55 protein-coding genes (1 of these 55 running past the window's edge) are annotated in these 57,671 nt (G+C 45.8%); 12 read left to right on the plus strand and 43 right to left on the minus strand.

From position 1 onward, the window contains the following. Positions 1 to 37: 37 nt before the first annotated feature. Complete coding sequence (locus ACXAGP_RS17125) at positions 38 to 976, plus strand: dienelactone hydrolase family protein (RefSeq protein WP_475262774.1); 939 nt, start codon at positions 38 to 40, stop codon at positions 974 to 976. Between the two features lie 94 nt (positions 977 to 1,070). Then, positions 1,071 to 1,859 carry a hypothetical protein gene (locus tag ACXAGP_RS17130; protein WP_475262775.1) on the plus strand — a complete coding sequence of 263 codons (789 nt, stop codon included), beginning with the start codon at positions 1,071 to 1,073 and terminating at the stop codon, positions 1,857 to 1,859. A 595-nt stretch (positions 1,860 to 2,454) separates the two neighbouring features. Here ACXAGP_RS17130 and ACXAGP_RS17135 read toward each other — a convergent pair. The 8 genes from ACXAGP_RS17135 to ampD form a co-directional block, all read right to left on the minus strand. After that, the gene (locus ACXAGP_RS17135) at positions 2,455 to 2,634 is read right to left on the minus strand and encodes a hypothetical protein (RefSeq protein WP_475262776.1); all 180 of its coding nucleotides are present in this window, start codon (positions 2,632 to 2,634) and stop codon (positions 2,455 to 2,457) included. 36 nt (positions 2,635 to 2,670) lie between these two features. Continuing rightward, on the minus strand, positions 2,671 to 2,850 hold the full coding sequence (locus tag ACXAGP_RS17140; protein ID WP_475262777.1) for a hypothetical protein: 180 nt from the start codon (positions 2,848 to 2,850) through the stop codon (positions 2,671 to 2,673). A gap of 292 nt (positions 2,851 to 3,142) precedes the next feature. After that, positions 3,143 to 4,567, minus strand: a complete 1,425-nt coding sequence (gene lpdA, locus ACXAGP_RS17145) for a dihydrolipoyl dehydrogenase (RefSeq protein WP_475262778.1) — start codon at positions 4,565 to 4,567, stop codon at positions 3,143 to 3,145. A gap of 206 nt (positions 4,568 to 4,773) precedes the next feature. After that, positions 4,774 to 6,720, minus strand: a complete 1,947-nt coding sequence (gene aceF, locus ACXAGP_RS17150; RefSeq protein WP_475262779.1) for a pyruvate dehydrogenase complex dihydrolipoyllysine-residue acetyltransferase — start codon at positions 6,718 to 6,720, stop codon at positions 4,774 to 4,776. Between the two features lie 17 nt (positions 6,721 to 6,737). After that, positions 6,738 to 9,410 (minus strand): pyruvate dehydrogenase (acetyl-transferring), homodimeric type, encoded by a 2,673-nt coding sequence (aceE, locus tag ACXAGP_RS17155; protein ID WP_475262780.1) that lies wholly within the window; start codon positions 9,408 to 9,410, stop codon positions 6,738 to 6,740. Between the two features lie 101 nt (positions 9,411 to 9,511). Beyond that, positions 9,512 to 10,279, minus strand: a complete 768-nt coding sequence (pdhR, locus tag ACXAGP_RS17160) for a pyruvate dehydrogenase complex transcriptional repressor PdhR (RefSeq protein WP_338291602.1) — start codon at positions 10,277 to 10,279, stop codon at positions 9,512 to 9,514. A gap of 241 nt (positions 10,280 to 10,520) precedes the next feature. After that, complete coding sequence (gene ampE, locus ACXAGP_RS17165; RefSeq protein ID WP_475262781.1) at positions 10,521 to 11,417, minus strand: beta-lactamase regulator AmpE; 897 nt, start codon at positions 11,415 to 11,417, stop codon at positions 10,521 to 10,523. Further along, entirely contained in the window at positions 11,356 to 11,895 is a 540-nt protein-coding gene (gene ampD, locus ACXAGP_RS17170) for a 1,6-anhydro-N-acetylmuramyl-L-alanine amidase AmpD (RefSeq protein WP_475262782.1), read from the minus strand. Before ampD ends, ampE begins: the two co-directional genes overlap by 62 nt. A gap of 107 nt (positions 11,896 to 12,002) precedes the next feature. Here ampD and ACXAGP_RS17175 point away from each other — a divergent pair, with 107 nt between their 5' ends. The 8 genes from ACXAGP_RS17175 to yacG all read left to right on the plus strand — a co-directional run bounded on the left by ACXAGP_RS17175 (position 12,003) and on the right by yacG (position 18,216). After that, positions 12,003 to 12,521 (plus strand): retropepsin-like aspartic protease family protein, encoded by a 519-nt coding sequence (locus tag ACXAGP_RS17175; protein ID WP_475262783.1) that lies wholly within the window; start codon positions 12,003 to 12,005, stop codon positions 12,519 to 12,521. A 118-nt stretch (positions 12,522 to 12,639) separates the two neighbouring features. After that, the gene (nadC, locus tag ACXAGP_RS17180) at positions 12,640 to 13,560 is read left to right on the plus strand and encodes a carboxylating nicotinate-nucleotide diphosphorylase (protein ID WP_475262784.1); all 921 of its coding nucleotides are present in this window, start codon (positions 12,640 to 12,642) and stop codon (positions 13,558 to 13,560) included. A gap of 321 nt (positions 13,561 to 13,881) precedes the next feature. After that, positions 13,882 to 14,316 (plus strand): pilin, encoded by a 435-nt coding sequence (locus ACXAGP_RS17185; protein WP_475262785.1) that lies wholly within the window; start codon positions 13,882 to 13,884, stop codon positions 14,314 to 14,316. A gap of 97 nt (positions 14,317 to 14,413) precedes the next feature. Then, positions 14,414 to 15,628 (plus strand): type II secretion system F family protein, encoded by a 1,215-nt coding sequence (locus tag ACXAGP_RS17190; RefSeq protein WP_475262786.1) that lies wholly within the window; start codon positions 14,414 to 14,416, stop codon positions 15,626 to 15,628. 41 nt (positions 15,629 to 15,669) lie between these two features. After that, entirely contained in the window at positions 15,670 to 16,560 is an 891-nt protein-coding gene (locus tag ACXAGP_RS17195; protein WP_475262787.1) for a prepilin peptidase, read from the plus strand. Beyond that, the gene (coaE, locus tag ACXAGP_RS17200; RefSeq protein ID WP_475262788.1) at positions 16,557 to 17,165 is read left to right on the plus strand and encodes a dephospho-CoA kinase; all 609 of its coding nucleotides are present in this window, start codon (positions 16,557 to 16,559) and stop codon (positions 17,163 to 17,165) included. Before ACXAGP_RS17195 ends, coaE begins: the two co-directional genes overlap by 4 nt. A gap of 54 nt (positions 17,166 to 17,219) precedes the next feature. Then, positions 17,220 to 17,972, plus strand: coding sequence for a cell division protein ZapD (gene zapD, locus ACXAGP_RS17205; protein ID WP_475262789.1), 753 nt, complete (start codon positions 17,220 to 17,222; stop codon positions 17,970 to 17,972). A 28-nt stretch (positions 17,973 to 18,000) separates the two neighbouring features. Next, positions 18,001 to 18,216 (plus strand): DNA gyrase inhibitor YacG, encoded by a 216-nt coding sequence (gene yacG, locus ACXAGP_RS17210; protein ID WP_475262790.1) that lies wholly within the window; start codon positions 18,001 to 18,003, stop codon positions 18,214 to 18,216. 16 nt (positions 18,217 to 18,232) lie between these two features. Here the strand turns inward: yacG and ACXAGP_RS17215 are convergent, their stop codons facing one another. From ACXAGP_RS17215 to mraZ, 23 genes are all read right to left on the minus strand, one after another. After that, complete coding sequence (locus ACXAGP_RS17215; RefSeq protein ID WP_475262791.1) at positions 18,233 to 19,567, minus strand: M23/M56 family metallopeptidase; 1,335 nt, start codon at positions 19,565 to 19,567, stop codon at positions 18,233 to 18,235. A gap of 1 nt (position 19,568) precedes the next feature. Beyond that, a complete protein-coding gene (locus tag ACXAGP_RS17220; protein WP_475262792.1) occupies positions 19,569 to 19,958 on the minus strand; it encodes a BlaI/MecI/CopY family transcriptional regulator in 390 nt (129 codons plus the stop codon). 126 nt (positions 19,959 to 20,084) lie between these two features. Then, positions 20,085 to 20,771 carry a hypothetical protein gene (locus tag ACXAGP_RS17225; protein WP_475262793.1) on the minus strand — a complete coding sequence of 229 codons (687 nt, stop codon included), beginning with the start codon at positions 20,769 to 20,771 and terminating at the stop codon, positions 20,085 to 20,087. A gap of 267 nt (positions 20,772 to 21,038) precedes the next feature. Continuing rightward, positions 21,039 to 22,133: a serine hydrolase domain-containing protein gene (locus ACXAGP_RS17230; protein ID WP_475262794.1), complete on the minus strand. Its 1,095-nt coding sequence runs from the start codon at positions 22,131 to 22,133 to the stop codon at positions 21,039 to 21,041. Between the two features lie 297 nt (positions 22,134 to 22,430). Next, positions 22,431 to 22,823: an 8-oxo-dGTP diphosphatase MutT gene (gene mutT, locus ACXAGP_RS17235; RefSeq protein ID WP_475262795.1), complete on the minus strand. Its 393-nt coding sequence runs from the start codon at positions 22,821 to 22,823 to the stop codon at positions 22,431 to 22,433. Between the two features lies 1 nt (position 22,824). Next, positions 22,825 to 25,524, minus strand: a complete 2,700-nt coding sequence (secA, locus tag ACXAGP_RS17240) for a preprotein translocase subunit SecA (protein WP_475262796.1) — start codon at positions 25,522 to 25,524, stop codon at positions 22,825 to 22,827. A gap of 128 nt (positions 25,525 to 25,652) precedes the next feature. Then, positions 25,653 to 26,570: a peptidoglycan DD-metalloendopeptidase family protein gene (locus tag ACXAGP_RS17245; RefSeq protein ID WP_475262797.1), complete on the minus strand. Its 918-nt coding sequence runs from the start codon at positions 26,568 to 26,570 to the stop codon at positions 25,653 to 25,655. Positions 26,571 to 26,831: 261 nt separating this feature from the next. Continuing rightward, on the minus strand, positions 26,832 to 27,749 hold the full coding sequence (gene lpxC, locus ACXAGP_RS17250; RefSeq protein ID WP_475262798.1) for a UDP-3-O-acyl-N-acetylglucosamine deacetylase: 918 nt from the start codon (positions 27,747 to 27,749) through the stop codon (positions 26,832 to 26,834). A 128-nt stretch (positions 27,750 to 27,877) separates the two neighbouring features. Continuing rightward, a complete protein-coding gene (gene ftsZ, locus ACXAGP_RS17255; protein WP_475262799.1) occupies positions 27,878 to 29,041 on the minus strand; it encodes a cell division protein FtsZ in 1,164 nt (387 codons plus the stop codon). A gap of 59 nt (positions 29,042 to 29,100) precedes the next feature. Beyond that, entirely contained in the window at positions 29,101 to 30,330 is a 1,230-nt protein-coding gene (gene ftsA / locus ACXAGP_RS17260) for a cell division protein FtsA (RefSeq protein ID WP_475262800.1), read from the minus strand. A 32-nt stretch (positions 30,331 to 30,362) separates the two neighbouring features. Next, positions 30,363 to 31,124, minus strand: coding sequence for a cell division protein FtsQ/DivIB (locus ACXAGP_RS17265; protein ID WP_475262801.1), 762 nt, complete (start codon positions 31,122 to 31,124; stop codon positions 30,363 to 30,365). Next, positions 31,096 to 32,013 (minus strand): D-alanine--D-alanine ligase, encoded by a 918-nt coding sequence (locus ACXAGP_RS17270; RefSeq protein ID WP_475262802.1) that lies wholly within the window; start codon positions 32,011 to 32,013, stop codon positions 31,096 to 31,098. Before ACXAGP_RS17270 ends, ACXAGP_RS17265 begins: the two co-directional genes overlap by 29 nt. A gap of 18 nt (positions 32,014 to 32,031) precedes the next feature. Next, positions 32,032 to 33,483, minus strand: coding sequence for a UDP-N-acetylmuramate--L-alanine ligase (murC, locus tag ACXAGP_RS17275; protein WP_475262803.1), 1,452 nt, complete (start codon positions 33,481 to 33,483; stop codon positions 32,032 to 32,034). After that, a complete protein-coding gene (gene murG, locus ACXAGP_RS17280; protein WP_475262873.1) occupies positions 33,480 to 34,565 on the minus strand; it encodes an undecaprenyldiphospho-muramoylpentapeptide beta-N-acetylglucosaminyltransferase in 1,086 nt (361 codons plus the stop codon). The genes murC and murG overlap by 4 nt, the downstream gene beginning before the upstream one ends. Next, positions 34,558 to 35,805: a cell division protein FtsW gene (gene ftsW / locus ACXAGP_RS17285; protein ID WP_475262804.1), complete on the minus strand. Its 1,248-nt coding sequence runs from the start codon at positions 35,803 to 35,805 to the stop codon at positions 34,558 to 34,560. Before ftsW ends, murG begins: the two co-directional genes overlap by 8 nt. Next, positions 35,805 to 37,109 carry a UDP-N-acetylmuramoyl-L-alanine--D-glutamate ligase gene (gene murD, locus ACXAGP_RS17290; protein ID WP_475262805.1) on the minus strand — a complete coding sequence of 435 codons (1,305 nt, stop codon included), beginning with the start codon at positions 37,107 to 37,109 and terminating at the stop codon, positions 35,805 to 35,807. Before murD ends, ftsW begins: the two co-directional genes overlap by 1 nt. Positions 37,110 to 37,115: 6 nt before the next feature. Further along, a complete protein-coding gene (mraY, locus tag ACXAGP_RS17295; RefSeq protein ID WP_475262806.1) occupies positions 37,116 to 38,198 on the minus strand; it encodes a phospho-N-acetylmuramoyl-pentapeptide-transferase in 1,083 nt (360 codons plus the stop codon). Beyond that, the gene (locus ACXAGP_RS17300) at positions 38,192 to 39,592 is read right to left on the minus strand and encodes a UDP-N-acetylmuramoyl-tripeptide--D-alanyl-D-alanine ligase (RefSeq protein WP_475262807.1); all 1,401 of its coding nucleotides are present in this window, start codon (positions 39,590 to 39,592) and stop codon (positions 38,192 to 38,194) included. The genes mraY and ACXAGP_RS17300 overlap by 7 nt, the downstream gene beginning before the upstream one ends. Then, positions 39,589 to 41,091 (minus strand): UDP-N-acetylmuramoyl-L-alanyl-D-glutamate--2,6-diaminopimelate ligase, encoded by a 1,503-nt coding sequence (locus tag ACXAGP_RS17305; protein ID WP_475262808.1) that lies wholly within the window; start codon positions 41,089 to 41,091, stop codon positions 39,589 to 39,591. Before ACXAGP_RS17305 ends, ACXAGP_RS17300 begins: the two co-directional genes overlap by 4 nt. Further along, entirely contained in the window at positions 41,081 to 42,823 is a 1,743-nt protein-coding gene (locus ACXAGP_RS17310) for a peptidoglycan D,D-transpeptidase FtsI family protein (RefSeq protein WP_475262809.1), read from the minus strand. Before ACXAGP_RS17310 ends, ACXAGP_RS17305 begins: the two co-directional genes overlap by 11 nt. Next, complete coding sequence (gene ftsL / locus ACXAGP_RS17315) at positions 42,820 to 43,131, minus strand: cell division protein FtsL (RefSeq protein WP_475262810.1); 312 nt, start codon at positions 43,129 to 43,131, stop codon at positions 42,820 to 42,822. Before ftsL ends, ACXAGP_RS17310 begins: the two co-directional genes overlap by 4 nt. Then, positions 43,128 to 44,063 (minus strand): 16S rRNA (cytosine(1402)-N(4))-methyltransferase RsmH, encoded by a 936-nt coding sequence (rsmH, locus tag ACXAGP_RS17320; protein ID WP_475262811.1) that lies wholly within the window; start codon positions 44,061 to 44,063, stop codon positions 43,128 to 43,130. Before rsmH ends, ftsL begins: the two co-directional genes overlap by 4 nt. After that, positions 44,063 to 44,521 (minus strand): division/cell wall cluster transcriptional repressor MraZ, encoded by a 459-nt coding sequence (gene mraZ, locus ACXAGP_RS17325; RefSeq protein ID WP_475262812.1) that lies wholly within the window; start codon positions 44,519 to 44,521, stop codon positions 44,063 to 44,065. Before mraZ ends, rsmH begins: the two co-directional genes overlap by 1 nt. A gap of 398 nt (positions 44,522 to 44,919) precedes the next feature. On the opposite strand from mraZ, the gene glpK reads away from it, so the two are divergent. After that, complete coding sequence (gene glpK, locus ACXAGP_RS17330) at positions 44,920 to 46,413, plus strand: glycerol kinase GlpK (protein ID WP_475262813.1); 1,494 nt, start codon at positions 44,920 to 44,922, stop codon at positions 46,411 to 46,413. A gap of 111 nt (positions 46,414 to 46,524) precedes the next feature. Then, positions 46,525 to 47,514 carry a transglutaminase-like domain-containing protein gene (locus tag ACXAGP_RS17335; protein WP_475262814.1) on the plus strand — a complete coding sequence of 330 codons (990 nt, stop codon included), beginning with the start codon at positions 46,525 to 46,527 and terminating at the stop codon, positions 47,512 to 47,514. 173 nt (positions 47,515 to 47,687) lie between these two features. On the opposite strand, the gene ACXAGP_RS17340 is transcribed toward ACXAGP_RS17335, so the two are convergent. The 12 genes from ACXAGP_RS17340 to ACXAGP_RS17395 form a co-directional block, all read right to left on the minus strand. Next, the gene (locus ACXAGP_RS17340; RefSeq protein WP_475262815.1) at positions 47,688 to 47,999 is read right to left on the minus strand and encodes an ArsR/SmtB family transcription factor; all 312 of its coding nucleotides are present in this window, start codon (positions 47,997 to 47,999) and stop codon (positions 47,688 to 47,690) included. A 3-nt stretch (positions 48,000 to 48,002) separates the two neighbouring features. Further along, positions 48,003 to 48,290 (minus strand): hypothetical protein, encoded by a 288-nt coding sequence (locus ACXAGP_RS17345; RefSeq protein WP_475262816.1) that lies wholly within the window; start codon positions 48,288 to 48,290, stop codon positions 48,003 to 48,005. A gap of 147 nt (positions 48,291 to 48,437) precedes the next feature. Continuing rightward, entirely contained in the window at positions 48,438 to 48,845 is a 408-nt protein-coding gene (locus ACXAGP_RS17350; RefSeq protein ID WP_475262817.1) for a protein tyrosine phosphatase family protein, read from the minus strand. Between the two features lie 9 nt (positions 48,846 to 48,854). Continuing rightward, positions 48,855 to 49,613, minus strand: coding sequence for a sulfite exporter TauE/SafE family protein (locus tag ACXAGP_RS17355; RefSeq protein WP_475262818.1), 759 nt, complete (start codon positions 49,611 to 49,613; stop codon positions 48,855 to 48,857). 135 nt (positions 49,614 to 49,748) lie between these two features. Beyond that, on the minus strand, positions 49,749 to 50,489 hold the full coding sequence (locus ACXAGP_RS17360) for an MBL fold metallo-hydrolase (RefSeq protein WP_475262819.1): 741 nt from the start codon (positions 50,487 to 50,489) through the stop codon (positions 49,749 to 49,751). Positions 50,490 to 50,493: 4 nt separating this feature from the next. Beyond that, positions 50,494 to 52,053 (minus strand): ATP-binding cassette domain-containing protein, encoded by a 1,560-nt coding sequence (locus ACXAGP_RS17365; protein WP_475262820.1) that lies wholly within the window; start codon positions 52,051 to 52,053, stop codon positions 50,494 to 50,496. A gap of 26 nt (positions 52,054 to 52,079) precedes the next feature. Further along, positions 52,080 to 53,690: an ATP-binding cassette domain-containing protein gene (locus tag ACXAGP_RS17370; RefSeq protein ID WP_475262821.1), complete on the minus strand. Its 1,611-nt coding sequence runs from the start codon at positions 53,688 to 53,690 to the stop codon at positions 52,080 to 52,082. Then, complete coding sequence (gene cydX, locus ACXAGP_RS17375) at positions 53,687 to 53,797, minus strand: cytochrome bd-I oxidase subunit CydX (protein WP_475262822.1); 111 nt, start codon at positions 53,795 to 53,797, stop codon at positions 53,687 to 53,689. The genes ACXAGP_RS17370 and cydX overlap by 4 nt, the downstream gene beginning before the upstream one ends. A 14-nt stretch (positions 53,798 to 53,811) precedes the next feature. After that, positions 53,812 to 54,948, minus strand: coding sequence for a cytochrome d ubiquinol oxidase subunit II (gene cydB, locus ACXAGP_RS17380; protein WP_475262823.1), 1,137 nt, complete (start codon positions 54,946 to 54,948; stop codon positions 53,812 to 53,814). Then, positions 54,945 to 56,531, minus strand: a complete 1,587-nt coding sequence (locus ACXAGP_RS17385; RefSeq protein WP_475262824.1) for a cytochrome ubiquinol oxidase subunit I — start codon at positions 56,529 to 56,531, stop codon at positions 54,945 to 54,947. Before ACXAGP_RS17385 ends, cydB begins: the two co-directional genes overlap by 4 nt. Before the next feature lie 204 nt (positions 56,532 to 56,735). Then, a complete protein-coding gene (locus tag ACXAGP_RS17390) occupies positions 56,736 to 57,311 on the minus strand; it encodes a Tll0287-like domain-containing protein (protein ID WP_475262825.1) in 576 nt (191 codons plus the stop codon). Next, on the minus strand, positions 57,308 to 57,671 hold the 3' portion of the coding sequence (locus tag ACXAGP_RS17395) for an NAD(P)/FAD-dependent oxidoreductase (protein WP_475262826.1). It continues 908 nt past the right edge of the window; only the last 364 of its 1,272 coding nucleotides appear in the window; its start codon lies beyond the right edge, outside the window — the gene reads right to left on this strand; its stop codon occupies positions 57,308 to 57,310. The genes ACXAGP_RS17390 and ACXAGP_RS17395 overlap by 4 nt, the downstream gene beginning before the upstream one ends.

Raw genomic sequence — 57,671 nt, forward strand, 5'->3', positions numbered from 1 at the left:
CAGTGATATGACCCTAATCACTATTTGGAGAACAACGATGTTACGCAAGATTTTAATGATATCCTTACTAATTCCTGGTCTGGCGTTTGCCGGATGGCAAAGCAGCGATAAAAAAACCGCAGATGAAACCGTCGCCATTCTCACCAGCAACGACGAAGTTATGAATGCCTATCTTTGGTTACCAGAAGACTATGACGCCAATAATCAATATTCAGCGGTAGTAATGGTGCACGGCTGTGGCGGTGCACACTATCGCGATACACCTGACCAGTGGACCGCGAAATACGTGTCCGGTAAGTACAAGGTATGGGGCAAGTTGCTCAATGAGCAAAACACTATTGCACTGCTTGTCGATTCTTTCACTCACAGAGATAACAATGGCGATGTCGGTGGCGGTGTGTGCGGTGGCGACCCGCTGGATCGTCCAGCGAAAGTCGATCCTATTTCAGTGCGCCCTGCAGATATTGCCGAAGGTATCGCCTGGCTCAAAGCCCGTGACGACATCAACCCGGATAAAATCGGGGTACTCGGTTTTTCCAATGGCGGCACTTCCGCTTTAGCATTTGCCAATCACGGCATGTTAGCCAGCAATGAAGAACAGTTACAGATGGGCGGCAAGCAGTGGTTCAACCTGCCCTTCGATGCACAATATCAAGCCAGTACCGTAATAAGTATGTACCCGGGCTGTGGCCTGAATGGCTATTCTGATGCCACACAAGATATCTTTGATGAGGCGTTTGAGACCAATAGCGAAAGCTATATTTTTGCCGCATCCGATGATGATAGTCTGCCCGATGACACTCTGGAAAAATGCCACAATCTGGCCATGCTTGATGCCGGAAATGGTTGGGAAAACCCAAATCTACAGCTTAATGTAGTGGCCGACACTGATCACCAGTTTGATTACAAAGAAAACGACGAAGCACCGGTCGAACAAACCATAGACCGCATTCTTGCGTTATTTGGCTCGATGTAGGAAATTCGCCACATATTTAGAAACAAGTCCCACACGAACAGCAATACCTTCTTCGCTATGCTCTAAAGTGAGCATTTCGAGGAAGGTTTTGTCCATGCGTAATTTATTGATACTTTTACTGCTAGTTAGCACCAGCACAATTGCAACAGCTGAATACTTTCCGGGCAAGTTTGAGGAAAAACAAGTTCCCCAAAACACTTTACTGCTGTACAAAAAATCCAACATCGACGGTAGTCACGAAAGCCAGATAGCACTTTATTACCATGACGCGCTGAATATTGAAGCATTCAAGTGGACACCCGGCAATGCGCGAGGCACCTCCGTTAGCGCAAAAATATCAGCTGCGACTTTAAACGTGATTAAATTTAGTGCCGCATCAGTGATGGCAGATGGCACAGTGATACCCCGCGCGCAACTGCGTGAGGTCTCGCCGAAACGATATTCAATACAGTTGGGGCACCAGCATTCAGAAACCACTATCAATGCCGGTTTGTGGCACAGCTATGATTTCGATTTTGCTAGTTTGGCCTTTGCTTACCGTCATCTAACTGACCCAAAAGCAGATTTTCACTTCTCCATTCTGGACCTGGACATGAGTCAAAGCCCACCTCCTTTCGTCAAGTTCGGTGATGTTGTCATGCGCTTTGAGAACAATGAAATCAAGCTTGGGAAAAACGCAGCACGCTACGCCATTGACGGGGACGGCCTGGATAATCGGGGAGGAAAAATATGGTTTGATAGCCAAAGCAAACATTTATTGTTGTTTGAAATTGAAAAGCCAGACGAGCGTGGCTATACATCCAATCGCCTGGAACTTGTGAAAGCCGCAACAATGTCAGCGGAGCAATGGCAAGAATTTAAGGTTTCTCGATTGACAAAATAGCAGGAAAGAATATTAATTTTTCGTCTTTTTGCTTTGCAACAGACCAAACATATCAGTGGTATTTGAGCCCAAGATTTTATTTAGTTTTACCTGACATGCCGGGCACATGTCATCACGTCCAGACGCGATCAGAACGTTGCAATTGAGGCAGCGATTCTTATTACTGAATTTCGGCGACGCTTTACTTAAATCTACATGCACCATAACAATGAACGAATCTGTAAAATATGTTTAAAATATAGCCACATTTGCAACTCATTTGAGTCCGACAATACAGTCAATCTTTGTAGGATATCTCTGACAAAGGTGATTCCAAAAAGAAAGTTACTCCTTATTACTCCATTCTCATTCAGCTAATGTGATGTTTCAGTACGTTTTAACAATGCGTAAATTTCGTAATTGATCGCCAATATGGCCAAGATAGCGCCTCCGAAGAAGTAACTAGAACTAAAAAAGTAAACTTGATTTTGAAAAGCATCTACTATTGCCAAAGCTAAACAATAGAATACATTCAACCCAACTAAAACTTTGCAAAATTTAACTAATTTATTCATTTTAAATTTAGCGCTCTTTAAAGAGCGCTATTCCTTGTAATTCATTTATTTAAAGCATCGTAAATTCCATGCCCAAGACCTGTACCAAAGTCAGCGGCGACCTGCAGCGTACCAATATAACCACCAACGTAAAGCATCGCACCGAGCAGCGGTGCTAAACCTCCATCGACAAGCTCCAGTTCCTCTTCAGTAAGAATCTTTGCTTCCATTTCAAAATCCATTTTTATTTCCTTTTAAATCTTTTGCTTATAACGTAACTATTCAATGACGATAGTCCATGGGTCACCAACAAGAATATTGTTGTAAACCCAAACTCCGGCCTGGCCAACATTATATCCGAGGCTCCCCGCAATATTTGACCAATCCCAAGTGCCCCCACAAACCAGCTCAAGCTCAGAATCCGAAAGTTCTGATAGCTCCTCTTTTTTAAACTCCATTATTCATTTCTCCTTTATGCTCTGCAAAATTGCAAAGTAGTTAAATAGTACAAGAAGAAAAGAGAATAAAAACTGTACTTCATAGCAAAATAGGAACGATAATTTAACTCAGGTAATTTGGGCCCTGGAGTTTTTATCGGCGTTATTGGTAGTGTGGTTACTTATGCTGACTAGAATTAGAAGTCGCTGAGTAACTGACGATCACCTAAATAATGAAAGTCGACAGATTGCAGCAGCAAATACAAAAAAGGCCGCTTAATCAAGCGGCCTTTGGATTAGCTAAAAAGCGTTTTTACTTTTTCTTTTTCGCCTTAGGGTTAGGCAAATCAGTAATTGAACCTTCGTACACTTCAGCGGCAAGGCCGATAGACTCGTTCAAGGTGGGGTGAGCGTGAATGGTTAATGCGATGTCTTCGGCATCAGCGCCCATTTCTACCGCTAAACCGATTTCGCCCAGCATTTCACCGGCATTGATACCGATCATGGCACCACCTAATACGCGGTGAGTGTCTTTATCGAAAATCAACTTAGTCATACCTTCAGTACGACCTGAAGCAATGGCACGACCAGAAGCCGCCCAAGGGAATGTTGCAGTTTCGACTTTTAAGCCCTGCTCTTTGGCTTCTTTCTCAGTTACACCTACCCAAGCAACCTCAGGGTCAGTGTAAGCCACTGAAGGAATGCAGCGCGGGTCGAAGTAGTGCTTCATACCAGAAATCACTTCTGCAGCTACGTGGCCTTCGTGTACGGCTTTGTGGGCCAACATAGGCTGACCAACCAGGTCCCCAATGGCATAGATGTTGTTAACGTTGGTGCGCATTTGCTTATCAACATTAATAAAACCGCGCTCATCCACATTAACACCGGCTTTGTCTGCATCTACCAGGCTACCGTTAGGACGACGACCAACCGCTACCAATACTTTGTCGTAACGCACTGGCTCAGCTGGCGCTTGCTTGCCTTCGAAAGTCACATACAAGCCGTCATCTTTAGCTTCAACTGCGGTTACTTTGGTTTCCAGCATTACGTTGAACTTGTCTTTGACGTACTTCTGGTAAACCTTGATGATGTCTTTATCAGCAGCAGGGATTAACTGGTCCAGGAATTCAACCACGTCGATTTCACTACCCAGCGCACGGTACACGGTTCCCATTTCTAGACCGATGATACCACCACCTAACACCAGCATTTTGCCTGGAATGTCTTGCATTTCCAGCGCGCCAGTTGAGTCGATTACGCGCGGGTCGTCATGCGGAATAAAAGGTAAGGTTACCGGCTCAGAACCGGCTGCAATAATGGCGTTATCGAAGTTAATGGTAGTTACACCATCTTTACCTTCAACCACCATGGTATTGCTACCCGTGAATTTGCCGTAGCCTTGTACGTGCTTAACTTTACGCATCTTGGACATGCCAGACAGACCTTTGGTCAACTGACTAACAACGCTGTCTTTCCAGGCGCGTACTTTATCGATATCAATTTGAGGCTCACCAAAAGATACACCATGAGCAGCCATATCTTTGGCATCGTCGATAACCTTAGCAACGTGCAACAAGGCTTTGGAAGGAATACAACCCACGTTCAGACAAACACCACCCAGGGTGTCGCGTGCGTCGACGATAACTGTTTCAATGCCTAAATCCGCAGCACGGAACGCTGCAGAGTAACCGCCGGGACCGGCGCCCAGCACTACCAGCTGAGTTTTAATTTCGCTCATGATGACCTCAAAATTGTGTATTTGGTTGTTCTATCTCGTTCTGCTGCATTCAATGAGGGCAGCAACTAACTCTTGTTTTTTTGAACTCTTATTTTTCAAGCATAAAAGTTCGTTGTTGGGTACAAACGCCGCAAGTGTAAACAGCTAAAGCGCGAAAGGCAAAGGCAGGAACGCTTTCCTGCCTTATTTACTGTGCTTTTTTAACTTTACATTACCAGACGACGAATATCGCTCAGTACCTCAGACAGATGCACCGCAAAGCGCGCCGCCAAGGCTCCGTCTATCACCCTGTGGTCGTACGATAAAGACAATGGCAAGGTCAACCTTGGCTCAAACTCTTTACCATTCCACTTGGGTTTCATATCACTTTTCGATACACCCAATATGGCGACTTCTGGCGCATTTACAATAGGTGTAAATGCCGTTCCACCAATTCCGCCTAAGCTGGAGATAGTGAAACAACCGCCCTGCATATCTGCCGCCTTCAATTTGCCTTCGCGAGCTTTTTTACTGATATCCATCAGCTCGCGAGAAATCTCCAGCACGCCTTTTTTATCTACATCACGTACCACAGGCACCACCAAGCCATTTGGCGTGTCTACTGCAATACCGATGTGCACGTATTTTTTCAAAATCAGCGCTTCGCCGTTTTCCGACAAGGATGAGTTGAAAGTGGGATATTCCAATAAGGCACTGGCAGCGGCCTTCATGATAAACACCAGTGGCGTGATCTTAACGCCCACTTTGCGCTTTTCATTAAGGGCATTTTGCTGCTTGCGGAAGGCTTCCAAATCAGTGATGTCAGCGTCTTCAAATTGCGTTACATGGGGGATCGTCACCCAGTTGCGATGCAGGTTTGGACCGGAAATTTTCTGGATACGAGTTAACGGCTGCTCTTCAATTTCACCAAACTTGCTGAAATCCACCTTAGGTTGAGCTAGTACCTGCAAACCACCAGAGCCAGCTGTCGAAGTCGCAGCATTGGCCTTCGGACGGGATAACTCATATTTCACATAAGATTGAACGTCTTCTTTTAAAACACGCCCTTTGCGGCCCGAGCCAGAAACCTGTGTTAAATCCACACCAAACTCGCGGGCTAAACGGCGAATTGACGGTGAGGCATACACTGAACCCGACTTAGGTTTTTCACCGGCAGAGGGATGATGTGGGACTGGCGGTGCTTTTGGTGCCGGTGCAGGTGCCGATGTTGATGCGGCAGCGGGAGCCGGAGCACTAGCTGCCGGAGCTGGTGCAGGCGCTTCACCCGCCACTTCCAACATAATCACTGGCGAGCCTTTACTCACCTTATCACCGGTTTTAACCAACATTTCTTTTACCACGCCGGCCTTGGGAGAAGGCACGTCCATGGTGGCTTTATCCGTTTCCAGGGTAATAAGCCCGGTTTCAGCATCGATGCTGTCACCGACACTTACCAGTACTTCGATAACATCCACATCAGCAGCATCGCCGATATCAGGAACCGTGACTTCCATTACACTGCTGCCCGTTGAGGCAGGCACAGAAGTTGATTCCGCTGCAGGTGCAGGCGCAGCAGCGGCTTCTTCTGCCGCACCAGTACTTTCACTGGTTTCTAAAAGCAGTACCAGACTACCTTGTGAAACCTTGTCACCTACATTGATTTTAAGCTCTTTAACGGTACCGCCTTGGGGTGCGGGCACGTCCATAGTGGCTTTATCGGTTTCCAGGGTAATTAAACCATCTTCTGCTTCGACCTTATCGCCTGCTTTTACCAGTACTTCGATAACGTCAACATCTGCGGCATCACCGATATCGGGAACCAGCACCTCAATAACGCTACTGCCACCAGAAGCAGGTTGAGGTGCTTCTGCCGCAGGTGCCGGGGCTGGGGCTGGGGCAGGCGCAGCTTCTTCTGCTGCGTCTTCACTAGCTGTCTCAGCAGAGCCAGCTTCAATTTTCATGATCAGTTTGTCCTGACCTACTTTATCGCCTACGGACACCCGAATTTCACTGACTTTACCTGCAAATGGCGCAGGAATGTCCATGCTGGCTTTGTCGCTCTCTACCGTGATGAGCGCATCTTCTGCTTCAACGGTATCGCCAACAGCAACACAAACTTCGATAACTTCGACTTCTTCTCCGCCCACATCCGGGACTAAAACATCATTGCTCATTGCTCTTCTCCCGGTAATTACGCGTACAGCGGATTGAGTTTGTCGGCCGAAATACCAAACTTAGCGATGGCATCGGTCACCACTTTGGCATCGATATCGCCAGCTTTCAGCAATTCAGACAATGCCGCAAGTACCACGAACTTAGCGTCCACTTCAAAGTGATGACGCAAGTTGGCACGGCTGTCTGAGCGACCAAAACCGTCTGTACCCAATACCTTGTATTGCCCAGGTACGTAGGCGCGAATTTGCTCGGCAAACGACTTCATATAGTCAGTTGCGGCAATAGTTGGCCCGTTAGCACCAGCTTCCAGTACTTCAGTAACGTAGGCTTTTTGCGCCTTCGCTGTTGGATTAAGCATGTTGTGACGTTCAACGTCCTGACCATCACGACCAAGGTTGTTGAATGAGGTCACACTGTACACTTCAGAAGTCACACCGAAGTCTTCTGCCAGCATAGTCGCCGCTTCGCGCACTTGCTCCAGAATTGTACCGCAGCCTAACAGCTTGACCGACACCTTGGATTTCTTGGCTTCCACGGTATCCAGCTTGTAAATACCCTTTACGATACCTTCTTCAACACCGTCAGGCATGGCTGGTTGAACATAGTTTTCGTTCATTACCGTGATGTAGTAGAACACGTTTTCCTGTTCCTGGAACATGCGACGCATACCGTCCTGCACCACAACCGCCACTTCATAACCATAGGTGGGATCGTATGTAATACAATTTGGAATGGTGTTGGCCTGAACATGGGAATGACCATCCTGATGCTGCAAACCTTCACCGTTCAGGGTTGTACGACCTGCCGTACCACCTACAAGGAAACCACGTGCTTGTGAATCACCAGCGGCCCAAGCCAGGTCGCCAATACGCTGGAAACCAAACATCGAGTAATAGATGTACACCGGGATCATGGGTAGATCGTTAACAGAGTAGGATGTACCTGCTGCCAACCAGGATGCCATTGAGCCTAACTCGTTAATCCCTTCTTGCAGTACCTGACCTTTTTTGTCTTCGCGATAGTAGGCTACCTGATCAGAATCTTGCGGCTCGTATTTTTGTCCTTCATGGGCATAAATACCCACTTGACGGAATAAACCTTCCATACCAAAGGTACGGGCTTCATCCGGAATGATAGGGACTACGCGCTTGCCGACTTTTTTGTCTTTCAGCATGGCAGTCAGTACGCGTACAAATGCCATCGTGGTGGAAATTTCACGACCATTAGAGCCTTTCAATACCGCGTCAAAGGCGCTTAGCGGTGGCGCTTCCAGGGTTTCAGAACTTTGCGGTAGACGCTTGGGCATATAGCCGTTCAGAGACTCACGACGGGCTCTTAAATAGCGCATCTCTTCACTGTCTTCATCAAACTTGTAATAAGGCAAGTCCGCCAGCTTTTCATCCGCTACCGGGATATTAAAGCGGTCGCGGTACTCTTTGATTGCCGCGGTATCCATCTTCTTAACATTGTGGGCGATGTTCTTGCCTTCACCCGCAGTACCCATGCCATAACCTTTTACGGTTTTCGCCAGGATAACCTGCGGACGACCTTTGGTTTTAGTGGCTTTGTCATAGGCCGCGTAAACTTTAACCGGATCGTGACCACCACGGTTCAGACGCCAGATGTCATCATCAGACATGTTGGCTACCATCTCTTTCAGCTCTGGGTATTTGCCAAAGAACTTCTCACGGGTGTATGCACCGCCTTTGGCTTTAAAGTTCTGATATTCACCGTCAACGGTTTCCATCATCAGATCCATCAGTTTACCGGAAGTATCGCGAGCCAATAATGGGTCCCAATAACGTCCCCAGATAACCTTGATCACTTCCCAACCCGCACCGCGGAATGTACCCTCAAGCTCCTGGATGATCTTGCCGTTACCACGTACCGGACCATCAAGACGCTGCAGGTTACAGTTGATAACAAAGGTCAGATTGTCCAGACCTTCACGAGCAGCCAGGCCGATAGCACCCAAGGATTCTGGCTCATCCACTTCACCGTCACCCATGAAACACCAAACCCGCTGATCCGAGCAATCTTTTAAGCCTCGGTCAGTGAGGTACTGTAAAAAGCGTGCCAGATAAATGGCTTGCATTGGGCCCAGGCCCATCGATACCGTCGGGAATTGCCAGAAATCAGGCATCAATTTCGGGTGTGGATACGAGGATAAACCTTCGCCGTTGGCTTCCTGGCGGAAGTTATTCAGCTGCTCTTCGGTTAAACGCCCTTCAATATAGGAACGTGAATAGATACCAGGCGCCGAGTGACCTTGCACAAACAAATAATCGCCACCACCATTTTCGCCCGGAGCGCGGAAGAAATGGTTAAAACCCACATCATAAAGCATGGCCGAAGATTGGAAACTGGAGATATGGCCACCTAATTCCAAATCTTTTTTGGAGCCGCGCAATACCATCATCATGGCATTCCAGCGGATCACGTTGCGGATCTTAGCTTCGATGGTTTGATCACCCGGCATCGTTGGCTCTTGTCCGGCCGGAATAGAGTTGATATAAGCGGTTGTGGATTTGTGTGGTAAATGAACGCCACTGCGACGTGCTTTATCGATCAAAGATTCCAGCAGGAAGTGAGCGCGGTCGGCGCCCTCTTCTTCCAGTACTGCATTGAGTGCTTCTAACCATTCTTGCGTTTCTTGTGGATCCAAGTCTGGTTGCATCGTATCAGCCATGCTGTGTTCCTATATTTGTCGTTTTAACCTTTAGATTCCGGTACAAAACCAGAAGCTACCATAGTAAAAGGGACGAATCGCGCTGCGACTCATCCCGAATTTTAATGGGAGTGTTCACTCCCCACCTCAATGCGTCGCAATGCACGCTGCATTTGAGAGTCTTCTGAATTAATTTCCAGAAGGGTTTTTTCTATAAATGCCAGATGCTCATTACTGGCCTGACGCGCCAATTCTGGATTCCCCGACACTATCGCAGCCACAATCTGTTTGCGCTGTTGATGGATCTGTCGATAGGCCTCGGGTCGCTTGCGCAACAACGCCAGGTTACCTTCAATGTTGTCCTTTAACACATCCAGCAAGTTACCCATGATGTGCAGCAAAACTACATTATGAGAGCCTTTCGCCATGCAGAGATAAAACTCCACCAGCGACTCAGCCTGTTGTTCAACACAGTCTTCCTTGTAGGCCACCTCAGTTCGGGTTAGCGCTTGATTCAGGGCCATAAAGTCCCCTTCATCACCACGCAATGCCGCGTAATAAGCGGCCATACCCTCCAGAGCGTGACGAAATTCCAGCAAGTCAAACTGACTCTCTGGATAGGTAGCGATTAACTGCATTAAAGGATCAGTCACCTTAGGTGCGAGCTTATCGCTCACCCAGGTACCACCACCTTGTTTGCGCAGCAGTAATCCTTTGGCTTCCAGCTTCTGTATGGCTTCGCGCAGTGAAGGTCTGGAAACATTAAACTGCTCAGCAAGCTGTCTTTCCGGTGGCAATTTTTGACCAGCCAGAAATTGTCCTTCCAACAACATGGCTTCCAATCGTTCAACAATAATGTCAGACAATTTTTTATTTTGTATTTTTTGCATCTGTATCTGTTGAGTTGAAACTATTCAACCAGTCTTTTTCGCCAGCGTTTACCACTTTACGAAAAGGTAAATTGGTCTTACCAATTTTTGAAGGATATCGAATCTGCTTGCTCAGGTAAAGCCCATCGGGTTTTCGGATAACTAAGTTGTAGTCGCTAAATAGCAAAAAGGCCACGTAAACCGTGGCCTTTTTCAATATAGTCAGCGCTGGTCTGACCTCGATATGCAAGCCTTTTTTAGGCTAATTTATCCACCCGCCAAGGGTTAAAACAGCGGTTACTGCCAACAAAAGCATCATATTTCGCTTAGCAAGTCGCAAAAGCGTGCAAGGCTCTTCTGTGCAATCCATGGTATCGGGTTCCACCTCTTCACTGGACTTGGCTACCTGTGTCACTATGTCGCGGGCACTGATAGTTAAATCAAATAAATAACTGCTGAAGGACTTCACACCTTGGGTAAAATGCCCCACCAATAAAAAACCGCAAGCAGCAATGCGCGCCGGTACCCAATCTAAAATCGCCATGACTCTGGCTGCCACTTTGCGTTGTGACTCATCTGGCGCCTGGCTTTCCACCAGCCTTGCCGTGAGATACATCACCGCCCCCGTGCCACCCAGAATTAAGAACCAGAATGCAATGGCAAAATAATAGCGAAAGTTTATCCACACCATGTGCTGTCCGAATGAGGTGTCAGATGACGGCTGAAACTTCAGTTCCTCAGCGTATAAATCTCGAGCGGCAAAATCGCCGCGATTGGAGGCTTGCAGATATCCTTTGAACTTGGCACGAATATGAGGACAGCCAACCGCAATAAATAACACCACCAGGTTTAACAATAGTGTTAACAGACTGCTTTCCAGGTTCAAAAAAAGCCACCACATCACCAGCGTGGGCATGGCGACGGCGAGGTATATTTGCCAGGCATTTGCGGTATATAACCAGCCTTTTGAGCGCAAAAAATCGAGATAAGGCAACATATACGTTTCGCTGCGCCAGACGTTCGACTTGGTCGTCAATCTTTCCAGTGCAATGACAAGTAACAAGCTGATCAAGGTCATGTAAGTTCTCTTATTGTAGTTAAAGCGCTTGGCGATAGCGGCACCAATCGAAGGCTTCGCCGGGATCGGTTTTTCTGCCATGGGCAATATCATTGTGCCCTACTATACGCCCTAAGTTAATGCCTGGATATTGGACCATTAAACATTTTGTCATGGCGATAAGTGCTTTGTACTGAGCATCTTCGTAAGGCTCATTATCAGCCCCTTCTAGCTCTATGCCGATGCTAAAATCATTGCAGCGAGGGATACCTTGAAATACGGACACTCCTGCATGCCATGCTCTTTCATCAAAATTGACAAACTGAGTGATCACACCTGTGCGTTCAATCAAGCAATGAGCAGAAACCCGCATTTTATAAATCTCTTTGAAAAACTCATGCTCCTCAGGATTTAACCGGCCCATGAAAAAAGGCTGCACGTAACCCTGACCAAATTGTCCCGGCGGCAAACTAATATTGTGTATAACCAGCAACGAGGGGCTCTCGCCTTCAGGTCTCTGATCGCAATGAGTGGTTTTGCACTTTTCAGCCTGTTGCAACCACCCGTTGTTGATATCCAATGATTCATCCCGATTCTTTGTTTAAACCTATTATTGCATGATTCTTTTGGAATTTTGCGCCAGCAGTGTTAGTTTTTATTGGCTTTTTTACTCTTTCGGAGCCTCTTTTGTCAGCTGAACAAAAAACCACATCGCGATTAGGCACGGGCATGTTTATTTTGGCCTGGCTAATTGGACTGGCTTTAATCAGTGTCCTGTTCGAGGACTCTCTGCTGGCACAATTCAACCCGAATGATAAACCTGAGAGCCGTTTTGAAAACGGTAAGCCGACTGTGGTGTTAAAACGCAACCGCTATGGTCATTACGTGTCCAGCGGCAAGATCAACGGTCGAGAAGTTGTATTTTTAGTGGATACCGGCGCCACTAACGTATCCATTCCAGTGACAGTGGCAGAAAAACTAGGCTTGCAAAAAGGCGCTCCCGGCAGAAGTATCACTGCCAATGGCACAGTCACTGTTTATCGCACGACGATTCCCTTGCTGGAATTAGGTAACATCCAGCTCACGAATGTCATCGGTAATATTAATCCGGGTATGCAAGGACCGGAAATATTATTGGGTATGAGTGTCTTAAAACAGTTAGAATTTACCCAACGCGGTGACACATTAACTCTGAGGCCATTGTAATAGAACCTTTTCAGAGACTTTGGGAATTAAAAAGCAATTGTAAGATACCCCTGCTTTGTATACAGTCCCGCGTCTAAACAAAAGGCTCCATTTAGAATAACTTTAGTGCAATAAGCCCATGACCCAATTCCAGACTTTACTCAACGCAGAGATCACGCTGTCAGTGCTCACCAGCCTTTGGCAAGACCTCGGCGAGTCTCCAATACAACAGTTAACAAACGGTATTCCAACGCCAGAGGTTGCCAGGCAGCAACTTCAAAGCATGCTCAAAAACGATGTTACAGCCAGCCTGATTGCAGAAGACGACATGGCTCATGCATCCGTGATCTGCAAAGAGAATTGTGTTTTTGTGGGGAAAGCCTGGGTGGAAAAAACCTTTGCATTGCTGGACGATCAGCTCGACATTATCTGGCATACCCAAGATGGGCAAGCACACCAGGCGGGTGATACGCTGTTTGAAATAAGGGGCAATACCCGCGCGATCCTCACCGGAGAACGCACCGCTCTTAATTTTGCTCAAACCTTATCCGCAACGGCCACTGAAGTCGCTCATTATGCTGAATTATTAGCCGGTTTTACGACGCAAATACTAGACACCCGAAAGACTATTCCCGGACTGCGTTATGGCCAAAAATATGCGGTTACCTGTGGCGGTGGTGCCAATCACCGCATTGGTTTATACGACCGATTCCTGATAAAAGAAAATCACATCATGGGCTGTGGTAGCATCACAGCGGCAATCACAACAGCCCGAAAAAGAGATAACCGCTTGTTGGTTGAGGTTGAAGTGGAAAACCTGTCTGAGCTTAAACAGGCTATCTCAGCTGGAGCTGACATTATTATGTTAGATAACTTCAGCCTGACAGATGTGGAACAGGCTGTTGCCATAAATCAGAGACAGTGCAAACTGGAGGTGTCCGGCAATGTAGAAGCAGAGCGTTTACACGAGATTGCCAACACAGGGGTAGATTTTATTTCCTCAGGCGCCATAACCAAGAACATAAAGGCTATCGACCTTTCCCTACGGTTAAGCAATTAACCTAATGACCAATTCCATCCCCCGCTAACCTCCTGAAAAGCGCAAAGGTTTTGTGAACAATTTCACAGTTCAGGAGGTTTTTCGTACAAAAAGTCGTCGTTTGAGAATCAGTTATCAAATTACATCCTTTTACAAGTACAAATTTGTGTCTAATCTTGTCGATACAAACTTAAGAAGGGTTGGCAAACTTGCCCAATGAGAATTGCCTTCTATACTGAGTTTGGAAAGCCTGGAAATTTTTCAAATCTGATAAATGACTGGTCTGACTTAAACGAAAGCTACAAATATTAAGCCGCATAATTGCGCAACTGGAGATAGAAAATGAATCAAGTCGAAAACAACCAAAAAGGTTTTACACTGATAGAACTGATGATTGTTGTGGCAATTATCGGTATTTTGGCAGCGATTGCCCTACCCGCTTACCAAAGCTACTCTGCGAGAGCTTCTTACAGTGAAGTCATCTCAGCAGCCAGTCCGGCAAAAACAGCGATGGAAGTCTGTGTGCAAACTGGCTCGCCTACTGATTGCTCAACGTTAACCGTACAAACAGGCTGGACCGCGTCTGCACTGGTAAACACTATCGCATTTGGCGGAGCAGGTACCTCAGGTGACCCCTACACCATTACAGTAACACCTGCTGCAAGTGTAGTAAGTGGTATCACCGCATCTGAGACCTATACTCTGTCTGGAGTTGAATCCAGCGGCGCCATTACCTGGACACAAGGCGGCGGCTGTCAGGCAGCAGGTCTGTGCTAAGCTAAACTTCTCTCTTAAAAGCCCGGTGTAAGCTGGGCTTTTTTGTTTGTAGTAATACCAATTGGCAAACTGATAAAAATAAAAAACAGCGATAACCATGGCAGCAAAAGAAGCAGAAAAACCCGAATTTATCTGGACCGGGAAAAACAAAAAAGGTCAAACGGTCAAAGGGGAGTTTATTGCCGACTCCATGAATGATGCAAAATCGATACTGCGTCGTCGAGGCATATCGGTTACAAAAATAAAAAAAGCGCCGAAGCCCCTGCTGGGGGGAGCTAAAATAGAAGCGTTAGATATTTGTAACGTTTCCCGACAAATCGCCACCATGTTATCCGCTGGCGTTACCCTTATTCAGACTCTGGAGATGATCGGACAAGGGCATGACAAAGCCCCGATGCGCAAGATGCTGGGACAAATCACTCACGAAGTACAATCTGGCCAACCCTTATCTAATTCTCTACGTAAGTATCCCGACTATTTTGATGATTTGTACTGCGACCTGGTGAAAACCGGTGAGCAATCCGGTGCCCTGGAAAACATTTACGACCGAATTGCCACCTACAAGGAAAAAGCCGAAGCGCTGAAATCAAAAATTAAAAAAGCCATGTTTTACCCGGTTGCCGTGGTGGTGGTGGCCTTTATCGTCACCACGATTTTGTTGATTTTTGTAGTGCCGCAGTTTGAGGAAATTTTTGCCGGATTTGGCGCGGAACTTCCGGCTTTTACCCAGTTCGTGCTTAACATTTCAAACTTTGTGCAAAACAACGGCCCGTTCATCGCTATGGGTATGGTGGCATTTGCGTTTTTCTTTAAACGCGCTTACAAAAACTCGCAAAAACTCAGAGATACCTTGGATGCCAAACTGTTAAAGGTCCCCGTTATCGGAGACATTTTAGTAAAGGCGTCCATCGCCCGTTTTACCAGAACCTTATCAACAACCTTTGCAGCAGGCGTCCCTCTTATTGAGGCATTGGAATCGGCTGCGGGTGCTGCAGGCAACGCCGTTTACCGCGACGCAATTCGTTACATGAAATCGGAAGTCGCTGGCGGAGAGCAAATGAATATTGCTATGCGCACTACCAATGTTTTTCCGCCCATGGTAGTACAAATGGTGGCAATTGGAGAGGAGTCAGGTTCAGTTGACGATATGCTGGGTAAGATAGCTACCATCTATGAGCGCGAAGTAGACGACATGGTAGACGGCCTCACATCCTTATTGGAGCCAATTATTATGGCCGTTTTGGGGGTGGTGATTGGCGGATTAATCGTTGCCATGTATTTGCCTATATTCCAACTGGGCATGGTGGTGTAAACTGCCTTCAATTCCTGATTGCAAAGATAAGAAGAATTTAAATGGAGCAATTGTTACTGGTATTTAACACCTGGCCTTGGGTGTTTTACGGTTTTGTATTATTTATCGGTTTAACCGTTGGCAGCTTTTTAAATGTGGTGATTTATCGTCTCCCGGTGATGATGGAAAAAGAGTTCAAGCATGCCTGCGAAAGCCATTTCGATACCCAGATTAAGAGCCATTCTGCTGCGACAACTCAAACCGAGCGATTTAACCTTGCGGTACCGGCGTCTACCTGCCCCAAATGTGGCCACAAAATCAAAGCATGGGAAAACATTCCCGTCGTAAGCTGGATTTTACTCAAAGCTAAATGCAGCCAATGCAAAACCAAGATTTCGGCTCGATATCCCACTATCGAAGCATTGACAGGGGCACTGAGTGTCGCGATGGCCGTTTATCTAGGCCCGACACTGGCACTATTTATGGCATTGATTTTTTTGTGGAGCCTCATCGCTCTGACGTTTATCGATTTGGACACCATGCTATTACCGGATCAGATCACCCTACCCCTGATGTGGTTGGGACTATTGTTGAGTCTTAATGGTACTTTCGTTACGACAGAACAAGCTATTTTAGGTGCTGCGCTGGGTTATCTGAGTCTCTGGAGTGTTTATTGGGTATTTAAACTGGTGACAGGTAAGGAAGGCATGGGGTATGGTGACTTTAAGCTGTTGGCGGCAATGGGGGCATGGACAGGCTACGCTTACCTGCCTGTCATCATTATATTATCTTCTTTTGTAGGCGCTATTATCGGCATCGCCATGATGCTGACCAAAAGAACTGAAAAAGGACAAGCCATCCCGTTTGGCCCTTATCTCGCTATTGCCGGACTCATCACCTTCTTCTTTGGCGAAAGCATTGTTAACCACTATTGGCAGTTTATTCTCTCATGAGCAACTTTATTGTTGGTTTAACAGGTGGTATTGGGTCGGGCAAAACCACGGTTTCCGACCTTTTTAATGAACAGTTTGCCATTGAAGTCGTTGATGCCGATGTCATTGCGCGTGAAGTGGTGCAACCGGGTAGTAAAGCACTTGGTGCGATAAGAGATAAATTTGGCGATAGCATTTTGTCCCAAGATGGTGGTCTGGATAGAGCACAATTGCGAAAATTAGTTTTTGCTGATACTGCACTTAAAACCTGGTTGAATGAATTACTGCACCCGCTCATTCGCGAACAAATGCAAATTCAATGTCAGCAGGCGAAATCCGATTATGTTCTTCTTTCTATCCCATTGTTGGTTGAAAACCAGCTACAACATCTGGCTGACCGCATTTTAGTGGTAGATTGCCCAGAAGAAATTCAGCTACAACGGGCAGCAAGCAGAGATGGGGTTGGAGAAGCACAAATAAAAAGTATAATGCAATCTCAGGCGAGCAGAGAGCAACGCCTTGCAATTGCCGATGACGTGATTGTAAATGACACTGACAAACCTCATTTGTTAGCAAAGGTTCAAACCTTGCATAACAAATATAAGGCGGTTGCACAGAGCATTTAGGCAATCGACTGTTTTTCACCTAAAATACGAATAACAACATACTGAGCTGGTTACATGTCGAATACTGTTTACGAATTCCCATTAAATGAGAAAGTGCGCACCTATTTGCGTCTGGAACAGTTATTCAAACAACTGCACTCTGCGCGAGATTGCTCGGAAGACTGGCAGTTTATTCATTTTTTTGACTGCTACTTTACTCTCCTTGAATTACTGGAGCGCATAGACATGCGTACAGATATTCTCAAAGACATCGATAATCACGAAAAAAATCTGCGCTTGTGGGCACAGCACCCCAAAATCGATAAAGAAGCTCTGGACCTTGCCTTGCAACGCATCCTTGAGCTGAAAGCAAAGCTGAAAAGTAGTGCCAAGATAGGTGCAGGTCTGAAAGGCGAACGATTTTTATTATCCATAAAACAACGCTTTTCCATTCCTGGCGCCACCTGTAGTTTTGATTTACCCAACTTACACTATTGGTTAAAGCAATCAGATAAGGCCATAGCCGCCGATATTGATCGCTGGATTAGCGAATTTACCCTGATTCAGCAAGCGATCGAAATTACCTTATCTTTCTTACGAGAACGCGGACGCTTTGAAGAAGTTGAAGCTGTCAAAGGGTTTTATCAAGGCGTCGCTGATGAACGCAATGATCTCATCCGCATTCACTGCGCTTCAGATGGCAATTATTATCCCACCCTAAGCGGTAACAAATATCGCTATGCGATACGTTTTATGCTGTTTGAACCCGATGAGTTGGGTCAGGTGTCGGTAGACAAAGCCATAAATTTCAAACTAGCCTGCTGCTAACTTAAATTCATCACAAGGTATATTCCTAATGAAAGTCAATTGTCCTACCTGTCAGGCTCAAATCGAGTGGTCTGAGACTAATGAACATCGCCCTTTTTGTAGTAAACGCTGCCAGCTTATCGATTTAGGTGAATGGGCGGACGAAAGCCATACCATATCCACTCCACTGTCTCAGTCTTCCAATATCAATATTGACCCGGAAGACATTGAGGAAATGCTGGCTCAGCAACAAAACCAGCACTAGAGCAAATATCTTACAACTATTTCTCCAGTACACTAAGTGGATCGATACGTCGCTCGCTTTTCAATATCTCAAGGTGTAAATGAGGTCCTGTGGCTTTTCCCGTAGCCCCCACCAAGCCAATCGTTTGTCCTTTGTAAACCTTCATACCTGGCTTTACCTTTATCTCATTGAGATGTGCGTACAAACTTTGGTAGCCGTTATCGTGGGCGAGCAAAACAACATTACCGTATTTACTGGACAGTGTTGAATTATCGGCAATGGTCACAATACCTTCAGCGACCGGTGTTACCGGTGTTCCCTCTGGCACGCCAAAATCCACGCCACCGTGCTTTCGGTAATTTCTCAAGCGCGAAACGTGACCATAAGGTGAGGTCACATTTAAATCGGCTAACGGATAAGCCCACCTTAATTTGCCATCAGCTTCTTGGGCAATACCTTCATCAAACAGGGTATTTGCCCATGTTAAACTGGTAAATAACGCCATAATTATTGCGGACAATAACAGCGTCCCAATATTTTTGTTGGGGTGCAAAATTAGCTGTAAACGACGCTTATTGTCCCTTGCATCCAACTGTCCCGCTGTAAAACAAGTCACGACATTTGCAGAGGGAGTGGATGCGACCTTGAATCCATTGAGTAACGCTCTGGCGTAATTCACTGGGGCAATATTGTGCCTTTTGATGGTGCTAAGATCGCAGCGATATTCCATTGCCCGAACAAAGCCCTTCTCCATCCGTTTGATGAAAGGGTTAAACCAGCAAACAATGGTAATCAACCGCCACAGCAATACTGATATATGATCTCGATTTTGAATGTGGCTTAGTTCATGGCACAACAACACTTGTTGTTCCGTCTGTGGAAAATCAAAAAACTGTTGTGGCACATAAATCTTGGGACGCAATAATCCCGCAACGAAAGGGGAACAATTAATCGGCAATTGGTAAACCTTGAAACCTTGCAACTGAGTTGCAATGGCGCTGTGACATAAACGCTGCAAGGCGCGGTACAGCCTTAAAAAGTGGATTATTTTTAGCGTGAATACAAACAAATATACGAGCACCAGAATAGTCATTGCCCGGGACAGATAAATGCTCCCATTATCAGTCGTAAGTGTTGCCATACCCACTTGTGTAAAAGCAGATTGGAATTCCTCTAGCAACAGTATTTCAGGAATGCTCATAACTTGAGTAAAGGCGATGGGCAAGGTGATAAAAGGCACAAGCGTTAAGCCCAATATGGTCCACCAAAGCGCTGTATTCTGCGGAGCGCGCTGAGCTAACTTATTCGCTATGAGTAACAAGAAACTACTCAAAAGCCACCAAATAATCACGTCGATAAATAGTTCAGGCATGTCAACTTGCCTCACTATTGTCATTGTCTTGATTGCTGGAGGATGACAATAGCAACTCTAATTCAGCAAGCTCTTCAGAACTCATTAATTTGCTGTCAGCAAACATGGCGACAGGCAATGGCGAGTCCAGCTCCATGATCTGTTTGGCAAAATCTTGAGCCAAAAGAGCCAACGTGGGCATTTTTTCCAGTTTGGCGCGATAGATCTTTTTATTGCCTTGCATTTCTTCTGACAGCAAACCTTTAGCGCTCATTCGCTCCAATGTCTTGCGCGTGGAGGAATAGCCCCATCCAAATCGATGACTAAGGCCATCATGGATAGCTTTCCCGGTTCTGGGCTGGCTCTGCCACAATAATTTGAGAATAGTGAGTTCTGTGGAGTTGGGTTTCATAAATCACCTAAAGTGTGACAGATGTCGCACTTTAGCAAACAGTCATGTGCGACACAAGTCGCACATATCCTCTTTAAGCTTTCCTTTCTTCAATTTCGATTATAATTACAAGCCCAAACTTAAAAATCAGCACACCATATTGACTGATTGATTCAATAATTCCTCAAGCAATGTCACGTTACCAAATTCATCTACGTGCTGCAGATTCACACCGTTGCGACCATTGCAGTCTATCCATTGCGTGAGTACTTCATAGCCGTTTTCTACTTTGCGATAGTAGTGAGCTGTCTCGAGGGAGTTAAAAATAAAATGCAGTTCAGCTGGCCTGTCAATCTCCCCCAAAAAACTCAATAGGTCCAGGTGGTTGTCGACGATTGTGGCTGTCTCACCGTAAAGTGAAGCAATGTATACATTACAAAAAATAGGATAACAACCAACGGTATAGCCATCTTCACTGTTAACCTCTTGTAAGGCCAACATTGCCGCTTCTTCAAGCTGAGCTTTAATTGCGGCATCAAACTCATGAGCCACCTCAAAATCACTGGCATCTTCTGTTTCGGCATTACTCGGTGTGTAAACTCTTACTTCGAAATAATCAGGCTGTGGGTTGAGCCTGAAATCACTAAGCGAAGTATCCAGGATGCTATCGAGCTCAGTAAAGCCTCTTTGTGTCGCTTCCACGAAGAGTAAATCGCCAGCATCGACAACAGTATCTGGCGGCGGATCAAATAGTTCTGGATCACTGGTGATATTGTCGCCACCACCACAAGCGGAAAGAATAAAGACAACGAAAATAAATATATGTCTAAACATATCAGATGCTCTCCATGCAAAAATATTAATTGAGGTAAAACGTTAAGGGACTACCCCCTGCTTTTATCAGACGCAAAAAAAAGGTTCTTTTTATTCCCTTAAAATGAAAATAAAATCATTGATTTATCATTAGAAAATGGTGTAGTGCGCAGAATGGATAAAGAAAGAGTCTTTGTATTACACAGCTAAAAGCTTATTGACAATAGCACTGTTTGCTTCGGGGAAGTCGACTTCTGATAATTCACTTAATTGTGCAAATCCTTAGTTTCAATTTTTCTCTTTTTGAATAATTAGTTCAGGTAAAACATATTTATGCAAAATATCAAAAGGCTGTTTTTGTTTGGTGAAGTTCCCTTGGTTGCTACCGGTAAAAACAATGACAGACTCCAATGAAGGAACCACAAAAATAAATTGTCCTCCATTACCCCAAGAATGAATGACTTCCAATGTCTGCTTATTCATTTGAAATTTAGACGTATACCATTGATTCGAATAGGTAGTAACAGTCTTAGGTAATCCTTCTACTAAATCAATAAAAGACCAATTAATTTGACTACCTGATTGAAAAAGCTGATTGATTGCATATTTTGATATGATCCTTTTTCCATGCCAGTCACCGCCATTCATCAATAACAGACCAAACTTCGACAAATCTCTCGGTAGAAAATAGGCATTACCTTGTCCATTGAGAAATTGACCGCTATAACTTTTAGTGAAACGGTAGTTTGTAATACCAAGCGGCTGCATTAGATACTTATCAGAAAATTCAAAAATATTCTCACGGTTTGCTCTAACCAAAGCCGAAGAAACAGACGCCGTCAATAAAAAACTATTGGCATTGCAATACTGAAACTTTGTTCCGGGTACCTCAGCCATTTCAATTTCCATTGCATACGCTAAAGGCGCTTTACCTTCATCGATACCAAACTCATGATTCGGGCCTTTCGAGCCTGGAGATTCATCACAGTTCAGTCCCGAGGTCATATTTAACAGATGAATAAGGGTAATTTTTTGTTTTCTAAGATCAGGATCTTTGAGTTTTCGAAATCGTTCAAGCAAAGGTATAATCGGTTCATCATAAGTCAACAATCCTTGGTCTATTGCGATTAGCGTTATGAGAGTAGAAATACTTTTAAATGTGGAGTGCGTTCGATGTTGCATTTCCGCTGTAAACACCCCGTAATAATGCTCTCGTACTAACTGTCCCTTGCGATAAACGAGCATCGAATCAATGCCTGTATACTTATTCGGTTTCATGTATTCGTGTGCTTCATTCAGCAGCGCAAAATCTTGTGATTCACTACTTGCTACTTGAAAGGTACTCAACAGAGTTATAACGAGGGGTATCCAAATTTTTATCATGACTAAATTCGCTCAATTACCGAAAAAAACTTCCTGCTAGCCGGACTTCTGGTCGTTAAACTCCTAGGAATAGAATATTGGAGGAAATTTTGTTGCAATGCTAAACACTCTCACAGTTAACAGGGATCCGCAATGCATTAGAAAAAATATTAACCGCCATTGAGCAGCATAAGCAAGGCACGAATTGTCCCCTACCGTATTGTCTTCCAACGCAGTATGGCTTGAAGTCAATAGGCATTTTGCCAATGTGGTAACGGCAATGGGAAAATGCACCAGCCAGCAAATAAGCGTTTTGGATTAGGAGAAGCCCAATAACTTCTCGACGATTGCAGCATTTGCCTCTGGGAACTCTACGCCAGGTAGTTGTTGAATCGGCACCCAGCGAAATTCTAAGCCTTCTTTGGATTCAGGCTCGTTATTAAACTGCACCACCAGATAAACGTCTAGTAGTACTTTTTTATCACCATAATCATGGCTGATTTGAATAAGAGGCGTTGAAGCAAGTACTTCAATGCCCACTTCTTCCTGAAGCTCTCTGGCAAGTGCTTCAGGCATGGATTCGTTGAGCTCGCGTTTACCGCCGGGGAATTCCCATTTGCCGCCCTGATGAGCTTCGCTGGCTCTGCGGGTCAGGAATACTTCCTTATCCCGCATTATTACGCCAACAGCAACTTCAACGATTTTGGTCATATCAGCTTAACTTACCGTGGCATTGCTTATACTTTTTACCTGAACCACAAGGGCAAGGATCGTTACGCCCCACTTTGGGCTGCCTGCGCGCAGCTTGTTGGCCTTGATCCTCTGCCTGATTAGGTGATTCATGCTCAAAGTTTTTCGGTGCAGCTTGTTCTTGCTGGCGACGTTTTTCTTCTACCGCATCTACATCAGATTGAGCGCGTACTTGCACTTTGCTCAAGATGCTGATCACATCAACCTTCAGTGACTCCAACATTTCGCTGAATAACTCGAAGGACTCACGCTTGTATTCCTGCTTGGGGTTTTTCTGAGCATAGCCACGCAAGTGAATACCCTGACGCAAATGATCCATCGCCGCCAGGTGCTCTTTCCAATGGCTATCCAAATTCTGCAGCATGATGGCCTTTTCAAAGTGACGTAATACTGAAGCCCCCACCTGCTCTTCTTTTTCTGCGTAAGCCGCATCAATAGCCTGGTGAATTTTCTCTCTGAGTGACTCTTCGTAAAGCTTATCGTCGTCTTCCAACCATTTAGCAATAGGCAGGTCTATCAAATAATCCGCTTTCAGACGCTCCTCAAGACCCGGTACATCCCACATCTCTTCCAGGCTCTGCGGTGGAATGTATTGGCTGATGGTATCATCAACAACATCATTGCGGATAACCTCAATAGTTTCTTTAATATCACCTTCGTCCAACAACTCGTTGCGCTGCTCGTAGATAACTTTACGTTGGTCGTTGGCCACGTCATCGAATTCCAGCAACTGCTTACGAATGTCGAAGTTACGCCCTTCAACTTTGCGCTGAGCATTTTCGATAGCTTTGGTCACCCAAGGGTGTTCAATCGCCTCTCCGCGCTCCATACCTAAGCGCTTCATCATTCCAGCCATGCGGTCTGAAGCAAAGATACGCATCAAAGGATCTTCCAGTGACAAATAGAAACGCGATGATCCAGGATCGCCCTGACGACCAGAACGTCCACGCAGCTGGTTATCTATACGGCGAGATTCGTGACGCTCGGTACCTATGATATGTAGGCCTCCGGCCTCCAGAACTTTAGCGTGTAGTTCTTTCCATTCCGCTTTAATCTTTTCCACTTTCGCAGGTTTTGGATCGTTGATGGCAGCAATCTCGGCTTGCCAGTTACCACCCAGCACAATGTCGGTACCACGACCGGCCATGTTAGTGGCAATTGTAATGGCGCCGGGTTTACCCGCTTGAGCGACGATTTCGGCTTCCTGTGCGTGAAACTTGGCGTTCAGTACTTTATGAGGAATTTTTTCTTTCTTAAGAATACGCGATAACAGCTCTGAGTTTTCAATGGAAACCGTCCCCACCAAAGCAGGCTGACCGCGTTTAACACAATCTTTGATATCTTCTACGATAGCTTCGTATTTTTCTTCCGCTGTCATGTAGATCAAATCAGCCATATCCTTACGGATCATTGGCTTATTCGTGGGAATAACCACGGTATCCAAACCATAAATATGGTTAAACTCAAACGCTTCCGTATCTGCAGTACCCGTCATACCGGATAACTTGTTGTATAAACGGAAGTAGTTCTGGAAAGTGATTGAAGCCAGGGTCTGGTTTTCATTTTGAATTTTAACGCCTTCTTTGGCTTCAACCGCCTGGTGTAAACCATCTGACCAACGACGGCCTTCCATGGTACGGCCAGTGTGCTCATCAACGATGATTATTTCGTTATCTTTAACAATGTAATCGACGTCTTTCTGGAATAACTTATGGGCACGAAGCGCAGCATTGACGTGGTGTAACAAAGAAATATTAGTGGCGCCATACAAAGACTCGTCTTCCGGCAAAATACCAATTCGATGCAGGATTTCTTCAATGTGAACCTGACCACGCTCTGTTAGATGAACTTGCTTTGATTTTTCATCAATAGTGAAATCACCGTCGCCTTCCTGTCCTTCTTCATCTTCTTTTTCCTGCTGTATCAACTCAGGAATGATGGTATTGATGCGACGATAAAGCTCTGAACTGTCCTCTGCCGGACCAGAAATGATTAACGGCGTTCGAGCTTCATCAATCAAAATCGAATCCACTTCATCGATTACGGCAAAGTTCAGTGGACGTTGGACACGCTCTTCTGGGCTGAAGGCCATGTTGTCGCGCAGATAGTCAAAACCAAACTCATTGTTGGTACCGTAAGTGATATCCGCCGCGTAGGCCTCTTTCTTTTCTGCATGGCCCATACCCGGCACGTTACAACCAACTGTCAGTCCCAAGAACTCGAATAATGGACGATTACCTTCAGCATCACGACGTGCCAGATAATCGTTTACGGTAATGATGTGCACACCTTTGCCAGACAGGGCATTCAGATAAGAGGGCAATGTCGCCGTAAGGGTTTTACCTTCACCGGTACGCATTTCAGCAATTTTACCTTGATCGAGCACCATACCGCCCAGCATCTGCACGTCAAAGTGACGCATACCATAGACGCGCTTACTGGCTTCCCGCACCAAAGCAAATGCTTCAGGCAAAAGCTCATCTAAGCTGGCTCCCTCACTCAGGCGAGTTTTGAACTCTTGGGTTTTGTCTTTGATTTGCGTCTCGGATAAGCCTTCAAACTCCAGTTCATAAGCATTAATTTGAGAAACGATTTTATTTAATTTTTTTAGCGTTCTGTCGTTGCGGCTGCCAAAAACTTTGGTGAGGATATTTGCAAACATTAACTCTTATTTCCTGATCCGGAGCCCTAATTTAGACGTCCATTACTTTTATTCAATACTTGATAAAAACAATCGGCTCTGTGAGCCGATTGTTAAAAACCTTTATTTTGATTTGCCCTTTCGGGCCGTCAATTTGCTGCTTTGCGATAGACGAATTGCAGCGGGTCCTTCTGATTGCCGTTTTTCAGCACCTCATAATGGACGTGAGCGCCAGTTGCGCGACCTGTTTGTCCCATATCAGCAATCTTTTGCCCTTTGGTGACAACGTCGCCGATTTTAACATGGATTTTTTTATTATGCCCGTAGCGAGTCACTAAACCATCGCCATGGTCAATTTCCACCAGATTTCCGTAACCGTATCTCGGACCTGCCCAAACAACCATCCCCGCCCCGGTAGCTTTCACTGGCGCGCCTTCCGCACCCGCAAAATCAATACCTTTATGCATCGCTGGCAATCCAGAAAACGGATCTTTGCGCATGCCATAATACGAAGACAACCATCCTGACTCTATTGGCCGACCAGATATGAAGCTCTCATTTTGTATATGGTGTTGCATTAGCACAGATTCAAGAGCTTGTAGCTGTTGCGATTTATTTTTCAACTGAGCCATCATTGAATCAATTTGGCTAAGCACTTCTAAAGATGAGTCAACCGTCGGCATAACCACATCATGACTGGGTCCACCAATGGGCAAGGGTTGTCCGAATTGAAATTCTTCAACGTACAAATCTGACTCTTCGGCAAGGCGTTCGCCTAAGGCATTGAGGCGCTGCAGTTCACTTTGCATCTCTCCCAACTTCAACATCATACCCGCCAGTTTTTGCTCGGTTGTTTTACGCAATTCAGATAATTCTTGCTGCTGCTCAATCAACCCCGTCTGAGTGACGGCGACGCGCTCTGCAAAACGCAGATCCGTCTCTTCTTCTGAAACCAGTACCGCAGCCAAAACGAGCCCACCAAAAAGCCCGGCAATGCCCAACTTGCGCAGGGAAACCGTTTTAATCAGCTTAATTTTCCGACTTCTGTATAAAATTGTAAGACTCATAATCGTCTGGTAGCTTTCCGGAAAGTCAATAAAGGTGCTCGTTTTCTCGTTTTGTGCCTTTGGTTAAGGCGCTCAAGAAGCAAGAAAGATAAACACACATTAATGATAAGTCAATCTTATGAAACTGCCAACGATATCCCAATCGACAGCGTTATTGCTTTATCCATTTATAGCATCGACCGTATGCTGCAAATATTGAATATTCTTATGATAACTAAAAAAGCCACCCTATAGGTGGCTCTTAAATAAAATGTCGATTTTTTAGGAGTAAGACAACCCTGGCGCTGCATACTTAATTGGCATGTCCTGGCCAGATTCGTAACTGATATATTCCCAAGCGTCGGTCTTTTGCAATAGAGCATTCAGCAATTTGTTGTTCAAACCGTGGCCAGATTTGTATGCGCGAAGCTCACCGATAATGCTATGACCGCCGAGATAAAGGTCACCTACCGCATCAAGAATCTTATGTTTTACAAATTCGTCTTTGTAGCGCAAACCTTCTTGATTAAGCACCCGATATTCATCAAGTGCAACGGCATTTTCCATGCTACCACCTAGCGCCAGATTGTTGGCATGCATGAACTCAAGATCTTTCATAAAACCAAAGGTGCGCGCACGGCTGACATCATCAATGTAAGATTCACTGCTGAAGTCCATCACCATCCTTTGGTTGGTTTGTTTGATCACAGGGTGTTCAAAATCGATGGTGAAGTCCACACGGAAACCATCATAAGGTAGAAACTCAGCCCATTTGTCTCCGTCTTCAACACGGATCTTTTTGCGTACTTTAATAAAACGCTTGGCAGCACTTTGTTCTTCAATACCGGCAGATTGCAATAAAAAGATAAACGGGCTGGCACTGCCATCCATTATTGGTAACTCATTGCTGTTGACTTCAACAATCAGGTTATCAACGCCCAATCCAGCAAGTGCAGAAGACAAATGCTCAATGGTGGAAATGCTGTGGCCTTCGTCATTGCTTAAACAAGTACAAAGCATAGTGTCCCCAACGGCATTCGCCTTAGCGGGAATATCCACATAGGGTTCAAGATCAATACGTCTGTATACCACACCAAAGTTAGCAGGAGCAGGACGGAGAGTCATCGTCACCTTCTCCCCTTTGTGCAGACCGATACCAGTCGCCGATACAGCTTGTTTGATTGTACGTTGTTTAATCATGCCCAACCTTGTATATAATTTAAGCAATATGCAAAAAAGCGGCGCGCAGTTTACCCTTTAATTGACCACAAAGTCAAATAAATGTAATAAAACTACAATTTGCAGCCAAAATGCAATGCAATCGCGAATTAATCAGCTTGTTTGCGCAAAAATGCTGGAATATCAAGATACTCCAGATCGCCGCTATCCACTTTTTCTTCCGTGATTGTGCTTACCTTTCCAGTCTCAGACATCGGTACAATGGAATCAGTTCCATTGGCTTGTAATTTAAATTCAGAAGCCTCGGCGTTTACGCGGGTACTTCTGTTGGAAACTATCGAAATCTCAGGCTTTTTCTCAGCGCCAATACCAGTGGCTACGACTGTAACACGCAGTTCATCCGCCAGGTCCATATCAATAACTGTTCCCACAACAACTGTGGCATTTTCGGAAGCAAAGGCTTTAACGGCATTACCCACAGTTTCAAACTCGTCGATGGCAAAATCAGGACCAGCGGTAATATTTACCAGAATACCGCGGGCACCTGACAAATCGATGTCTTCCAATAACGGACAAGCGATAGCAGATTCTGCAGCCTCTTCGGCGCGATCTTCACCGCGAGCGACACCACTGCCCATCATGGCCGTACCCATTTCCGACATAACCGTTCTAACGTCTGCAAAGTCGACGTTGATCAGGCCTGGACGAGTAATCAGTTCTGCAATGCCCTGCACCGCGCCACGCAACACATCGTTGGCTGCACTGAAGGCTTGTAACAGTGGAGTACCACGCCCCATCACTTTCAATAATTTTTCATTAGGGATGGTGATTAGAGAATCAACGTGCTTAGCAAGCTCTTCCATACCACCATCAGCAATAGTGCTACGCTTCTTACCTTCAAACGGGAAGGGTTTAGTTACAACCGCAACCGTTAAAATACCCATTTCTTTAGCAATTTTGGCCACTTCTGGCGCGGCTCCAGTTCCGGTACCACCGCCCATACCAGCAGTAATAAATACCATATCAGCGCCTTCAATCGCCTGCTTGATGGTTTCGCGATCTTCTTCAGCCGCTTTTTGGCCCATTTCCGGATTTGCTCCGGCACCAAGACCTTTGGTTACATTAGAGCCAATTTGTAAGGTTAAATTAGCACTGGAATTTCTTAAGACCTGGGCATCAGTATTGATGGCAATAAACTCTACGCCTTCAATAGACTGTGACACCATGTGCTCAACAGCGTTGTTGCCACCGCCGCCGACACCTATGACTTTGATGACCGCTTCTTCGTTGTGGCTATCCATCAATTCAAACATATTTTACTCTCCGATTTAGCTTGCACTTAAAAACGAACCTAGCGCATTTTGGTTCGTCGTTAAAATTCCCCTTTAAACCAACTTTGTACACGTTCCCATATGCTTTCGTTGGCACTATTTTTATTGTTTTTCTTGGTAACAACTTGTTCGCTACCATAATGTAACAAACCGACAGCGGTAGCGTAGGTGGCATCATCCACATACTCCGCCAATCCTTTCACATTCAAGGGTGTTCCTACTCTTACTGGCATTTGGAACAACTCCTCGGCAAATTCTACCGCTCCTTCCATTTTTGCGGTTCCACCGGTTAAAACAATACCGGCAGCAATCTGTTCTTCAAATCCACTGGACTTGATCTCTTCGTGTATCAGTTCGAATAATTCCTGATACCTTGGTTCAACCACTTCAGATAACGTATGTCGAGACATGGTACGAGCAGCTCGTCCACCGACACTCGGCACTTCGATGGTTTCTTCCATGCTAACCATGTCTTTCAAAGCACAGGCATAGTTAACTTTGATTTCTTCAGCGTGGCTGATAGGTGTGCGGAAAATTTTAGCGATATCGTTAGTTATCTGATTTCCGGCCACCGGAATAACCGCCGTGTGTCGGATCGCTCCGTCAGAATAGATCACCATATCGATAGTTCCACCACCGATATCCACGACGCACACGCCGAGCTCTTTCTCGTCTTCTGTGAGCACGGCATAACTCGAGGCTAATGCAGAGAATATCATCTGATCCGCTCGAAGTTCACATCTTTCTACACATTTTACCAAATTTTTTGCCATATCATCGGCACAGGTAACGATATGCGCCCGAGCTTCCATCCGAACACCGGACATACCCACCGGATTTTTAATGCCTTCTTGCACATCAATGGTGTAATCCTGAGGTAGCACATGCAGCAATTTTCGCTCAGCAGCAATAGGCACTGAGCGGGCTGCGTGGATCACATTATCAACGTCATCTTGAGTCACTTCCTGATTGTTGATGGGTACCATTCCGCTTTCATTTTGACATTTCACATGTCGTCCTGATATCGACATCAACACCGAAGAAACCTGACAATCCGCCATTAACTCAAGCTCATTAACGGCCCTTTTAACGGACTGCACCACCAGGTCCAGGTCATTCACCCCGCCTTTATCCATGCCTCTTGACGGATTCGAACCAACACCAACGATACTGATTGAACCGTCTTCTCCCAGCTCACCTACCACCGCTTTAATGTTGGCGGTTCCGATATCCAGACCTACCACTAAATTTCTGTCTGTTACTTTTGACACGATGTTTCTATTTCCTGTCACAACCTGTTAATTCAAGACGGCGTTTTATCCCGCCATCCCACCGCAAGCCCCGTATCATAACGAAGGTCCACATAGGCGACTGCCTTTTCATTCTTTAACAACAACGGATAGACATCAATAAACCGCTGTAATCTGTCTATAAATTCTGTGCGTCCGAGACGCAATTGTATGCCGTTTTCCAGTTTTAAATGCCATGCGTAGCGCTCACTTAAAGACAGCTCGGCAATCGTTAACTGGCTGCCATCTAATAAACTTTGCATGGCCTTCAATCCTTGTAATACCGTTTGCTCACTGCCACCAGGACCGAACAACGCAGGTAACGTACTTCCCTGCCATCCTGCATCAAAAACGCCACCGTATTGATTGAGCAACATGTCCTCGTTCCACCGAGCCACAGCAACTTGCTCAATCACATAGACTTTCAAGGTATCAGGCCATGACTTCCTTATCGATGCCTGATACACCCAAGGTAAACTCTCTATCGCTTGATGGGTTTCATCCACATCAATCGCAAATAAACTGACCGCGCCCTCCTGCCTGACAGCACGATTAATATCCTCCGCCGACAATTGTTGTAACTCTCCGGAAACCAACACCTGTCGCAAAGGTACTTTTTGTTCATCCTGTAACCATTGCGCTACCCATTGACCTGCAATAATTAATAATGCCAAGACAATGAGCAAAAATGCTACACCAGCGATAAACTCCGCTGAACGCCACTTTTGCGCATCTTGCTGCTCCATATCAACGGCGACACTCGCAGGTTTGTGCAATCGCCAGTACCAAATCTGTAAAACTCATGCCTGCCTGTTTTGCCGCCATTGGCACCAAACTTTTTTCCGTCATTCCGGGTACGGTATTCACTTCCAAAATAAAATAATTGCCCTGCAGATCACACATGACATCTACACGCCCCCAACCCGACGCTCCCACAGCTTTAAAAGCGCGCATGGCAATATCAGCCAGCTGCTGTTCTTCTTCTGCAGTTAAACCAGAAGGGCAATGATATTGTGTGGTATTGGTGTGGTACTTCGCCTCGTAATCATAAAAACTGTGGGGCGTTTCCATTCTGATTGAAGGCAAGGCTTTATCAGCCAGAATTGAAACCGTATATTCTTTACCGGTTACGTATTGCTCCACCAGAACTTCACGATCAAACTGCAATGCCTTAGTAATGGCGGCTTCTAACTCTTCCGCAGATTTTACTCTGGACATTCCTATGCTAGACCCTTCTAGCGCAGGTTTTACCATAATCTCATTGTTTAACTGGCTCATTACCGCCTGAGCATCGAATGCTTCAAGGGACGCTTCAGTGGCCACGTAGTAAGGTGCTGTTGGTAGTCCTTCAGACTGAAAGATACGCTTACTGCGAATCTTATCCATCGCCAAGGCCGACCCCATCACCCCACTGCCGCTGTAAGCTATCCCCAAAGACTGGAGAGCCCCCTGGATGGCGCCATCTTCACCGCCACGACCATGTAACATGATAACCACGTGCTCAACATTTTCCGATACCAACTCGGTAATCGAACGGTTAGCTGGATCAAATCGAAGTACGTTTAAACCATGCTCTTCCAGGGCATTCGCTACCGCCTCTCCGGAGCGCAGCGAAACCTCCCGTTCTGCGGAATCGCCTCCGAATAATACTGCGATTTTCGCCATTGCTCTGTTGCTCACTTCTTATACCACCAACTCTAAAAGTTTTTCCGTATCCAACCGGGTTTGTTGTAGTTGCTTAGCCAAAACACCCACGTTGCCAGCGCCTTGGGTCATCAACACATCGCCGTTTTTTAAAACATTTGCTAACACCTTAGGGACTTCACTCAAGGCATCTATATGGATTGGATCAATGCCGCCACGATTGCGAATAGTACGACACAGTGAGCGACTGTCAGCCCCTTCAATCGGTTTTTCGCCTGCGGGATACACGTCTAGTAACAGGAGTAAATCCACCTGAGATAACACCCTGACGAAATCTTCGTACAAATCGCGTGTTCGGGTAAAACGGTGAGGTTGATAGACCATCACCAGCCGCTTATCTGGCCAATTATTGCGAGCGACTTCGATAGTTGCAGCAACTTCAGTTGGGTGATGGCCATAATCATCCACCAGGATAACCTCACCTTGCTGTGTTTGATAGTCGCCTAATATTTCAAAGCGGCGACCGATGCCTTGGAAATGCTGAAGTGCATTCTGAATCGCCCGATCGCTCACACCTTCAGCGGTAGCGACAGCAATGGCCGCAAGGGCGTTTTGGATATTGTGCTTACCCGCCAGATTTAGCTGTATTTGTAAGTCTGCGCCTTGTCTGCGTTTAACCACAAACTGGCACTGATTGAGTCCTAACTGTACGTCACACGCTCTAACATCCGCATCTTCATGAAAACCGTAGGTGGTATACTGGCGGCTTATTTTAGGCAACAGGCTACAAATCGTTTCGTCATCAATACACAGCACCGCTAAACCATAAAAAGGTAAGTTATGCAGGAATTCTATGTAGGTGTCCTGCATCCGGGCAAAGTCACCGCCATAGTTTTCCATGTGATCTGGTTCGATGTTGGTTACCACCGCAACCATTGGTTGTAGATGTAAAAACGACGCATCACTTTCATCAGCTTCAGCAATCAAATAACGACTGCTGCCCAATCGAGCATTACTTCCGGCACTATTTAACCGCCCGCCTATAACAAACGTTGGGTCCAGCTGGCCTTCAGCAAAGATAGTCGCCGTCAAGCTTGTGGTTGTGGTTTTACCATGAGTACCAGATATTGCGATGCCATGACGAAAGCGCATTAACTCCGCCAACATTTCAGCACGGCGAATAATGGGGATACGTCTGGCTAATGCCGCTTTAATTTCTGGATTTTGCGGATCGATGGCACTAGATACCACCACCACATCCACATCAGCGATGTTTGACTCTGCATGTCCTTGAAAAACATTCGCCCCTAAGCTCGTCAGGTGGCGCGTTAAATTACTGACATTTATATCAGAGCCTGATACTTCGTAGTTCTCATTGATCAACACTTCGGCAATGCCCGCCATACCGACGCCACCGATCCCAACAAAATGAATTCTTCGAATACGTCCCATAATCGGGTTGGCAAATGTCGCGATTGCTTGCTTATTCATGGTTTTGCACTCGCCTCCTGGACGCAAATATTAGCAACTTTTTCGGTTGCTTTTCGCTCACCACAAGCCCTGGCTTTTTGTGACATATCGATAATGCTTTCTCTCTTTGCAATCAATTTTTCTAGCACCTGTACTAAACCACCTTGCTCCAGTTGCCGTTGCGGCAACAGAAATGCCGCTTCATTTGCCACAAGATATTGGGCATTTTTGGTTTGATGATCATCGACAGCATGAGGTAAAGGAACGAAAATAGCGCACCGTCCTGCCAATGCCACTTCAGACACTGTCAAAGCACCGGCTCGGCAGATCACGATATCCGCCCACTCGTAAGCCTGCACCATCTCATCAATAAAATCACTGACCCGTAAGTTGCTTTCGCTAAACCCTACGGTCTGGTATGCACTCAACACATTGTCGCTGTTACCTTTGCCCGCTTGATGCCAAACGCTAAAATCCCTGGTCGCAAGTTGTGCTAATGCTGCAGGGACCTGTTGATTCAATACTCTTGCCCCAAGACTGCCACCACAAATTAGAATCTTCAGCTCAGTTTCGACTGACTTTTTCTCACTCACCGAAGCAAACTCAGCGCGAACGGGGTTACCCACCTGATACTTTTTAGCACCTGTTGTTTGCCAATGGGGTATATCAAATGCGGTTAACACCTTTCTGGCAAAACGAGCCAGTATTTTGTTGGTGAGTCCCGGCGTGGCATTTTGTTCGTGTAACACCAACGGAATGCCACACAACCAGGCCGCCGCGCCCCCCGGACCACTCGCATAACCACCCATACCGAGCACCAGGTGCGGCTTAAATTTACGCAGTATTTTGATAGATTGAAGTACCGCATTCAACACCATAAATGGCGCTTTGATGAGGCGTACAAATCCATTGCCGCGAACACCGGAGACATTGACAAAATTGATATTGAATCCGTGTTTGGGTACAAGTTGTGCTTCCATTCGATCAGCGGTTCCCAGCCATTCCACTTGCCACCCCAAAGCTTTTAAATGCTCGGCCACAGCCAATCCCGGAAATACATGTCCGCCAGTACCGCCAGCCATGACAAGAAGTCGCTTAGTCATCATTGAGGCGCTCCTGTCGGCTTTTAGTTCTGGCGACTTTTTTCGCCTTTTTTGTGGCTTTGACCTTGCTCATGGCCTGTAATTTGCCGGTTTTCAGTTCGAAATCAATACGCAACAGGATAGCGATAGCGACCGACATGATGATAAGGCTGGAGCCCCCCGCACTAACCAATGGCAAAGTTAACCCCTTGGTGGGCAATACGCCTGAGCTGGCGCCGACATTTACCGCTGTTTGAAAACTGATCCAGATTCCTATGGAATACGCCATAAACCCTTCGTAGGGTCGTTCCATTTGCAGTGCTTTGCTACCGAGTTTTAAAGACTTCACAACGATGAAAAGTAGCAGTCCAAGAATGAGCAGCACGCCCACCAGGCCCAATTCTTCTGCCACAATAGACATAATAAAATCTGTATGAGCCTCTGGTAAAAACTCGAGTTTTTGTAAACTATTTCCCAAGCCCTCACCTGAAAGATTACCCCGCCCCCAAGCCATTAAAGATTGAGTAAGCTGATATCCGGCTCCAAAGGGGTCTGCCCAAGGATCTAAGAAGGCTGTTACCCGGCGCATTCGATATTCTTCCACCAGGATTAACGAAGCAACCGCTGCAATACCTGTAAAGGCTAAACCAAAAAACTGCCACAGTTTAGCGCCAGCTAAAAACAGCAAACCCACCGTCGTGGCAAACATCACAATAACGGTTCCCAAATCCGGCTGAGCCAGCAACAGCAAGGCTAAAACGAAGAATACGATGAGAGGTTTAATAAATCCCTTCAGGTTCTCGGTGACTTCACCGTAACGACGTACCATGTACCCCGCTAAATAACAGAAGAAAAACAGTTTTGCCGGTTCTGCCGCCTGTATAGTTATGGGTCCGATAGCCAGCCAACGAGTACTACCATTAACTGTTCGCCCCACCAATAGCACCATAATAAGCAAACCTATGGCAAAAAATAACAAATAGGCATTGGTTTTTTGCCACCAACTCATGGGGATCATCAAAGCTACCAATGCCGCCATACTGGCAATAATGAGATAAATGGCATGTCTGATTGAAAAATGAAAAGGGTTATCAAACAACCGTTCTGCGACGGGCATTGAGGCCGAAGTTACCATGACAAAACCAATCGCCATCAGAATCAGTGCCGCCATTAGCAGCCCGAGGTCATAAGGACGTTCCGGAGTGCCGCGATCATGACGCCATGCAAATAAATCGGGTAAATAGCTGGAGGACACCTGCATCAGAGAAGCTCCTCCACCGCATCAACAAACACCTGGCCACGATGCTGATAATTATCAAACATATCTAAACTTGCACACGCCGGAGACAACAACACCATGTCACCACATTCGCCTCCGTTCGCAGCCACTTTGACAGCTTCTTGCAAAGTCTGCACCTTGATGCTGTCCTCTTTCATTTCTGCCAAAAGGTGTCCATCTTTGCCTAAGGTAATCAATCGATTTACGTCGCGTTCAATTCGGCTTGCCAGTGGACTTAAATCCGCTTGTTTAGCATCACCACCAGCGATTAAACAAAGTTTGCCATTCACCAAAGGACGCAGCCCTTCAATCGCGGCGATAGTCGCTCCGACATTGGTAGCTTTAGAATCGTTGACCCAGCTAATCCCCTGCTTATTAGCAATTAACTGACAGCGATGGGCTAATCCTTCAAAACCGCAAACGGCTCTCTTGATAACACCTGACGCGACACCCAATTGACTGGCAATAATACAAGCAGCCTGAATATTAAGTAGATTGTGAATGCCCGTAACCTTAAGCTCATTGGCATAAATGAACGGCTCACCATCTAAGGTAATGGCTGCTGGCGAAAACTCTAACCCAAAGCCAACTTCTTCATTTTTTCTATTGATATAGGCGTTGGCGTTGCCATTCACAGGCCAGGTATTCTTATCCTCGCTATTCGCCAGTTTAAATTCAGCATTGTCAAAGATTGACTGCTTAGCAGCGCAATAGCTTTGAAAGTCTGGGTAGCGGTCCATGTGATCTTCACAGACATTGAGTACCGCAGCGGCTCTTAAGGGTAAATTTCTTGCAGTCTCTAATTGAAAGCTGGATAACTCCAACACAGCTATTGCAATGTCTTTGTCCATTATATCCAGTGCCGGAACACCTATATTGCCACCCACAGCAACCGTCATTTCAGCTTCGAGGAATATCGCCTGCAGCAAACTGACTACCGTTGACTTGCCATTTGAGCCGGTTACACCAATGATTTCACCAGAAAAGTTGGCGGCAAAAAGTGCGATATCACTACTAATCTCGACACCGCATTCAACAGCGCGCTTGATGGCTGGTGAGAGCAGTGAAATCCCCGGGCTTAATAAGATGACATCAAAATCAATGAACTGATTTTCCTGGAAGGCACCAAATTGGCAGCGAATATCGAAGTCAGCCTCACTCAAATTGCGGCTATCAAAGCCCACTGCATCTATATCGTGTCGCGCCAGAAAACGCGCGCAAGATTGACCCGTGAGGCCCATTCCCACTATCGCGATTTTTTTGTTTTTCAGTTGCGACACTAACATTTGATTCTACCTGAGTTTCAATGTAGCTAAGCCGATAAGCACCAGGATCAGCGAAATGATCCAAAAGCGCACAATCACACGCGGCTCTGGCCAGCCCTTTAGCTCGTAATGATGATGCAGCGGAGCCATTCTGAAGATGCGTTGACCACGCAATTTGTAAGAGCCCACCTGCAATATCACCGACAGAGTTTCCATCACAAAAACACCGCCCATGATCACCAATACCAATTCCTGGCGCACTAACACGGCTAAAATACCTAAAGCACCGCCGAGCGCCAGCGAGCCAACATCGCCCATAAACACCATTGCGGGATAAGTGTTAAACCACAAAAAGCCTAAACCAGCGCCCACAATTGCAGTACACACCACCACTAACTCGCTGGTGAGAGGAATATAAGGGAGCTGTAAATATTCAGAAAAGTTAACGTTACCGGTAACATAGGCAAATATAGCCAATGCACCCGCCACCAGAATGGTGGGAACAATCGCGAGACCATCCAGGCCATCAGTTAAATTAACGGCATTGCTGGTGCCCACGATGACAAAGTAGGCCATCACAACGAAAAACAAGCCCAGCTGCGGCATCACTTCTTTGAAAAAGGGAACCAGCAAGGCGGTTTCAGCTGGGCTTTGACTATTGGCATACAAATAAAACGCCACCACAATGGCAATGACTGATTGCCAGAAATATTTCCATTTAGCAATTAAGCCTTTGGGATCTTTACGCACCACTTTGCGATAATCATCAACAAAGCCAATAATGCCGTAACCCACTATGATTGCCAGCGTCACCCAGACATAGCGATTGCTCAAGTCTGCCCATAACAAAACGCTGATGGTAATGGCAGCCAAAATAAGCAAGCCCCCCATAGTGGGCGTTCCCGACTTGCTCAAATGTGATTGTGGACCATCACTTCTGACGGTTTGCCCGATTTGCAAATGCTGCAACCAGCGGATCACTCTGGGTCCCAACAACACGGCAATGAGCAGTGCTGTCAAGGTACTTAATATTGCGCGCATGGTTAAGTATGAAAATACATTAAACCCGGCATCAAATTGCTGCAGCCATTCGGCCAACCAAATTAACATGCTATTCGCTCCCTTGAGCGGTCAAACTTTCCCACCGGAGATTCCTCCAGGGCTTTTACAACATTTTCCATACGGGCACTTCTTGAGCCTTTAACCAAAATCGAAATATCTTGTTGCTCATTGGCAAGGGCGTCAGTAATCGAGGCAATCAATGAGTCGACATCCGAGAAATGATGACCATTGTTAGCAAACACGTCACTGGCACTTTGGCTCAACACTCCCAGTGAGTAAAAATCATTTACCCCATTCTGAAGGGCATATTCACCGACTTTTTCGTGATAAAAGCGCGCCTTTTCCCCCAACTCCCCCATATCACCTAAAATCACGATACGGCGTCCAGAAAAGCTACTCAATACGTCTATCGCAGCGTTCACTGAGGCGACATTGGCATTATAGGTATCATCCAGAACACGAACCTGGCGACTGAGTTGCTTGATATTCAAACGGCCCGAAACCTGCTGTAACTGCTGCAGACCATTTTTTACTTGTTCCAGATTTGCACCGACTTCCATCGCCAGAGCCGCTGCTACCAGCGCATTATTAACATTGTGCATACCCGGCAGAGTTAGCCAAACACTGGTCTTACCCTGCGGTGTACACAAATAAAATTGGGCACAGCCATCCAGGCCGAGGATAATGTCTTCGGGATAAAAATCTGCATCGCTGGAATCCATCGAGAAGGTCGCTGTGCGTTCACCACTGAACTTTCCTGCCCAGTATTCGTAAAATTGACTGTCTTTATTTAAAATCGCCAATCCTTCGTGCAGTAAGCCATTAAAAATTTCACTTTTTGCCCTAGCAACACCAAACAGTGAACCAAAACCTTCCAGGTGAGCAGCGGAAGCATTCACAATAGTGGAAACATCGGGTTTCGCAAGGGAGCAGGTATAATCAATCTCACCAAGGTGATTAGCCCCCATTTCGACGACCGCATATTCGTGTTGCCGCTCTAATCTTAATAGAGTCAGTGGCACACCAATTTCGTTGTTAAAGTTACCTTTAGTGGCCAAAACATTACCCTTTAAGGAAAGAATAGAAGCCACCATTTCCTTGACTGTGGTTTTACCCGAACTACCTGTAATGCCAACGGTTTTGGGTGCCACTTCATCGCGAACCGCTGCGCCAAGCGAGCCCAATGCTAAACGCGTATCTTCCACCGTGATAACCGGCAATGGCGTATCAACAGGTTTGCTTACCATTACAGCGGCAGCACCTGCATCTACTGCTTGAGCGATAAAATCATGGGCATCAAAATTAGGCCCCATCAAGGCTATAAACAAACTCCCGGACTCGATGCTACGGGTATCCGTACTCACCTGATTCACCTGGATATCCTGACCATTCAATGTCCCCTGAACTTTTTCTGCAATCCAGGACAAAGATACTTCAATCATGATGCCACCTTGTAAAGTGATTTAATAAACTGTCTTTCGTCGTAACCGGTTATCGTATCGCCAATGATTTGCGAGGTTTCATGGCCTTTTCCAGCCAGTACGATTAGATCTCCCGCTTCACCTTTATTTACCGCCCAGCGAATGGCTTCTTCACGGTCTGTCTCTATGTATACCTTTTCTTGCTGAGCAATGCCTTGCAAGATATCAGCGATGATGTCTTGGGCATTTTCATTGCGCACATTATCATTGGTAAGCACAACCCAATCTGAATCCTTGCTGGCAATACGCCCCATTTCTGGCCTTTTTCCTTGATCTCTGTCGCCACCACAACCAAACACACAAATGAGCTTGCCGTGACAATGAGCGCGCATGGAACGCAAAATCTTGTGTAATGCATCTGGCGTATGAGCGTAATCTACAACAATGTCGGGTTTTCCGGGGGCTCTGAAAAACTCAGCGCGCCCCGCAACAGGCGCAAGTTGTTTTGCGGCTTTAACAACTTCATTAAAATTACGCCCCAATGCAATTTGAGCGGCGATAGCGCTAAGTACATTTAGCACGTTAAATTCACCGTACATTGGCAAGCTAATTTGAGCTTCACCCCAACTTGAATGTAGCCTGAAGTTGATGCCTGAGGCATTAAGCTTTATTTCATCAGCAAAACAAAATGGATGCGGGCAACTGCTTAGTTCAGATAGGCCCACCAATATTACTTTCAGATGTTTGGGCTTAAAGCGTAACCAGTTACTGTGCTCGGCATCACTTTGATTGAGAACAATGGTTTCCAAACCCGGTTGATTCATCAACCTGCGTTTCGCCTCCGCGTAAGCTTCCATCGTGCCATGGTAATCCAAATGATCACGCGATAAGTTAGTAAATACCGCGACGCGAGTTTGTACTGCACTTATGCGCCCTTGCACCAGTGCGTGACTGGAGGCTTCAAACATCAAATCCGATGCTTTTGCGTTAACTGCCTGAAAGGCCAATCGCTGAATGCTCACCGGATCAGGTGTGGTATTTTTGGCTGTCTGTAAGTTATCAACAGTTCCATAGCCTAATGTCCCTGCGAACCAAGCGGTTTGCTTCATCAAGTCACTCAGTTGACATAAAAAATGGGTTGTTGAAGTTTTTCCATTGGTTCCGGTGACAGCAACCGTATTCAAAGCGTGAGTGGGGTGCTTAAAAAACACATCAGCGAGTGCAGAAATCTGCTCATTTAAGCGATAAAACTGAATAATAAGAGAATGCTCACGCATAGACATTTGACCATGCTCAGTTTCCACATCCGTTTCAGCGAGGATCACTTTGGCCCCCAAGCTTACTGCTTGTGGAATGAAATCTCTACCGTCCAGGTTATGACCCGCGACAGCAAGGAAACCTTTGTGAATTGCCACTTCGCGACTATCCAATACCAGATCGTCTAGCTCTAATTCGGGAGCATCAATAGCAAAAGGCTGCAACATTTGTTTGAGATTGCACACAGTCATATCAGGAGTCATTGCGCTTCCCCCTGATTGCCGCTAAAGAGGAAACAGATTTATCATCCGGCGGGACGTTAAGCATTTGCAGTGCACCCGACATCACGCGCGAAAACACGGGCGCCGCTGTATCGCCCGAGTGATATAAGTCTCCGCCGGGTTCATTGATTAAAATCACCACGGCCACTTGCGGATCCGAAACTGGCGCAAGCCCGGCAAAGATATTTACATATTCTTCACCATAACCACCTGGTACCGCTTTCCGGCTGGTGCCGGTTTTGCCTGCCACGCGATAACCCGGAACCTGCGCTTTTTTACCCGTTCCGGTGTCTGATACCACTTGCTCCATCATTTCAATAACTGCATTGGCAGTTTGGCTGGACAACGCTCGTTCGCCCTCAGGAACCTGTTGTGATTTGATGATACTCAACGGACGGCGAATACCACCATTAGCTAATGTGGCATACATTCTGGCCAACTGCAGTGTGGTCACAGCGATACCATATCCAAACGACAAACTGGCAACCTCATGGTCTGACCAGCGCGAACGCTCGTGAAATATGCCACCACTTTCACCTAACAGGTTACTGCCAGTGTCACCAATCAATCCCACTTCATAATAAGTATCCAAAAACTGCCTACGAGGGATTGAAAATGCCAGTTTCGATGTCCCCATATTGCTGGATTTTTTAACAATTTCGGTTAAATCAAGTACACCGTAGTTGCGAGGATCCCTTACGTAGGCTCCACCGATACGCATCCAACCGGGTGAGGTATCAATCTGCGTGTCCAACTCAACACTGCCAAATTCCAAAGCACTGACTACAGCGAGTGGTTTTACCGAAGAACCCGGCTCAAATGTATCGGTTACCGCGCGATTGCGAATACGGTGGGCTGGCACACCTTGGCGATTATTGGGATTAAAAGAAGGACTATTGACCAGTGCCAGTATCTCTCCAGTGTGAACGTCTGCAACAACGGCGGAACCGGAGGTGGCCTCTAACAGGCTAACTGCGCGCTTTACTTCTTTATAAGCCAACGCCTGAATACGCTGGTCAATAGTTAACTGGATGTTCTGGGGTTTTTTCCCTGACTCCTCAGAATGTAATTCGACAGAACGGCCTTTGGCATCAATACTGACTTCACGACGATCGGGCGTGCCGCTCAACACTTCATTATAGATCCGCTCTATTCCTTCCAGACCTTTATCGTCGACATCCGTAAAACCAATCAGATGTGCAGAAACTTCGCCAGCGGGATAAAAACGGCGCGACTCATCACGTAAGTAAACCCCGGGAATTTTCAATTCAGCAACATAGTCAGCCATGGCAGGTGATACTTGACGCTGAATGTAAACGAAGCGTTTTTCCGGATTTTTAACGCGATTCAAAATTTTATCTACATCCTGGCCAATCACATCAGCCAAGGCTTCCCAACGCTTTTGACTGCGCAAACCATCGTTTTCGTGGATGGTTTTGGGATCGGCCCAAATAGCCCGAACCGGAACACTTACCGCCAGTTCTTCGCCATTGCGATCCAGGATTAAACCTCTGTGAACCCGGGTTTGACGAACACGCTCGGTGCGACTATCGCCTTTTTTAACCAACATATCGGGATCGATTACCTGAATGTAAGCCGCTCTCACAGCAAGACCAACGAACACCAAACAGACGAGGGTCAAAACAGTGATAAAGCGCCACTGTACTGTAGTGGGTTTAGCTACCTTTTTGTTTCTCTTTGCGGATCCGGTCATTTCACCCTCACTACCACTTCTTCTTCCGGACCGGGACGATACATGTCTAACTGATCCATCACCAAAGATTCAATGCGGTTGTGCTCGGTTAATGCGCCTTGTTCTAAAATCAAGTTGCGCCATTCGACATCCAGGCGATCACGCTCTTGCAATGCTTTCTCTTTTTCAATTAACAACTGACGATTGTTATGGGCACTCAAGATTACGGCTAGCGCACTAATTAGTACAGCCGTAAACAACAACACTCGCAACAAGTTACGAGTGATGTCGGTGAGAATAATTGTGACCAGATTGAAGTTGTTCGTCATAACTTCTCCGCCACTCTTAGCACCGAGCTCCGGGCTCGGACGTTGCGCTTTATTTCGCTTTCGTCAGGTTTTAACGCTTTGCCAATGAGACGCAATTTTTTACTGGCGTTTATTTCTTCTTCCCTGATTGGCAATCCCGCAGGTACTTGCATACCGCGACTCAAGTCCCGCATAAAACGCTTAACGTAGCGGTCTTCGAGAGAATGAAAACTAATTACGGCAAGCCGTCCATCTGTTGCCAGAACGTTTAAAGCTGCCGCCAAACCGCGCTCAATTTCTCCCAGTTCATCATTGATAAAGATACGTATCCCTTGAAATGCCCGGGTGGCTGGATGCTTGAATTTGTCTTTTACGGGTACCGCCTCGTCAATCAATTTTGCCAGTTGCAAAGTGGAGCTTAGCGGCGTTGTTTTGCGCGTGTTAACAATGGCGTGGGCGATTCGTTTGCCAAATTTTTCCTCACCAAACTCCTTGATGACCGCGGCGATATCCGCTTCATCTGCGCTATTCAACCACTCGCTGGCACTGACACCTTTGCTGGTATCCATGCGCATATCCAGAGGACCGTCCTTCATGAAGCTGAAGCCTCGACCAGCGTCATCCAGCTGTGGTGAAGATACCCCAAGATCCATTAGCACCCCATCGATCTTGCCTGATAAGCCCATGTCTGCCAATGCGATATCCATCTCTGAAAATGCGGAATGCACAATCTGAAAACGTTTGTCATCAGCAAACGCTTTGGACGCTTCAATAGCACTGGGATCCCGGTCAAAAGCAATAAGTCGCCCTTGTTCCCCAAGGTTTTCAAGAATGAGTCTGGAGTGACCACCTCGACCAAACGTCGCATCTACATAGATTCCATCAGGTTTAATGGCCAATGCAGAAATAGATTCATGCAACAGCACAGATGTGTGGGTAAAAGTGCTGGCCATTAGAGTGAGAAGTCCTGTAAACGTTCGGTAAGATCGAAGCCCGCGTCTTGCTCAGTGGCAATATCGGTTTGGATTTGTTGTTCCCAAGTTTGGGTATTCCAGATTTCGAACTTGTTGAGTTGCCCCACCAACATGATTTCTTTGGAGAGGTCGGCGTGTTGACGAAGAGGAGCAGAGAGCAAAAAACGCCCGTTTTTATCCATTTCGCCCTCATTGGCATAACCGAGCAACAGCCGCTGCAAGCGACGTTCATGAGGATTCATGCTGGATAGACGGCTGAGTTTCAACTCGATTTCTTCCCATTCGGAAAGTGGGTAAAGCAGCAAGCAGGGTTGTTGAGTGTCTATTGTACAAACCAATTGTCCCTGACAATCATCCAGAAGCGACTGACGATACCTTGTTGGTATCGTCACCCGGCCTTTAGTGTCCAGATTGATTGCGTTAGCGCCGCGGAACATTCCCCTAGCCCAAATGTTTTTATTGTTTTTAGAAAAGGCACGGTAGACACCAAAAAATCCACTTTATGCCACTTTTACCCACAATTGACAGTTTAGGAACCACACTATGCCCCTGTCAAGTTAATTTCGGCTTATTTTCCCCACTTAATCTGGGTGGTAAATTGTGGATCTACTGAAGTAATTGAAATTACGGTGTTTTTCTCCTTTGATTATTTTTCCATCGTTTGTAACAGCAAGATCTCGGAAATGGCGCTATCTTTGAAAGATGTATGAAAGATTGAGTGGTTACAGAAAATAAAGTAACCTAGTCTTATATCAGACATAAGATCATGAATTGCGCAAAGGTGGAATATCATTACCTGCAGCAACACCAGACAACAAGGCGAGTGAGATCAACAATGAGTTTTGAGAATTGCATATTGGCTATAGACCAGGGAACTACGTCAACTCGTGCCATTATTTTCAGCGAAACCGGAAAAATCATCTGTAGTGCCCAGCAAGAGTTTGCTCAGCATTACCCCGACGACGGATGGGTAGAACACGACCCGGAAGAAATATGGTCTGGTACACTGAAAGTATGCCGGGATGCCTTAAGCGAGGCTAAAACTATTGGCGCCCAGGTGGTCACTATTGGCATTACTAACCAAAGAGAAACCACACTGATATGGGATAAGAAAACCGGTAAACCTATCTACAATGCCATTGTCTGGCAAGACCGACGTACCGCCGCTTTTTGCGATAAGTTACGTACCGATGAAACCCTCAATTTAGTGCAATCAAAATCAGGTTTGTTACTCGATCCTTATTTTTCTGCCACAAAAGTTGCCTGGATACTGGATAACGTAGAAGGTGCAAGACAACGCGCTGAAGCGGGGGAACTAGCCTTTGGTACTGTAGATAGTTTTCTAATCTGGCGACTCACTGGTGGTAAAGAACACCTGACAGACGTTACTAATGCCAGCCGCACCAACCTTTTCAACATTAATTCATTGAGCTGGGATGACGAATTACTGACATTATTTCAGGTACCGGATACGATTTTGCCGCAGGTAAAAGAGTGTGCTGATGATTTTGGTACGACAGATCCTGATTTGTTTGGTGAAGCAATTCCAATTAATGGTGTGGCGGGTGATCAGCAAGCAGCAACGGTAGGACAATGCTGTTTTAACGAGGGCTCTATTAAAAGTACTTACGGCACCGGGTGCTTTGTTCTATTGAACACAGGTGAAAAGGTACTCACCTCCAGAAACAACCTGTTATCTACCATTGCCTATCAAATTAATGGCAAGGTGAGCTATGCCCTGGAAGGCTCCATTTTTATCGCCGGAGCAGCAGTGCAATGGCTGAGAGACGGTATCGGTGTTATTGAGGATGCCAGAGATACTGAAACTATGGCGCAACAATTAAACTACGAGCACGGAGTCTACATGGTACCTGCATTTGCAGGACTAGGCGCACCATACTGGGATCCACTTGCACGCGCCTCTATCTTTGGCATGACCAGAGCAACATCTCCTGATCACTTTGCCAGAGCCGCGCTGGAATCCGTGGCTTATCAGACATTTGATTTGCTGGAGGCCATGTCACAAGACGGCGTTACAGCCACGTCTATCAATGTTGATGGTGGCATGGTAGCCAACAACTGGGTATGTCAGTTCATCAGTGATGTGCTGAACATTGAAGTAGCCCGTCCAGAAATTATGGAAACCACGGCGTTAGGGGCAGCATACCTGGCAGGATTGAAAGCCGGTATTTACGCATCAATGGAAGATTTGGCACAAAAGCATGCCATTGAACGTAAATTCAATCCAGAACTGCCAGAAGTCACTCGTAACAAACTGCTCTCTGGCTGGAAGGCAGCGATTCAGAGTACTTTACACTTTCTATACTGAGATACCTGAACAAGCTGCAGTCGCTTCATAATTTTTCACATTCTGCAGCTTTAGTTACGCACCGTGGAACCGATATACTATAATGAATATAGGTTCCACGAGGCGAATCAATTGCCCAAAGGTATAGCAGGTACTTACAAACGAAGTCTATCAGGCAGCGTTATAGCGCTGTTGATGCTTATTTGTGTGCCGAGTCAGGCCGCTCAAACCTATTTCCACAAAGAAGATAGTAACAACAGCATAGAGCTGCGCTATCGCTGGCAAGATTATTTTGGCACCCATCGCTCCCTTGCATTCAAGCTCAATAAAAGCGATATCGCCACGCAAAATAAACAAAACAAGGTGTTTCGCCCTGAAATAGCTCAGCGCTATGTATTTATGGAACTACAACGAAAGGCGCAAACCATCAACCCCAAAGAAGCGCGAGTACGCTTTATTCCCCGCGGGGATGAATTGCAAATTAAGGTAAAAAGCCGATCCCAACAAATGATTGATAAGTGGATGGGAGAACTAACCCTGGAAAGAGAGGCTGCATTCGATCGCTATCTGGAAATGAACTACTACAGTCGTTATGAGAGCCCTTATGGCCAGGTAGGCGTAAAACCCGATCACATTCGTTTTATAAACGAAGCGGTAACCGCCCTGTTACCTGCATCCCAAGCACTTTATGAACTCATGGATGATGACAGCACCTCTAGAGCCTACGTAAACATGATCTTAAGTTGGGTGCAGAGTATCCCCTACAATGCCTTAGAAGACAGAGTAACTTCCAATGGGGCTGGATATATACCGCCTTCAGAAGTACTGCTTACCAATAAGGGGGATTGTGATAGCAAGGCCGCGTTGACGGCGGCCCTATTGCGCTCGCTATTGCCCAATCTTCACATGACCCTGGTATACTTGCCTGAGCACGCGCTGTTGGGGGCAAACTTACCTCATTTTGATGGCGAGGAAAAAGTCTCGAGCGGTGGCATTGATTATCTGTTGCTGGACCCGACTGGCCCATCGCTAATGAAAGTGGGAGAAGTATCGGACGAAACGGCGAGATACATCAACAATGACATGTTCCGACTGGAAAAACTGCCGGGCAAGATAAACTGAAGCAAGATAAACGGTGGCCAGTTAAACTCACTCCAGATAAAAGTACTAAGATATATATATCCTTTACAGTACAGCGCTTAATAATCATGTGCTCTTCTCATTAAATGGGACACATCTGACTTGGCTAATTGCCCAAAATAGCGGGAGACTTTTCTGAAAAACACTAACACCTTCTACACACTGGTACGTTTGTTGTAGATGCAAAGCACCAAATTCAAAAGCGTTCGGTTTTCATCAGTATCATTGAATCGATACATTCTTTTCTGAGCAATTCTTTCAACAAGTACAAGGTTGCTTTCGAGCAGTATTTTTAAATGCTGGGAGACGACCGACTGAGGTATCGCAAGCGCGTCAACCAGTTGGTTCACCGATTGCTTTTGCTTAGACAAGATGTGCAAGATGACCAGTCTATGCTCATTTGCCATACCCCTGAGTAGAGGTGCAGCAAAATCAGCGAATTTATCTAAATCCAAGCCTTTAAACACTGTCTACTCGATCCTGTATGCCCTGTGGCAACTATTACATGAGTTCATGATAGTGATAACTGTCTCTTGAATCGCTTTCTGGTCATTAGACTCAACCGTCAGTTTTCGCCATTGTTGATTCATTCCTCGACTCATCAGACGAAATGCATCTGGCATAGAACCTCTTAAGTCATCAGGATGATTTTCAGCAGTGTAATCCATTAGTGCTTGGACGAGTTCATCGACTTCATGTGGTTGCTCATTGACTAACTCTGTCTGAATAGCGGTAAGTGTTTCCAGCATTCGTCGCATCCTCTCCAGAACAAAGTGCTTATGTTCCGCTTTTAACGAAATAAGTATTCGATTATCCGCTGCTCCACTCGATTGCTCTCCCTGTGCCATCAACGTCAACGAAACCGTTAATGCTAGTAGTATTATAAATCGCATTAAAAACTCCTGCTAAAATTGACCTTTTACGATTTCAAGACAGTAACCTTGTGCTTTTGCTTTTTGCTGTAACGCTTCAAAGGGTTGCTGTTCCTTCTGTGTTAATGCCCATAGGTGAGCAGCTCTGGCACCGGTTCGACAAAACCCATGGACTTTACCTTTGGCTTTACACAGCGCTTCTGATACGGCTTTTACATCTAGCTCAGAGTACTGCCCAGGTTTTACTGGCACATGCACATAATCAATACCGTGTTGCGAACATAGTGCCTGAAGCTCTGCATCTGTTTTTTGATTTTCCGTCTCATTGTCAGGTCTTGCATTAATCAAGAGTGTGATGTCTAGTTCGTTTAGTGTTTCAAAGTCTTGTTCACTTAGCTCACCTGAAACAGAATATTGATCAGTAATCATTGCAAACGCCATAAATAACTCCTACAAGTTGTTAGAAAGTACAAAAATAGAAATAGGTATAAGAAGTAAGCCAAAAAGCTTCTTTAACACCTTTTGCGGAAGCCGTTGGCTCAACCTATTACCAGCCAGCACACCAATCACAGCGCACCCCTTCACCAGACTGATTAACGGCCAATTAAACTCAATACTGTTGCTTACAAAATGAATTGCGTAAGTGGTGAACCCTGCGATACTTTGCATGACGATAATAATCAGGCTGGTTGCAATGGCAGTTTTTACCGGCATAAAGGCAAATGCTAATAAAGCGGGAACAATGAGAAATCCGCCCCCCACACCAACAAAGCCTGCAATAACACCGACTACTGCTCCCGACCCTATCAGCATCATCAACTTCGGCGTTTGTTGTTTTTGAGGTACGTTGGGATCAATTGGCCTAAGCATAAATCCACTTGCTAACAGCAACGTGATAGCAAACACCATAAGCTGGGTTTGCCCTTCAAAAAAGCGTGATATGTAAGCCCCGAGTGAGGCAGACATCATACTTGGGAGCCCGAATGCCAATGCGTGATAAATAGATACAGCACGTTTCTTAAGGTGGGTGATACTTCCTACCAGTGCGACTACACCTACGATTAACAAAGATTCGGCGACAGCTAACTTTTCAGGCTCCTTCGCAAGATAGACTAATAACGGGACAGTCAGCACACTGCCGCCAGCGCCTAACAAACCCAAGCTCATGCCTACCAAGATAGCCCCCACCCAGACATCGATATCAAACATAGTCAACTGACGTCCACAGACAGCGGGATCTTCAAATAAGCGGTGCCATTACTTTCATTGTCGGGTAAATGTCCAGCACGGATGTTAAGTTGAATCGAGGGCAAAAGTAATCGAGGAACATCTAGTGTTGAGTCTCTACTTTTTCGAAGCGCAACGAAATCTTCTTTTGAACCCCCCCCCCCCAATATGGATGTTGTCACGTTTCTCCTCGAAAACAGTTGTTTCCCACGCGAATTTATCTCGTGATGGTGATTTGTAATCGTGTCCTACGAATATTTTCGTCGAGTCAGGCAAGGCTAATATGCGTTGAATGGAATCAAATAAGGTTTTTGCACTACCATTGGGGAAATCCGTTCTTGCCGTACCAAAATCCGGCATAAATAAGGTGTCACCGACAAATATTGCATCTCCAATTTTGTAACTGACACACGCGGGCGTGTGTCCTGGTGTATGCATGACTTCAATCTCAAGATGGCCTAAATAGATCACCTCGCCATCTTCAAACAAGTAATCAAATTGACTGCCATCACAGGGTAATTCGCCATTCAGATTAAATGTTTTTTTGAACGTGTCCTGTACTTTCTTAATATGTTCACCGATACCGGTTTGACCACCACGCTTACTTTTTAGATATTGAGCTGCGGTAATATGGTCAGCATGAACATGGGTTTCCAAAATCCACTCTAACTTCAGGTCGTTTTCATCGATAAATGCAATGATCTTGTCTGCATTTAGTGATGATAACTCTCCACTGTTTGGGTTGAAGTTCAGGACGGGATCAATAACTGCGGTTTGTTTTGTAGCCGTATCGGTTACCACATAGGTCACTGTGTTGGTTGCTTCATCAAAAAAAGGACAAATATTTAACTTACTCATTGCACTAAATTCCTATCAAGGAGTGATTTGCATCTAAACTGGATGAGCAATTATCCAACGACAGCAGCTGATGGTGTTCAAGCGCTTCGGGCACAATATGTGTCGCCAGGATAATCATATGTTTAGATGCAAGTTCATTAATCACATTGGTTGCTAAATCTGCATTATCTTTATCCAATGCTTCAAAAGGTTCATCGAGCAAAAGTATTGAAACCTCACTTAAGATAGCTCTGGCTAAGCCAAGGCGTTTCTTTTCTCCGCCAGATAATGGCAGGCCATTGTCCCCGAGCCAGATGTCCAAGTTAGACAGGTGACCGAGACCCACACTTTGTAAAGCATTGAATAGTTGTTGATCATTTGCACTGGTGTTGGCAATTAGCAAATTTGAACGCAAAGTATCGGATAACACATGAGGAAACTGCTCGATATACAGACAATCGGTTATCAATGCGTTATTTGGCACGGGTGAAAACACATTTGGCGAGTGTTTTAAACTTACTGATTTCCTTCCGCTAAACGGAAGTAAGCCATTTAACGCTTGCAATAAGCGGCTTTTGCCCGCACCAGAGCTTCCAACAAGAACCGTTATAGAGTGCCGTTCAAAACGCGCATCGACAGAGTCCATACGCGTCTCATCAGGTTTGAACTCTTCTATCCTGAGCGATTCAATTTTCCCTGTGTACTCAGCTAAATCGCCACCCGGCTGAACAACACCATAGATGGATTGTTTTGCTCGAAGATAGCTTAAAAGTTGTTTTTGATTCGATAAGGTCGGAGACAGCCAATCATTAATGCTGAGCAAGGCCATCGGCAAAATGACAAATACCGCGTTGCCAGCAAGCTCTACGGAATAGAATGAAAAAATGCCGGTTATGGTGGCCATTGCGACTACAAACAGAAGTGTCGACGCAGTGCGGATCCTTTGATTAATGCGATTTTCAAGCTTCCTCAAAGGCTGCATTTGAGGAGTTTGTTGTTCAAAGTTCTTGTATAAATGCCAAACTGATGCCGCTTCTATATGCTGGATGATGTTAATTTGGCTTTTACGCTTCTGCTCTGCTACATCTGCACTCAGGTAGGCCAGAGAAACCAACAAAATGCCATAAACGGCAAGAAACACGGCTGAAAACCCTAACACCGTCAAGGTTAAAATCGGTACCAGACTAATAATGACAATATTGAGGGCTAGAATAGATAGTAGTGCGCCAGCGCTCTGGGACACCCAGGCGATCCATATACTTGCTATTTGCTCACTTTGATGATGCAGCGCGTCAAGAGATTCACTTCTTTCAATAGCGGCCTTGTTTTTTAACCCAGCAAATATTTGCAGCCTGATGGACGCAATACGTTCAAGTAAGTCGTTGTGACCGATCAACATATGAAAATAGCCAGAGGCGATACGAATCAGCGCTAGTGCGCGGATAACTACCGCTGGCAGCATGTAGTTGAAGCCCATGCCAGCGATGCTACATGCAGCAATAAACCAGGATGCAACCATCAGTATGGTTAGGCCAGCAACGAAGTGAACAGTGGCAAGCAACAATGTCGCAATTTGTTTTAACAAAGAGGTTTTATTACAGAGCTCGTGAATCATTTGCTTACCTTGATTTCACCCGCTTCGAGCTGCCAACGCTGGTTAAACCAATCGCGTGGCAACACCTTATGTGACGCCCAAATCACAGTTTTTCCGGATAATTTTTCATGAATAAGCGTCGCGATGAGCTGATGCTGCGATTCGGTCAGATGGGCAGTTGGCTCATCAAGCAAAATAATGTCTTTCTGCAAAAGTAACATCCGCGCTAACGCTAAGCGTTGTGCTTCTCCGCCTGATAGTGCCGGGCAATCGCCGAGCTGCGTGTTCAGGCCTTGTGGCAAATGATCAAACCAGTCAAGCAAGCCGACATCATTGAGTGCGTTGATCATCAATTCCTTTGAGTAAGAGGCGTTTCCCAGGTGCAGATTAAAAGCCAGCGTATTGTCAAGGATGGCAACCTGCTGGGAAAGCATACCAACGTCGCCATGAAGCGCATGAGAGGCGTGCCTAAATCCCATTAGAGCCTCTAAAAACGATGTCTTACCACTGCCAGACGACCCGCTAAGCAAAATCCATTCGCCTTGATTCAGTGAGAGTCGGTTAGCATGCAGTGGCGGCTCATCAAGCTGGAAATTTAGCCATGCGAAATCTTTACATTCTGTAGAAGTTTTGGTTTCAGTAGTTTCCTTAAAAATCTCTTCAAAGCGCTCAGCCCCAGCCTGAGCCTTGGCTTTCTGATGATATAAGCGACCCAAGGTTTTTAGTTCGGAAAACAACAAAGGTGCAACCAGTAGCATAAATAGTCCTTGTTGCAAGGATATACTAGGGCCTACATTTAGCTCTCCGAGCATAGTAAAACCAATAAAAACAGCTACTAACGCAATTGATACAGTGGCAAAAAAATCCAAAACGGTAGTCGACAAGAACGCAACAGAAACCACGTTCATTGTCTTGCGATTGACAATGTTACTGGCATCATCAAGTCGCTTTAATTGATTGTCATGCTGTCCGGTGGAAGTAACTAGTCTTAAGCCTTTTAGGCGATCTGAAAACATATCGCCCAGTCGTTCAAGTGCGATAAAATGCCTGCGATGCAGGCTTGCAGCACCTTTACCTACAAGAATCATAAATAATGGTACGACTGGCATAGTGACGAGCAGAGTTAATGCAACGATATAGTTCACAGGCCAGATAATACCTATCACAATAATCGGCCCCATCGCTGCGAGCCACTTTTGCACTGTATATTGCGTCAGGAAGTCTCCTACATCGCTAAGATGAATCATCAACAGTTGTTGCCAGTAAGTCGTCGAAAACCTCCGTGTCAATACTAATTGCTTAGATTGCAACAGCTCGTGAACCTTGCGTTCGATACTGGCTTCCAACGCAAATTTACCTTTTTGAGCAAGAACACCCGACAAATGACTGAAAGTCACCCATGCGCACATTGCAATGACCATGGGTAGCATTTGCTCAAAAGAAACAACTTGCTGCTCGACAATAATCAAGTGCACGAGGCGAGTGAAAACCCCAAACGTCGTGATTTGAGCAGCAAGCTGTAGCAAACGTATAACCAACACCCCAAGCTGCCAGCGCCTGGCCTCTCGACCTGCGTCTTTTAACCATTTAAGGCCAGGTTGTTGGGGTATTGTTAGTGTTTTCATCATTCGTCTTCTGTACGATCCATATCTTCGGTAGATTCAAGCCACATGGCATTGATGATCCCGAATGAACACGCAAGTAAAACACCTAAAATCCACGTGAAATACCACATAGTTTTCTCCTTAATCAGTAGATGGCGTGTGATTTATTCAAATCAGATTGTTTGATGCGTCCACGCATAACCCAGAAACCGTAAATTGTGTAACCCAACACGATAGGCACGAAAATACAGGCAACAATAAACATGGTTTGAAGCGTTAATAGCGAAGACGTCGCATCCCAAACCGTTAGACTCGCATTCGGCATCGTGCTGCTTGGCATCAAAAATGGGAATAGCGAGAACCCTGCCGTAAGAATAATGCCAGTAATCGAAAGTGCACTTGAGGTAAAGGCAATGCCACTGCGACCTTTATAAGACGCCATGGCGCAACCAAGCCCACCTGCAATGCCTAGTATCGGGGCAACGATCATCCAAGGATAGGAGGCATAATTGGATAACCAAGCTCCACTGGCAATTTCCACTGTTTTGGTCAAAGGATTGCTGGTTGCCATAGTGTCGATACTGGAAGTAACAACGTATCCATCGACACCTAATGAAAGGTATAGTCCGGCCAATCCGAACAAAGCGACCGTCGCAAGAGAAAGTACTACTGAAACAGCTCTGCTGCGTTGATGCAGTACCCCATCGGTTTTAAGCTGAAGCCAGCTTGCACCGTGATTCAAAAGCATGGCTACAGATACCAGCCCTGCAAGCAAGGCGAAAGGCGTTAACAAACCAAAGAAACCGCCTGTGTAAGTTGCTTTGAGAGTGTCATCCAATTCGAAAGGTACGCCAAGAAACAAATTGCCGAAGGCAACACCAAAAATCAATGACGGTACGATGCCGCTGACAAAGAGTGCCCAGTCCCACGTTTGCCGCCATTTTTTATTGGTCAATTTGCTACGATAGTCAAACCCTAAGGGTCGCATCCATAACGCTATCAACGTCAATGCCAGTGCCAGATAAAATCCCGAAAAGGCTGTGGCATAGATAAGTGGCCATGCGGCAAATATCGCACCGCCAGCAGTAATGAACCAAACCTGATTACCGTCCCAGTGGGGCCCGATGGTGTTGATCATCACTCTGCGATCTTCGTCAGTTTTTCCTACCAATGTAAGCAGTGCGCCAACACCTAAGTCGAAGCCGTCGGTAACAGCGAAGCCAATTAATAGGACGCCGACTAATACCCACCAAATAATGCGTAGCATTTCGTAATCAATCATGAGTGTGCTCCCTGTGGTTTAGCGATAGCATTGGATGCTTCTTCAAGCGCCTTTTCTGATTCTGCGAAGGTGGCAGAAGGGCCTTTTCTGGCAAACTTCTGCATCAGGTAAAATGCCGCGATAAACATCACCGTATAGAATGCCGAATAAGCCACCATGGTGATCACAACATCAGAAACTGACAGATTTGAAACAGATGTATGTACTGGCAAAATCTCAGCAATAGACCAAGGTTGGCGGCCATACTCGGCAACAAACCAACCGGCTTCAGAGGCTATCCAAGGCAGCGGAAGGCTCCATAGTGCTGCTTTCAACAGCCAGCGTGGCTTAGTGATCTGGTGCTTCGTGCTGTAGTAAAACGCGAGGATAAATAGTAAAAGCATTGCAAAACCTGCTCCCACCATGATCCTAAAACTCCAGAATAGTGGTGCTACAGGTGGAATACTGTAATCGACGGCTTTATCAATCGCTTCTGGGCTGGGGTTGGTTATATCATCGGCAAAAGGCTGTAGCAGCATGGCATAACCGAGATCGTCTTTGTGGCGCTCGAAAACCGTCAACTCGGCTTCTGTAGCATCACCGGCCCTGACTTTATCAAGCAACGCAAAAGCTTCGATACCGGATAAGATACGCTCCCTGTTAAGGACTTTATGCTCTTTTAATCCCATTACCTCTTCATCTAATGAGCGTGTTGCGATGATGCCCATGGCATAGGGAATTTGCAGCGCATAATCAACACTTTCAGTCTCATCATTAGGTAATCCGATCACGGTAAAAGGTGCTGGTGCTGGATGCGTCTCATATTCTGCTTCAACCGCAGCCAATTTGACTTTTTGCACATCGCCAAGCTCGTATCCACTTTCATCACCCAGGACTATGACTGAAAGAATCGATGCCAAGCCAAAACTTGCAGCAATAGCGAAGGAACGTCTCGCAAATGCAATATCGCGACCTTTAAGCAGGTAATAGGATGAGATCGCCAGCACAAAAACAGCAGCAGTGACATAACCTGCAGAAACAGTGTGGACAAATTTGACCTGAGCGACAGGATTGAACATCACATCTGCAAAACTTGTCATTTCCATACGCATGGATTCAACGTTGAATTCAGCACCTACGGGATACTGCATCCATCCATTGGCAATTAGGATCCATAAGGCTGAAAAGTTAGAACCTAAGGCGACAAGCCAAGTGGTCATCAAGTGTTTCTCTTTAGACATTCTGTCCCAGCCAAAAAAGAATAAGCCGACGAAAGTTGACTCCAAGAAGAATGCCATCAATCCCTCAATGGCTAACGGTGCGCCGAAAATATCGCCCACATAGTGGGAATAATAAGACCAGTTCATGCCAAACTGAAATTCCATAGTCAGGCCAGTTGCTACACCGATGGCGAAATTGATCCCAAACAGCTTCCCCCAAAATTTGGTCATTTGTTTGTAGATCTCTTTGCCAGTCATCACATAAACCGACTCCATAATGGCCAACATAAATGTCAGGCCAAGCGTAAGTGGGACAAATATGAAATGAAACATGGCAGTCATGGCAAATTGCCAACGAGATAATTCAATTAGCGTCTCGTTCATGCTGTTTCTCCTTAAAGTATTTAATGCTGTAAAAACGGTTTACTGAACAGTCTTTTGCAGAACACGTGCCAATTAAATCTTTTAACGTAATATATTGTTTTTTAATCGTTTTTTAAGAAATATTATTCTACATCAAAGTGGTTTAAGTGGAGATTGCCAAAAGTGACACTGCTAGCTGTCACTTTTGGCAAATTTAAGGAAGGTTTATTCGTTTAACGACTTTGTCACTGTAAAGGCACCACGAATATCGTTAAGTGTAAATCCTGTGGCAAGGTCTTTAGGATACGCTTGTTTTATGGACTCACCCAGACCAGGTTCAATATTTTGTCCATGACAGGCAAGACATAATTGTCCTGTAAGGATAGCTTGCATATAGCAAAATTGATTATCCCTTAACGCTGTTGCAGTGAGACTATTTGCAGGCTTACCTGCCTTAAACTCGCGATCAAAAGCGACCAACATGTCATATTCCCAAGAATCTGCCGCATTTTTGCTGTTACGCGTTTTCAAGCTGGTGCGGGCAACATCCCAACCATCCGTTGATAACTGTGCGGCGATTTCAGGTGCTTGGTCTTTACAGACTTTTACCCCATTTTCAAATCCACCGGATTGCACAGCGGTCATCAAAGCTTGTTTTAGCATTTTCGCAAAGGCTGTTGATTTGGCTTTTGCCTGCACAGCGAGTTGTTCAGCGTCTTCTGGGCTAGTCTCACTCAAAGCGCTGCCACATGTAATGGCAGCAAGAACAAGAATCGCGGGCTTAGTAAGTTGGTACATCATTCAAGTCGCTCTATACCAAGTGCTTTTAACACATATTTCTCGTAAACCGGCTCACTAGTACCAGTCTTCATTTTTCGCATGAAGTACTTTTCAAAAGCAATTTTCGCCAAATGTACCCACTTCCCTTTTTTAAACCATGTAATGTTTCGTGGGGGTATTTGTGGCATAGCTACAAAGGCAGCACCTGTATCGCCCATGTCGGCTAGACAAATCGCATGCCATGTGCCTTTGGTTGACGGCTCTTTTTGATCAACGATGATCGCTTTTAAGTTGTGTGCAATTGCCGTCATCATGGTTTCAATCATGTAGCCTGTTTTCGGCGTACCTGTTGGCACAGGTGTTGTCTCAACCGGAGGAATC

The sequence above is a fragment of the Planctobacterium sp. AWM4_229 genome, from assembly GCF_056160305.1.

Coding starts and splice junctions, on each gene's coding strand:
- ACXAGP_RS17125 (WP_475262774.1), top strand. CDS start 38: ATGTTACGCAAGATTTTAATGATATCCTTACTAATTCCTGGTCTGGCG.
- ACXAGP_RS17130 (WP_475262775.1), top strand. CDS start 1,071: ATGCGTAATTTATTGATACTTTTACTGCTAGTTAGCACCAGCACAATT.
- ACXAGP_RS17135 (WP_475262776.1), bottom strand. CDS start 2,634: ATGGATTTTGAAATGGAAGCAAAGATTCTTACTGAAGAGGAACTGGAG.
- ACXAGP_RS17140 (WP_475262777.1), bottom strand. CDS start 2,850: ATGGAGTTTAAAAAAGAGGAGCTATCAGAACTTTCGGATTCTGAGCTT.
- lpdA (WP_475262778.1), bottom strand. CDS start 4,567: ATGAGCGAAATTAAAACTCAGCTGGTAGTGCTGGGCGCCGGTCCCGGC.
- aceF (WP_475262779.1), bottom strand. CDS start 6,720: ATGAGCAATGATGTTTTAGTCCCGGATGTGGGCGGAGAAGAAGTCGAA.
- aceE (WP_475262780.1), bottom strand. CDS start 9,410: ATGGCTGATACGATGCAACCAGACTTGGATCCACAAGAAACGCAAGAA.
- pdhR (WP_338291602.1), bottom strand. CDS start 10,279: ATGCAAAAAATACAAAATAAAAAATTGTCTGACATTATTGTTGAACGA.
- ampE (WP_475262781.1), bottom strand. CDS start 11,417: ATGGCAGAAAAACCGATCCCGGCGAAGCCTTCGATTGGTGCCGCTATC.
- nadC (WP_475262784.1), top strand. CDS start 12,640: ATGACCCAATTCCAGACTTTACTCAACGCAGAGATCACGCTGTCAGTG.
- ACXAGP_RS17185 (WP_475262785.1), top strand. CDS start 13,882: ATGAATCAAGTCGAAAACAACCAAAAAGGTTTTACACTGATAGAACTG.
- ACXAGP_RS17190 (WP_475262786.1), top strand. CDS start 14,414: ATGGCAGCAAAAGAAGCAGAAAAACCCGAATTTATCTGGACCGGGAAA.
- ACXAGP_RS17195 (WP_475262787.1), top strand. CDS start 15,670: ATGGAGCAATTGTTACTGGTATTTAACACCTGGCCTTGGGTGTTTTAC.
- coaE (WP_475262788.1), top strand. CDS start 16,557: ATGAGCAACTTTATTGTTGGTTTAACAGGTGGTATTGGGTCGGGCAAA.
- zapD (WP_475262789.1), top strand. CDS start 17,220: ATGTCGAATACTGTTTACGAATTCCCATTAAATGAGAAAGTGCGCACC.
- yacG (WP_475262790.1), top strand. CDS start 18,001: ATGAAAGTCAATTGTCCTACCTGTCAGGCTCAAATCGAGTGGTCTGAG.
- ACXAGP_RS17215 (WP_475262791.1), bottom strand. CDS start 19,567: ATGCCTGAACTATTTATCGACGTGATTATTTGGTGGCTTTTGAGTAGT.
- ACXAGP_RS17220 (WP_475262792.1), bottom strand. CDS start 19,958: ATGAAACCCAACTCCACAGAACTCACTATTCTCAAATTATTGTGGCAG.
- ACXAGP_RS17225 (WP_475262793.1), bottom strand. CDS start 20,771: ATGTTTAGACATATATTTATTTTCGTTGTCTTTATTCTTTCCGCTTGT.
- ACXAGP_RS17230 (WP_475262794.1), bottom strand. CDS start 22,133: ATGATAAAAATTTGGATACCCCTCGTTATAACTCTGTTGAGTACCTTT.
- mutT (WP_475262795.1), bottom strand. CDS start 22,823: ATGACCAAAATCGTTGAAGTTGCTGTTGGCGTAATAATGCGGGATAAG.
- secA (WP_475262796.1), bottom strand. CDS start 25,524: ATGTTTGCAAATATCCTCACCAAAGTTTTTGGCAGCCGCAACGACAGA.
- ACXAGP_RS17245 (WP_475262797.1), bottom strand. CDS start 26,570: ATGAGTCTTACAATTTTATACAGAAGTCGGAAAATTAAGCTGATTAAA.
- lpxC (WP_475262798.1), bottom strand. CDS start 27,749: ATGATTAAACAACGTACAATCAAACAAGCTGTATCGGCGACTGGTATC.
- ftsZ (WP_475262799.1), bottom strand. CDS start 29,041: ATGTTTGAATTGATGGATAGCCACAACGAAGAAGCGGTCATCAAAGTC.
- ACXAGP_RS17270 (WP_475262802.1), bottom strand. CDS start 32,013: ATGGCGAAAATCGCAGTATTATTCGGAGGCGATTCCGCAGAACGGGAG.
- murC (WP_475262803.1), bottom strand. CDS start 33,483: ATGAATAAGCAAGCAATCGCGACATTTGCCAACCCGATTATGGGACGT.
- murG (WP_475262873.1), bottom strand. CDS start 34,565: ATGACTAAGCGACTTCTTGTCATGGCTGGCGGTACTGGCGGACATGTA.
- ftsW (WP_475262804.1), bottom strand. CDS start 35,805: ATGCAGGTGTCCTCCAGCTATTTACCCGATTTATTTGCATGGCGTCAT.
- murD (WP_475262805.1), bottom strand. CDS start 37,109: ATGTTAGTGTCGCAACTGAAAAACAAAAAAATCGCGATAGTGGGAATG.
- mraY (WP_475262806.1), bottom strand. CDS start 38,198: ATGTTAATTTGGTTGGCCGAATGGCTGCAGCAATTTGATGCCGGGTTT.
- ACXAGP_RS17300 (WP_475262807.1), bottom strand. CDS start 39,592: ATGATTGAAGTATCTTTGTCCTGGATTGCAGAAAAAGTTCAGGGGACA.
- ACXAGP_RS17305 (WP_475262808.1), bottom strand. CDS start 41,091: ATGACTCCTGATATGACTGTGTGCAATCTCAAACAAATGTTGCAGCCT.
- ACXAGP_RS17310 (WP_475262809.1), bottom strand. CDS start 42,823: ATGACCGGATCCGCAAAGAGAAACAAAAAGGTAGCTAAACCCACTACA.
- ftsL (WP_475262810.1), bottom strand. CDS start 43,131: ATGACGAACAACTTCAATCTGGTCACAATTATTCTCACCGACATCACT.
- rsmH (WP_475262811.1), bottom strand. CDS start 44,063: ATGGCCAGCACTTTTACCCACACATCTGTGCTGTTGCATGAATCTATT.
- mraZ (WP_475262812.1), bottom strand. CDS start 44,521: ATGTTCCGCGGCGCTAACGCAATCAATCTGGACACTAAAGGCCGGGTG.
- glpK (WP_475262813.1), top strand. CDS start 44,920: ATGAGTTTTGAGAATTGCATATTGGCTATAGACCAGGGAACTACGTCA.
- ACXAGP_RS17345 (WP_475262816.1), bottom strand. CDS start 48,290: ATGCGACGAATGCTGGAAACACTTACCGCTATTCAGACAGAGTTAGTC.
- ACXAGP_RS17350 (WP_475262817.1), bottom strand. CDS start 48,845: ATGGCGTTTGCAATGATTACTGATCAATATTCTGTTTCAGGTGAGCTA.
- ACXAGP_RS17355 (WP_475262818.1), bottom strand. CDS start 49,613: ATGTTTGATATCGATGTCTGGGTGGGGGCTATCTTGGTAGGCATGAGC.
- ACXAGP_RS17360 (WP_475262819.1), bottom strand. CDS start 50,489: ATGAGTAAGTTAAATATTTGTCCTTTTTTTGATGAAGCAACCAACACA.
- ACXAGP_RS17370 (WP_475262821.1), bottom strand. CDS start 53,690: ATGATGAAAACACTAACAATACCCCAACAACCTGGCCTTAAATGGTTA.
- cydX (WP_475262822.1), bottom strand. CDS start 53,797: ATGTGGTATTTCACGTGGATTTTAGGTGTTTTACTTGCGTGTTCATTC.
- cydB (WP_475262823.1), bottom strand. CDS start 54,948: ATGATTGATTACGAAATGCTACGCATTATTTGGTGGGTATTAGTCGGC.
- ACXAGP_RS17385 (WP_475262824.1), bottom strand. CDS start 56,531: ATGAACGAGACGCTAATTGAATTATCTCGTTGGCAATTTGCCATGACT.
- ACXAGP_RS17390 (WP_475262825.1), bottom strand. CDS start 57,311: ATGATGTACCAACTTACTAAGCCCGCGATTCTTGTTCTTGCTGCCATT.